The organism is Specibacter sp. AOP5-B1-6 (assembly GCF_052376555.1).
In the GTDB taxonomy this organism is placed as follows: domain Bacteria; phylum Actinomycetota; class Actinomycetes; order Actinomycetales; family Micrococcaceae; genus Specibacter.
In genome coordinates, this window is sequence record NZ_JBQSVT010000002.1 from 1 (window position 1) to 56,876 (window position 56,876).

Here is a 56,876-nt window from a genome sequence, read left to right on the forward strand (position 1 = left end):
CAGCCGCAACACCTACCACCACGGCCTCCCCAAACCCGCCAACACAAACACCCGCCACCAATACTGGAACTAACACCAGCACTCGGAGAGAACCAGACGCTACGGCACGAATTGGCGATGGCGATGGCGGTTCAGGCTTCCTCCGACGCAACAGGGATTCCCAGCCACACCTCCAAACGCGGCAAGGCTGCAGCAATGCGGACAATGAAAGCGGAGCAACCCAAAAACAAGAACCAACGCCCGTGAGCCCTTTTCCACCCGCTGTCCTTGCCGGTGGGCACCTCTCCCCATGTAACTGTGCAGAGCTGGCGCGTAGGCTCTGAAAAACGGTATTTCAACCCACTGGGGGCAATAGTGTCAGGATTCATCGGGTCGGACCCGGAAGAGCTTCGCAGCCTTGCCAAGCATATGGACGGCGGGGCCGATCAGCTGGATGGGCTGCGCGAGCAGTTGGGCGGACGCTTTCAAAGTGTCCGTTGGACAGGGGCGGACGCGCAGCGTGCGAAGGGGGAGTTTCGCACGATCCACGCACGGAGAATCGCGGAAGCTGCCGTCATGATGCGGGATACGGCCGAGCTTGTGCGCAAGGAAGCTCGGGAGCAATCGACCATAAGTTCCGGGGGCGGTGCGGGGGCCGGCCCCTCTGGCTTCGAGATTGCGAAGGCGCTCCCGCTGATTATTGACACCAGCGAGATGCCCGGATTCCAGGGTGCGGGTGACGGGCCGGAGAGCAGCCCGATTGAATTCGACGTTGCGAAGGCGCTCCCGCTGATTATTGACACCAGCGAGCTGTACGAATTGCCGGACGAGACAGGCGGGCTCTACAAGCCTCCGATTGCGCGAATTATTCCGGTGGAGATACCGGTCCCGACGGCCGAGGACGCTCCCGGCCGTGAGCACCCTGTCTTTGGACCCGTGGCGGAGGCCCTACCAGGGCACTTCAACACTGAGGACGCCCCGGATTTCCGGGAGCCCCTCCACACCCTGCCGGACCGGGCCATCATTGACGACGTTCCGGAACTTCGGGACCAACCCGCGAATCTGGTGCAGCCCGGCGTCTACGAAGCCTTTTCCGGCCCGGACTCCGAATAGCCGGGATCGGCAACCGGCCCGCCTGAGATGTCCAGGGCCGTCTGCGCCAGGATTTCCCGGCAGGCCAGAATGGCAGGACGACGGCGGCTGGCCCGCCGGGCGGCCGTGAACACCGTCCGCCGGGGGAGCCCGGGCAGCTCGGTCAGCGTCAGTGCCGGTTCTCGCCCGGTCCACATCAAGTCCGGCAGCAGTGCCACGGCGTTGCCGGACTCGATGAGGCGGACCTGGGCCTGCAGGTCGGCAGTCTCAAAGCGGACATCAGGTTCAAAGCCGGCCTGCCTGCACGCCTGCTCCGCCCAGTGCCGGGACGCTGCCCCGCGCGGCTCCATGACCCACGGCAGCCCGGCGGTGTCCTCAATGTGGGTGATGGGTTCGGTGCGCAGCCTGGACACAGTTCCGGAGGTGCCGGGAAAAGGTGCGGCCAACCGGATCGCATCGGTTGTGAGCACCACCTTGTCCAGCTCCGGATGCCGGGGCGCGGCATGACCGGGATATTGTTCGGCCACCACCATGTCGAAATCACGCGCCCACGTCTCATAGAGTGCCGTCTCCGGTTCGCGCTGCGTCATTTCAATGCGCACCTCGGGGTAGCGCCGCGACATCGCCGTGAGCAGTTCCGGCAGCAGGGCCAGGGCGGCCGACTGGAACACGGCCAGCTTCACCGAGCCAGCAACTGTTGTCAGCGAAGCGGCCATGTCGGCTTCGGCGCGCTCAAGCGACTCCACGATGTCCGCCGTGTGGGCCACCAGAATCTCCGCCTGGGCTGTCAGCTGGACCCGCCGCCCCACCTTGCGAAGCAATTTCACACCAGCTTCCTTCTCCAACAGGGCCAGCTGCTGGGACACCGCGGACGGGCTGTATTGCAGGGCCAAGGCCACGTCCGCCAAGGTTCCGCGGATGTGCAATTCACGCAGCAGCCGCAGCCGTTTTACATCCAACACGGGGCACTCCAGATAGTAAAGAAGAACTGACTGATACTCGTCAAAAAACACCACTTTTACTAATTGAATATTAGTCGCATACTGGACTTAAAGGGAACCCCGGAGGAGTCAAGGAAGACACCACGGAAGGCTCCGCCACAGGCTCCGCCACCGCCGCGGCACCAGTAGAAAAGAGCGCACGGACGCCATGACAAGCACAGCCACTGCGGCCACCGCCGCGAACATCCCGGTCCCCGGCAATGACCTCGCCAACGAGACCATCGAACTGGTCAGGCATTGGCTGGAGGAAGCCGCTAAATTCCCTGTTGACGTGTCGGCTCAGCGCCTTGCCGGCGTGCTGAAGGACCCGCAGGGGCTGGAGTTTACCGTCGGCTTTGTGGATGGCGTGATCCGTCCCGAAGATCTCGCTGCTGCGGGGCGGAATTTGGCCGTGTTGGCCCCGAAAGTGCCCGGGTTCCTGCCCTGGTACATGCGCGGCGCTGTCCGCCTGGGAGGTGTGATGGCTCCCGTTCTGCCGCAACTTGTCATCCCGATTGCCCGCAAGGTGCTCCGCGACATGGTGGGCCACTTGATAGTTGACGCCACCGACGCGAAGCTGGGCCCGGCCATCGCCAAGATCCGGGCGGGCGGCACCGAGCTGAACATCAACCTCCTCGGCGAGGCCGTCCTCGGCGAAAACGAAGCCAACCGCCGGCTTCAGGGGACCCTGAAGCTGCTGGCGCGGGACGACGTCGACTATGTCTCCATCAAGGAATCCTCCACGGTGGCTCCGCACTCCGCCTGGGCCTTCGACGACGCCGTCAACCATGTGGTGGACAAGCTCACCCCGCTGTACTCCCTGGCCAATTCCTTCGCGACGCCCAAGTTCATCAACTTGGACATGGAGGAATACAAGGACCTGGGCATGACGATCGCCGTGTTCAAGCGGATCATGGACAAGCCGGAATTCAAGAACCTCGAGGCCGGGATCGTGCTTCAGGCCTACCTGCCCGACACGCTTGCCGCCATGATCGACCTGCAGGAATGGGCCGCAGCAAGAAGGGCCGACGGCGGAGCGCCGGTCAAGGTCCGGATCGTCAAGGGTGCGAACCTCCCCATGGAACAGGTGCAGGCATCCGTTTTCGGCTGGCCGTTGGCGACGTGGGGCACCAAACAGGATTCCGACACCAACTACAAGCGCATCGTGAACTACGCGTTGACCCCCGAACACATCAACAATGTGCACATCGGCGTGGCCGGCCACAACCTCTTCGACGTGGCCCACGCCTGGCTGCTCGCCAAGGAACGCGGCATCAACACCGGCGCCGGGCAGCTGGAATTCGAGATGCTGCTGGGCATGGCCACCGGCCAGGCCGAGGCTGTCCGGCGCGACGTCGGCTCCCTGCTGCTCTACACGCCGGTGGTCCACCCGGGCGAGTTCGACGTGGCCATCGCGTACCTCATCCGCCGGTTGGAGGAAGGCGCCAGCCAGGACAACTTCATGTCCGCCGTGTTTGAACTCACCGACAACGAGGCCTTGTTTGAACGCGAAAAGAACCGCTTCCTGATCTCTCTCGCCGCACTGGACACCTCTGTGCCGCCCTCCAATCGCCTACAGGACCGCAGCGAGCCCGCCATGGCCACTGATGCTGGCGCCGGCGGCTTTGCCAACACCCCGGACACCGACCCGGCGCTGGCAGCCAACCGGGTCTGGGGCAACGAAATCCTGGCCCGCATCCCATCCTCCGTGCTCGGCAACGACCTCGTCGCGGCGACCACCGTCACCGACGTTGGCGAGCTGAACCGCATTGTTGACACCGCCGTCGACGGCGCAAAGGCGTGGGGTGCCATGGGCGGGGCCGCGCGCGCCGCCATCCTGCACCGCGCCGGCGACGTCCTTGCCGCCCGCCGTGCGGAGCTGCTGGAGGTCATGGCCGCCGAGACCGGCAAGACGCTGGACCAGGGCGACCCGGAGGTCAGCGAAGCGATCGACTTCGCCCACTTTTATGCCGAGCGCGCCAAGGACCTGGAAACGGTCGACGGCGCAACGTTTGTCCCAGCGAAGCTCACCGTGGTGACCCCGCCGTGGAATTTCCCGGTGGCCATCCCCGCCGGGTCCACGCTGTCGGCGCTGGCCGCGGGTTCCGCCGTCGTGATCAAGCCGGCCCGCCAGGCCCAGCGCAGCGGCTCCGTCATGGTCCAGGCGCTGTGGGACGCCGGCGTCCCCCGCGAAGTGCTGGCCCTGGTCCAGTTGGGCGAGCACGAACTTGGCCGGGCCCTTGTGGCGCACCCGGCCGTCGACCGGCTCATCCTGACCGGCGGCTATGAGACAGCGGAGCTGTTCCGCAGCTTCCGCACCGACCTGCCGCTGCTCGCCGAGACCTCCGGCAAGAATGCCGTCATCGTCACGCCCAGCGCCGACTTTGACCTGGCCGCCAGGGATGTGGTCCAGTCCGCGTTCGGGCACGCCGGGCAAAAATGCTCCGCCGCCTCGCTGGTGATCATGGTGGGCTCCGTGGCACAGTCGCCCCGATTCCGGAACCAGCTTCTGGACGCGGCAGCCAGCCTCAGCGTTGGCTACCCGGACACCGCCACCAGCCAAATGGGGCCCATCATCGAGCCGGCGGCAGGCAAGCTTTTGGGTGCCCTGACGTCTCTTGACGCCGGCGAAGCCTGGGCCATCGAGCCGCGCCAGCTGGATTCCACCGGGCGGCTCTGGTCCCCGGGCGTGCGCACGGGCGTCGCTGCAGGCTCGCACTTCCACCTGACAGAATTCTTCGGCCCCGTCCTTGGCATCATGACGGCGGAGACGCTGGAAGAAGCCCTCGAAATGGTTAACCGGATCGAGTATGGCCTGACCAGCGGCCTGCATTCACTGGATTCGGCGGAGATTGGACTCTGGCTGGACACCGTCGAGGCCGGAAACCTGTACGTCAACCGTGGCATCACCGGCGCCATTGTGCAGCGCCAGCCGTTTGGCGGCTGGAAGAAATCAGCGGTCGGGGCCGGCACGAAGGCGGGCGGACCCAACTACCTCGCCGGCCTGGGCAGCTGGCTGCCCGCCGAGTCCACTGCCACCGCGCCGTTGGGCGACAACGCCCGCAAGCTGCTCACGGCCGCCGCTTCACTGTCCGACGCCGAGCAAGGTTTCCTTGCGCGCTCGCTGCACAGCGACGCGGCAGCCTGGGTGTCGGAGTTCGGCACGGCCAGGGATGTTTCGGCGCTGTCGGCCGAACGAAATGTGTTCCGCTATCTGCCGCTGAACCCGCTGGTCCGTCTCGCGGACGGCGGTTCCATGGCGAAGCTGCTGCGCGTGCTTGCGGCAGGAATCCTGGCCGGCGCAACACCGGAAGTCTCCTCCGGCGTCGAACTTCCCAGCGCCGTCAAGGCACTGCTGGTGAGTCTGCGCATCCGCGTCACCGTCGAGGATGACAACGCCTGGCTCACCACCGTGCGCCGCTTCGGGGCCGGCCGGATCCGCTTGATTGAGGGGGATGCCGCGGCCGTGTACGAGGCAAGCGGCGGGCGCCCGGACCTGGCCATTTACCACGGCGAGGTCACCGAGGCCGGGCGCATCGAGATGCTGCCGTTCCTGCATGAGCAGGCGGTCAGCATCACGGCGCACCGCTTTGGCACCCCCGACCACCTCTCGGACGGCTTGATCTAACCGCCCTCGCCATAATCTGTGTGGCAGTTGATGGCCAGGACAGCGCCTTCCGAGGCTGTTTTCATCCAGCAACTGCTACACAGTTGTGCATGGGGAGGGGTCAGGACTGGGAGATGCGGACCATGTTCCCCGACGGGTCGCGGAAGGCGCAGTCGCGCGGACCCCACGGCTGGTCGACGGGTTCCTGGAGGACCTCCGCGCCGGCCGTTACGGCCTTCTCGAACGTGGCGTCGAGGTCGGTGGCGCTGAAATTGATCATGGGCAGCACGCCCTTGGCGAGCAGCTGGGCCATGGCGTCGCCGTCCTCCCGGGAGCGGCCGGCGTGCGGTTCGGAGAGCACAATGCCCAGGCCGGGCTGGGTGCTGGTGCCCATGGTGACCCAGCGGAAGTCGCCATTGCTGACGTCGTTGGAGACTTCCAAGCCCAGGGCGTCACGGTAAAAGGCGATGGCTTCGTCGGGATTGTTGACTGTCAAGTGGGTGTATTGCAGTGAAATGGTCATGACAGCCACGCTAGTGCGGGGACGCTGCCGGCGCTTCTTCGATCCTGCTCGACTTGCCGTTGCGGGCCGGCCTGGTCGTGGATCTGACGAAGCACGGCGGCATGGACTCGACGGCGCTGTGGTCCCGGGCCCGGTAGCTGCTGGGCGTCTCGCCCATGATTTCCGTAAAGCGGCTGCTGAAGGAGCCCAGCGAGGTGGCGCCCACGGCCATGCACGCGTCGGTGACGTTCATGCCCGCCCGCAGCATGGCCGAGGCGCGTTCAATGCGGCGCGTCATGAGGTGGTTGTAGGGGGTTTCGCCATAGGCTGCCCGGAATTTGCGGGAGAAGTGGGCCGGGGACATGAATGCCTTCGCCGCGATGGTGGGCACGTCCAGCGGTTGCGCGTAGTCCCTGTCGATCATGTCCCTGGCCTGCCGCAGAAGCGTGAGCGTGGCCAGCTCCTCCGATGCCGCATCGGGCGTGCCGCTCATGACCCGGCCTCGCGGGCCGGCTCGGCAACCACCGCCGCCAACCGCTCCCGCCACGCGTCAACCTCTGCAGGTGACGTCAGCCGGACCACGTGCAACCCCGGAAACTTCCCTTCCAGCGAGGGCACCAGGGCCTTGAGCGAGTGTCGCGTGCGCCAGCCCCAACGGATGATGTGGTCGCGGTCGGTAAAAATGGTCCAGAGCGGGCCCTCGAAGTTGTCGTTCCAAAGCTCCTCTGCCAGCAGCCGGCGCCGCACCGTGCGCCGGATCAGTCGTGCCATGGAAACGCACACCGGAAAATCGAGCCACACCAGCGTGTCCGCCCGCCCGGCCAGCAGCCGGCGCACCTGCCGGTACTGCCACTCGGTGACCCAGCCCGGCGCCCTGGTCAGCTGGTCGACGTCGTCCTCAAAGTCTGTGCGCGGCATCCAGTTGGGCCCGTGGTACAGGCTGTCGAGCTCCGTGCAGGGGAGAGCCAAAATCCGGGCAAGCTGGCCGGCCAGCGTGGTTTTGCCCGAGCCGGAAACCCCTGCGACCAAGACGCGGTGCGGCCGTGCGGGCAGGGGATCGGCAGCCGTAAGCATGCCCCAAGTTTATTGCCGTCGGAGCAGTAAACGGTAACGCGTCTTGGCGAGCCTCCGGGCGGAAGATACGTTTAGGTGTATGAAGTATGCGAATTCCGTCCTGGACCTCATTGGCAACACGCCGCTGGTGAAACTGCACAAGGTCGCCGAGGGCATCCAAGCGACCATCCTGGTTAAGCTGGAATACATGAATCCCGGTGGTTCGGCCAAGGACCGCATTGCCGTGAAAATGCTTGATGAGGCCGCCAGGGAAGGAAAAATCAAGCCCGGCGGCACGGTCATTGAGCCCACGAGCGGCAACACCGGCGTGGCCATGGCCATGGTGGCCCAGGCCCGCGGCTACAACTGTGTGTTTGTGGTCCCCGACAAGGTCGGTGAGGACAAGCGCGCCGTCCTGCAGGCCTACGGTGCCGAGGTGGTGGTGACGCCGTCGGCGGTCGCGGCCGACAGCCCGCAGTCCTACTACGGCGTCTCCGACCGGCTGGTGCAGGAGATTCCCGGCGCGTACAAGCCCGATCAGTTCTCCAACCAAAACGGGCCGCTGAGCCACTACGAGACCACCGGCCCGGAAATCTGGCGCGACACCGAGGGCAAGGTCACCCACTTTGTGGCCGGCGTGGGCACCGGCGGCACCATCTCCGGCACCGGCCGCTTCCTGCGCGAGGTCTCATCGGACCGTCCCGAGGCCGACGGCGGCGAGGTCCAGATCATCGGCGCCGACCCGGAAGGCTCGGTCTACTCCGGCGGCACCGGGCGGCCCTACTTGGTGGAAGGGGTGGGCGAGGACATCTGGCCGCCCTCCTACGACCCCAAGGTCCCGCACAAGGTCATCGCCGTCACCGACAACGACAGCTTCGCCATGACCCGGCGACTGGCGCGCGAGGAGGGCCTGCTTGTGGGCGGTTCCTCCGGCATGGCAGTGGTGGCCGCGCTGGAAGCTGCCAGGGATCTGGGACCGGAAGCCGTCGTCGTCGTGCTTCTGCCTGACAGCGGACGCGGCTACCTGGCCAAAATCTTTGACGACAAGTGGATGCAGTCGTACGGCTTCCTGAAGGTCACGGATGAGCCGGCCATTGGCGATCTCCTCAAGGCCAAGACCGGGCAGCTGCCGGAGCTGGTGCACATCCACCCCAACGAGACGGTGCGCGATGTCATCAACTTGATGGCTGAATACGGGGTCTCCCAGATTCCCGTGCTCTCCGCTGAGCCGCCCGTGGTGATGGGCGAAGTCATTGGCGCCGTCGATGAGCGCACGCTCACAGGCAAGCTGTTCCGGCACGAGGCCAGGCTCACCGACAAGATCACCGAACACATGCAGCCGCAGCTGCCCATCATCGGTTCGCTGGAACCGATCTCCGCCGCGCGCACCAAGCTGCAGGACGTCGACGCGCTCATGGTGACGTTTGTGGGCGCCCCGGTGGGTGTGCTGACCCGCCACGACCTCCTCAACTACCTCAACGACTGATACCTCAACGACCGATTTTTTAGGAGCATCATGAGCGACCACTCCACCCAAGGCTTCAACACCCGCGCCGTCCATGCCGGCCAGACCCCCGACCCCACCACCGGCTCGGTCATCCCGCCGCTGTACCAAACCACGACCTTTGCCCAGGACGGGATCGGCAAACTCCGCAACGGCTACGAATACGGCCGCGGCACCAACCCCACCCGCGACGCGCTCCAGGAACAGCTGGCGGCGCTCGAGGGCGGCGACTTCGCGTTCAGCTTCGCCTCCGGCCTGGCCGCCGAGGACGCGCTGATCCGCGCACTGCTGGTCCCGGGCGACCACATCATCATGGGCAACGACGTCTACGGCGGCACCTACCGGCTCATCAACCGGGTCCTGTCCGTGTGGGGCATCAGCAATGCTGCCGTTGACATGTCCGACGTCGATGCGCTGGCTGCCGCTGTTGCCGCGGGCGGGCCCGAGGGTGACACGAAGATGGTGTGGGTGGAGACCCCGTCGAACCCGATGATGAAGATCACCGACATTGCCGCGCTCGCCGACGTGGCGCACGCCGCCGGCGCGCTCCTGGTGGTGGACAACACCTTCGCCTCCCCGTACCTGCAAAACCCGCTGGCACTGGGCGCCGACATTGTGGTGCACTCCACGACGAAGTACATTGGCGGGCACTCCGACGCCTCCGGCGGAGCGATCATCCTCTCCGATGCAGAGGCTGCCGAGAAGATCGGCTTCGTGCAGTTTGCCGTGGGCGCCGTGTCGGCACCGATGGAAGCCTGGCTGACGACGCGCGGGCTGAAAACCCTGGGCGTGCGCATGGACCGGCACTGCTCCAACGCGCAGACCATTGCCGAATGGCTGCTGACCCGCCCCGAGGTTGAGCGTGTGCTGTACCCGGGGCTGGCCGACCACCCGGGCCACGAATTGGCCGCCCGCCAGATGCGCGGCTTTGGCGGCATGATCTCGGTCCAGTTCAAGGGCGGCGAGGCTGCCGCCCGCCAAGTGGCGGAGTCCACGGAGGTGTTCACGCTGGCGGAGTCGCTGGGCGGGATTGAATCGCTCATGAACTACCCCTCGGAAATGACCCACGCCTCGGTGAAGGGCACGGAGCTGGAGGTGCCGGTGAACTTGATCCGCCTGTCGGTGGGCATCGAGGACATCGCAGACTTGATCGCCGATCTGGAGAAGGCGTTCAGCACGCTCAACTAGCCTTCCCCGCCCCACCCAAACGCTCTCGCAGCAATGGTGCCTTTTTCCCGAACGCTTTCTCACACAGTGGCGAAGCGTTCGGGAGAATCCAGCCATTGCTGCGAGAGCGTTCTTGTTGTGGGTGTCAGGTTGTGTGGGTCAGGGCGGCCCGCCGAGGTGCCCGGCCCACAGCATCGGCAGGGATTCATGGGGGCGCAGCTTCGTGGGCTGGGTCTGGATCCCGCCGGCGGTGCGGGCCTGACGCCGCAGCGTCGTGAGGCGCACCAGTCGCTGCCGGCGGGTGCTCCCGGTCGCCGGGGCAGCGTCGGCTTCAGGATTGGATGGCGGGCGGCGCGTGTGCGCAGGCTTGCCGGCGGGGATTGACGATGCAGTCACGAGGTTCTCCAATGGACGCGGTGGGGTGGCAAGACACCAGCCAACTAGCTCAAGCTAACTTGAGGTCAAGTTCGAGTCGTGGCAGCATTCAATCCATGGCCCACATCGCACCCAATGAACTGCTCCCCATCGGTGAACTGGCCCGGCGCGCCGGCATCACCGTGCCCACAGTGCGCTATTACGAGGAGCGGGGGCTGATCCAGTCTGAGCGAACACCTGGCAACAAGCGGCAGTTCCCCCGGCACACCCTGCGCCGGCTGGCAGTCGTGGCAGCCGGACAGCGCGTGGGGTTGACCCTGCAGGAAATCACCGACGCGCTTGGCGAACTTCCCGCCGACAGGGCTCCGACGCAGCGGGAATGGACCCGCATGAGCACGAACTGGGCAGCCATGGTGGCACAGCGGATCCGTCAGCTGGAAGTGTTGCAGCAGTCGCTTGACGGCTGCATTGGCTGCGGGTGCCTGTCCCTGGGGAAGTGCACCTTGTTCAATCCGGATGACGCTGCGGCAGCGGAGGGGCCCGGCTCACGGTGGGTGAGAAGGGCCGAAATTGCGGGCAGACGGACGGGTCAGGGACCTCGTGCAGGGCAGGAAGCAGCGCGCCCGGATGAGGCAAAGCAATGAGGAAAACACAAAGTACACCATGAAGCTGTTAAAAGATATGGCAGTAAGGTCACAGTTTGCTGATTTGCATATCGATTTGATATCGTTTTAGACTAAATCATGCCCTGCGGGGCGGTCGGCGTCTCTTCGCCGCCCAAGAATGCCCAGGCCTTCCAACACCGAACACCGTCACGCGGAAGGCCATGGAAGCAACCTCCATATCTACAGGTTGGACGGTGGCGCGCAGATGTCCGGGGACGGATGGAGCGAAGGTGGCCTTTGGGAGAACGCATTGATGAAAAAAACTAAACTTACTCGCAATGTCGGCCGATTCCTGGCTGTGGGCGCCCTCGTCGGCGGGGGACTGGCTGTAGCCGGAACCGGAGCCAACGCGGCGGACGGCGGCACCTGGGACGCACTTGCGGAATGTGAAAGCAGCGGAAACTGGGCTACGAACACGGGCAACGGATTCTCCGGCGGCCTCCAGTTCACCCCGAGCACCTGGGCTGCCTATGGCGGCACTGGAGCTCCGGAAAGTGCCACGCGTGAGCAGCAGATCGCAGTTGCCGAGAACGTCCAGGCCGGCCAGGGCTGGGGTGCATGGCCTTCCTGTGCCGCACAGCTTGGCTTGAGCGGCGGAGGCGGCGAGGCCTACTCGCCCGCCGCAGTTCCGGCAGCACCTGCCCCCGTGGCTGCACAGTCCAGCGAGGTTGTGCCCGAGCAGCAGGTTCCCGTGGAAGCCTACGCACAGCAGGCACCCGTGGCACAGGCACCTGTCGAGCAGGCACCTGTGGCGCAGGCTCCCGTCGAGCAGGCCCCGGCGCCGGTGCAGATTGCGCTGAGTGGCGAGACGTACACCATCGAGTCCGGCGACACGCTGGCCACGATTGCTGACAAGCTGGGCATCGAAGGCGGATGGGAGACGCTCTACCAGGCCAACGCCGACACCGTCATCCACCCCGACCTGATCTTCACCGGTGCGGTGCTGCAGCTCCCGGCCTAGTCGCCGCGCTCTCCCTCACCAGCAAATCTGACCCGCAGTAGTGGTCGCTGAAACAATCGATTTAGATTGTTTCAGCAACCATTACTGCGGGTCAGATCTGTTTGCGGGGTGGGCTACACGCGGGAGGCTGCGGCACCAACCCGGGTGTCGCCGTCGTAGGTGTAAACAGGTTTTCCGCCAATGAAAACCTGCATGGCGCGCTCCATGACATCCAGCGGGTCACCGCTCCAGAGCACCAGATCGGCGTCCTTGCCAACCTTCAGCGAGCCGATCCGGTCCGCCAGGCCCAGCACCTTGGCCGGATTGATCGTGATGGCCTGCAGCGCAACATCGCGGTCCAGCCCTTCCCGCACGGCAAAGCTGGCCTGGTGGACGAGGAAGTTGATCGGCACCACCGGGTGGTCGGTGATGATGGAAATTTCGACGCCGGCCGCCGCCAGCTTCCCCGGGTTGGCGAGGGACCTGGCGCGCAGTTCAGGCTTGGATTTGGTGGTGAACAGCGGGCCGATCAACACGGGGGTGCCGCGCGCTGCCAGCACGTCGCCCAAAACATGGGCTTCGGTGCCGTGGTCGATGACGAGCTCGTAGCCAAACTCGTCGGCCAGCCGGATCGCGGTGGCGACGTCGTCGGCGCGGTGGCAGTGCTGGCGCCACGGGATCTCGCGGCGCAGGACCATGGCCAGCGCCTCCATGTGGGCGTCCCGGGGCCGCGGCTCGGGCAGTGCCAGCCAGTTCTGCGCGGCCATGAAGGCCTGCCGGATGACCAACGCCGTGCCCAGTCGGGTGGAGGGTGTTTGCTTCTTTTCGCCGTAAACAGTCTTGGGATTCTCCCCGAGGGCCGATTTGAGCCCGCTGGGGGAGCGCAGCACCATTTCCTCGATGTACCGGCCATGGGTGTGCAGCGCCACTGCCAGGCCGCCGATCGGGTTGCCCGAACCGGGGTTGACGTTGACGGCGGTGATGCCGCCGGCCAGGGCGTCGTCGAATCCAGGGTCAAAGGGGTCGACGGCGTCAATGGCGCGCACCGCTGCCATGACGGGGTCGGTCATTTCATTGACGTCGTTGGTGGAGCCCAATTCGCCTTCGGGGTCCATGCCCAGATGGACGTGCGCGTCGATGAGGCCGGGCAGCAGCCACTGGCCCTTCGCGTCGAGGACGTCGGCACCGTCAGGGACCTGGAGCGAGGCGCCCAGCCCAAGGATCTTGCCGCCTTCGATGAGCACGGTGCCGTCAAACGGTTCGCCCTCAACCGGCACCACATGGGCGTTGGTGATGGCCAAAACACGCCTCTTCGCGGCCGCTGCGGCCTCTCGGATGGCCGCGCTGATGCTCGCCGTGTCGGGTCGTTTGGCAGGAGCCGCGGCCGGTTTCCTCCCGGCACTGCCCGTTGGCTTCACAGGCACCGAGCCCGGCTTTCCCGCGGGAGCAGCCGCCCTGCGTGTTACCCGGCCTGGCACAAATCCGGGGTTGGGTGTGGGCTGTGAGCTGCTCATGACTGCCTTTCGCTTGCCGTCTGTGGACCCCTCCAAGCTACAGCTTTGTTGACGCAAAGTGTGCCATCACGGGCATAGGCTGGGGCGATGCACAAGAAAACAGCGTTGATTACAGGTGTGGGCCGGACAGTCGGGATCGGGGCCGGCATTGCCCGGGCGCTGGCGGCCGACGGGTGGGACCTGGTCCTGAACTATTGGCAGGCCTACGACGAGCGCATGCCCTGGGGCGTCCAGCCCGACGACGTCGCCACGCTGACCGCGGAGCTTGAGGCAGCGGGTGCCCGGGTATGGGCGCTGCCGGCCGACCTGGGCGACCCGGCCGCCGTCGACCGCCTCATGGCGGGGATTGCGCAGCAGGCCGGGCCGCTGACGGGCATGGTGCTCTCGCACAGCGAGTCCGTCGATTCGGGGATCCTCGACACCCCGGTGGACAGCTTTGAGCGGCACTTTGCCGTCAACACCCGCGCCAGTTGGCAGCTGATTGCCGCGTTTGCCCGGCAGGCGACGGACGACGGCGGCGCCATCGTCGCGCTGACAAGTGACCACACGGTGTTCAACCTTCCGTACGGGGCCTCCAAGGGCGCCCTGGACCGGATAGTCATGGCCGCCGCGCGGGAGCTGGGCGGGCAGGGCATCAGCGCCAATGTGCTCAACCCGGGCCCCGTGGACACCGGGTGGATGGATGCCGACACCCGGGAGACGCTGACGGCGCTGCAACCGGGCGGCCGGCTCGGCACCCCGGCCGACGTGGCGCCGACGGTGGCGTTTCTGCTGTCGCCGGGCGGCCGCTGGGTGAGCGGGCAGTTGATCAAGGCCGACGGCGGCTTCTCCTCCTAACGCTTCATCCGGTTCACGGTTCCCGGAGTCAGGAAGCCGTCAAGAACGCCTGCCGGGGCGTAAGGAATACGTAAAAACAAGCATCAGGCCCGCTCCACGGGTGTGCGATTGAGTCAAGACATCAACGCACATTGTGAAAGCAGGTTTGTCGTGGCATTAATGACGTGGCTCGTTTTGGGGCTGGTGGGACTGGCCTTGCTGGTCTATCTGGTGACGGCCCTCATCCGCCCCGAGAAGTGGTGAGGGGCCACCATGGAGCTTGACGTATTTTCGCTCGTCACCCAGCTGGTGGTGCTCGTGGTGGTGTTGGCCGCCGTGCATCAGCCGCTCGGCAGATACCTGGCCGCAAGCTTCACGAGCCACAAGCACCTGGCCGTTGAGCGTGGACTCTACAAACTCGCCGGCGTGGACCCGCAGGCAGACCAGCACTGGAAGGTGTACCTGCGCTCGCTGCTGGCGTTCAGCCTGGTCTCCCTCGCGGCGGTGTTTGGCGGGCAGCTGCTCCAGCAATACCTGCCGTTCAGCCAGGGCATGGGCGCGGTTGACCCGTGGGTGGCCATGAACACGGCGGTCTCCTTCGTGGCCAACACGAACTGGCAAACGTATGTGCCGGAAACAACGCTCGGCTTTGGCGCCCAGATGCTCCTGCTGGCGGTGCAGAATTTCCTCAGCGCCGCCGTCGGCCTGGCCGTGGTGGTCGCGTTCATCCGCGGGCTGACCCGGGCACAAACACACAATGTGGGCAACTTCTGGGTGGATCTGGCCCGCGGGACGCTTCGCGTGCTGCTGCCCCTGGCTGTCATCGCTGCGGTGGTCCTGATCATCACCGGTGTCATCCAAAACTGGGGCGGCACCGGCATCCACACCCTGGTCACGGGTGCGGAACAAACCATTCCCGGCGGTCCCGTGGCCTCGCAGGAGGCCATCAAACTGCTGGGCACCAACGGCGGCGGCTACTTCAACGCCAACTCCGCCCACCCCTTTGAGAACCCGACGGCGTTCAGCAGCTTGTTTGAGGTGTTCTTGATCCTGGTCATTCCGTTTTCCCTGCCGGCCATGTACGGCCGCCTGGTGGGCGACAAACGCCAGGGCTTCACGGTGCTCACGGTGATGGTGGCGTTCTGGCTGGCCTCCACGGCCCTCATGGCGTGGGCCATCGCCGCCTTCAACGGCAGCGGCACCGGCGTGGGCGAGGGTTTTGAACAGCGGCTCGGTGTTGCACCCAGCGCCTTGTTTGCCGCGGCCACCATACTGACCTCAACCGGCGCCGTCAACGTGGCCCACGATTCCCTGCCACCCCTGGCCGGTGGATTGGCGATGCTGAACATGATGCTGGGCGAGATTGCCCCCGGCGGTGTGGGCTCGGGCCTGTACGGCTTGCTGGTGCTGGCGATCGTCGCCGTGTTCATCGGCGGGCTCATGGTGGGGCGCACCCCGGAGTTCCTGGGCAAGAAGATCGGTGCACCCCAAATGAAGCTGGTGGCCCTGTACATCCTTGTCACGCCAACCCTGGTCCTGCTGGGCACGGCCATCACCGTCTCCGTGCCGGCGCTCGCCGCCAACGCACCGGCCGAAGGCCCGCATGGCTTCAGCGAAATCCTGTACGCCTTCACCTCCGCCGCCAACAACAACGGCTCAGCCTTTGGCGGCATCACCAGTTCCGGCCCGCCCCTGGCCACGATGCTGGCGCTGGCCATGTTGATTGGCCGCTTCCTGCCCATGGCACTGGTTCTGGCGCTCGCCGGGTCCCTCGCCACACAACGCAGGGTTCCCGCGACACCGGGAACCCTCGCCACCCACGGGCCGCTCTTCGCCGTCCTGCTTGGCGGCATCTCCTTGATCCTGACCGCACTCACCTACTTCCCCGCGCTCGCCCTGGGCCCGGCCGCTGAAGGGCTGTTGAAATGAACTTGAGCAAGACCGCCGCGGCACTGCCCCTGGCCTTCCGCAAACTCGATCCCCGCCAGATGATCCACTCGCCCGTCATGTTCACCGTGCTGGTCGGGTCCGTCGTCTGTACGGCCGTCAGTGTCCAGCAGCTGGCCCTTGGCTCCTCCGCCGCCGTATTTTCGGTCATCGTCACGGTGTGGCTCTGGCTCACCGTGCTGGTCGGCAATCTCTCCGAGGCCATCGCCGAGGGCCGCGGCAAGGCACAGGCGGACAGCCTCCGTGCCGCCCGGACCGAGGTCATGGCACGACGCCGGACAGCAGCCCTGGTGCCGGCCGGCCAGTCCGGCGGGGGCCGGGAAGGCAACGACAGCAACGGCAGTGATGGCTGCGGCCATGCAGAGGAGCTGGTGCCCGGCACCGACCTCGAAGTGGGCGACGTGGTCATCTGTGAGGCAGGCGACCTGATCCCCGGCGACGGCGACGTCATCGAGGGCCTGGCCAGCGTCGACGAATCGGCCATCACCGGCGAATCGGCCCCCGTCATCCGTGAATCCGGCGGCGACAGAAGCTCCGTCACGGGCGGCACCGTGGTGCTCTCGGACAGGATCGCCGTCCGCATCACGGCAGCCAGCGGCAAGACGTTCCTGGACAGGATGATCGCACTGGTGGAAGGCGCCAGCCGGCAAAAGACGCCCAATGAGATCGCGTTGAACGTGTTGCTGGCCTCCCTGACCATTGTCTTTGTGGTTGCCGTCATGGCACTGGCCCCGATGGCCAATTTCGCCAACGCGCTGCCCACCCCCGTGGTCCTGGTGGCGCTGCTGGTCTGCCTCATCCCCACCACCATCGGCGCCCTGGTGCCGGCCATCGGCATCGCCGGCATGGACAGGCTCATCCAGCGCAATGTGCTGGCCACCTCCGGCCGCGCCGTGGAAACCGCCGGCGACATCACCACCCTGCTGCTGGACAAGACCGGCACCATCACCTTCGGCAACCGCCGCGCCGTTGCCTTCCTGGCGGCCGACGGCGTGGGGCAGCATGACCTGGCAGGCACCGCACGCCTGTCCTCCCTGGCAGACGGGACGCCCGAGGGCCGCTCCATCGTGGAACTGGCCGACAGCATTTTCGCGGCGGACACCGCGCCGGATTCCACCACCTCCACGTTGGCTGCCAGCACGTCCACGCCGGATGCCACCACGGCAGCCAGCGGCAACGTGGAGGTCATCGAGTTCAGCGCAGCCACCCGCATGAGCGGACTCAACCTGCCTCCGGGGCACCCTGCCAACCCGCACCAAGCGGTGCTGGAGGTGCGCAAGGGGGCCGCGTCCGCCGTCGAACGCTATGTGCAGGAACGTGGCGGATCCCTGCCCCGGGAACTTGCCGCAGCGGTGCTGAAAATCTCCGGAACAGGGGGAACCCCGCTGCTGGTGGCCACGCATGACGGCGAGCGCGCGCAGGTGTGCGGTGTCATTCATCTGGCGGATGTGGTCAAGCCCGGCATGAAGGAACGGTTCGCGGAGCTGCGTGCCATGGGCATCAAGACCATCATGATCACGGGCGACAACAAGGTCACCGCCGCCGCCATTGCCGCCGAGGCCGGGGTGGATGACGTTGTTGCCGAGGCCACCCCCGAGGACAAGTTGGCGGTGATCAAGGCCGAGCAGGCGGCAGGGCGATTGGTGGCCATGACGGGCGACGGCACCAATGACGCCCCGGCCCTGGCGGCGGCGGATGTGGGTGTGGCCATGAATTCAGGTACCAGCGCGGCCAAGGAAGCGGCCAACATGGTTGACCTGGACTCGGACCCCACCAAGCTCATCGACATTGTGGGGATCGGCAAGCAGCTGTTGATCACCCGCGGTTCGCTGACCACGTTCTCGGTGGCGAACGACGTGGCCAAGTACTTTGCCATTGTGCCGGCGTTGTTTGCCGCCACGTTCCCGGGATTGGGGTTGTTGAACATCATGGTGCTTGCCTCACCCGAGAGCGCCATCCTCTCAGCGGTCATCTTCAACGCGCTCGTCATCGTTGCCCTGGTGCCGCTGGCGCTGCGCGGGGTGAAGTACCGCGCCGTCTCGGCAGCCCGTGCCCTGTCGCGGAACCTGCTCATCTTTGGGCTGGGCGGCGTCATTGCCCCGTTCATCGGCATCAAGCTGATCGACCTGTTGGTCTCACTCATCCCCACGATTGCCCAGCGCTAAATTAAGGACAGCACAATGAACGCTTATGGACGTCAACTTTTCACGGCTTTGCGGTTCCTGCTGTGCGCCACGCTCTTGCTGGGACTGGCCTATCCGGCACTGGTCTTTGGCCTTGGGCAATTGGCAGCCCCGGCCCAGGCCAACGGCTCGATCATCACTGTGGAGGGGCGGGCTGCCGGCTCGTCGCTGTTGGCCCAGCCCGTCACCGGCACGGCGTACTTCTTCCCGCGGCCCTCGGCGGTGGGATGGGATCCGGCGACGTCGTCGGCCAGCAATCTGGGGCCCAACCAGGCTGCGCTGGTGGCGGCGATTGCCACCAACCGGGCAGAGGTGGCAGGCCGGGAGGACGTTGCCCCGGACGCTGTCCCGGTCGATGCCGTGACAGCCAGCGGTTCGGGGCTCGATCCCGACATCTCGCCCGCGTATGCCGCCCTCCAGGTGCCACGGGTTGCGGCCGCCAACGGGATCAGCGAAGCAGCGGTGCGGGAGCTGGTGGCCAAACACACCAGCTCCGGGCTGAACGCCTTCCTGGGCCAGCCCTCCGTCAACACCACCACCTTGAACGCCGCCCTGCACGCTGTGCCGGAAACTGCCACCGGCCTGCGAGAATAAACCATGACGCGCGGCATATTACGGATCTTCCTGGGGGCTGCACCCGGGGTGGGAAAAACCTACTCTATGCTGGAGGAAGGCCATGTCCAAGCCGCTGCGGGTGTTGACGTGGTGGCAGGAATCGTCCTTGACCACGGACGGGAGCCAACCAGGGCCCAGCTTGCCGGACTGGAAACCCTGCCCACACGGCACCTCAGCTACCGGGGCGCCGATTTCACGGAACTTGACGTTGCAGCCCTGCTGGCCCGCAAGCCGGCATTGGCCCTGGTTGATGAATATGCCCACTCCAACATTCCCGGGGCCGGCAATGCCAAGCGCTGGCAGGATGTGGAAGAGCTGCTGGCCGCCGGGATCAATGTGTACTCCACCGTCAACGTCCAGCACCTGGCCTCCCTCGGCGATGTGGTGGAAACCATTACCGGAGTCCGCCAGCAGGAGACAGTGCCGGATGATGTTGTTCGCCGGGCAGACCAAATAGAGCTGGTGGACATCCCGCCTGAACTGCTGCGCCAGCGGCTCAGCACCGGCCACATCTACGCCGCAGACAAAGTGGATGCCGCGCTGGCCAACTACTTCAGGCTGGGAAACCTCACGGCACTGCGAGAACTGGCGCTGCTCTGGCTCGCCGACAGGGTGGAAGAGGGAGTGGCCGCCTACCGGGAAAGCCACGGCATTGCCGCCAGCTGGCCCACCCGCGAACGGGTTGTGGTGGGGCTGCCGGGCGGGCCCGAAGGAGAGGTGCTGCTGCGCCGCGCAGCCAGAATCCTCAGCCGGGTCAGCGGCGGGGAATTGCTCGCCGTGCACGTGCCCAGGTCCGACGGCGTCGCCGGGGACGCGCCGTCGGCCCTTGAAGGCCAACGGCAGCTTGTCACCGACCTGGGCGGCACCTACCACTCGGTGGGCGGTGAGGACACGGCACGGGCACTGCTCGACTTTGCCGGCAACGCGGGCGCCACCCAGATCGTCATCGGGTCCTCCCGGCGGAAACCGCGCCTGGGGTTCCTCTTCAGTCCCGGTGTGGGGGCGCGGGTTGTGCGCGGAGCCGGCGACATGGACGTGCACATGGTGCCGCACCCATTGAGTGCCTCCGGCGGTCCACCGCGCAGCCGCGGGCAGCTCAACCGGAAACGTGTTGTGGCCGGTTTTGTGCTGGCCGTTGCGCTGCCCGTGCTGGTGCAGCTGGGAACCGGGTCGTTGAGCCTGCAAACCACGATGGTCATCCAGCTGGCGGGAGCCATCGCCGTCGCCCTGGTGGGCGGTCTGTGGCCGGCCGTGCTCGCCGCCGTCTGGGGCAGCCTGCTGCTGAACTTTTACTCAGCGCCACCGGTGGGCAACCTGACCATCAACGATCCCGAAAACCTCCTCGTCCTGTCGGTGTTCCTGCTGGTGACGGTGGCCGTCGCGCTCGCCGTTGACCAGTCCGCCCGGCGCTCGCGGGACGCCCTGCAGGCAGGGGCCGAAGCGGCCACGCTGAGTGAACTTGCCCGCGGCATCCTTGCCTCCCGGGACACCGTGCAGGTGTTTCTTGAACAGCTCAGGGACCACTTTGGCATGCGCTCGGTGGTCTTGTTTGGCAGCACCGGCACCGGCAGTCCGCCCGGCTGGCGCGTTGCGGCGTCGGTGGGGGAGGACCCGCCCCAAAACCCCGGCCAGGCGGACACCGTGGAAGAAGTGTCGGGGCACTGGATGCTGGGATTGTCGGGCCGGATCCTGCCGGCACGCGACAGGCGGCTGCTCAGCGCCTTCGGCGCGCACCTGCTGGCCCTGGAACAACGCGAGACCTTGAGCGAGACGCAGCGTGAAAATCAACAATTGAGTCAGGACAACAACATCAGGACCTCTGTTCTGCGCGCTGTGTCCCATGACCTGCGCACACCCCTGGCCGGCATCAAGCTGGCCGTCAGCAGCCTGCGCCAAACAGACGTCAGCTTCAGCCCCGAAGATGAGGCGGAGCTGCTGGCAACCATTGAGCATTATTCGGACAGGATGGACGCTTTGGTGGGCAATTTGCTTGACATGTCGCGGCTGAGCGCCCAAATGGTCAGCCCCGTCGTGGGGCCTGTCACGTGGCAGGAAGTCCTGCCGGCAGCGCTGCACGGCGTGCCGACGGAGCGGATACGCCGGGAACTGCCGCACAACATGCCCGCCATCGAAGCCGACCCCGGCCTTCTGGAACGGGTCATCGCCAACATTGTGGAGAATGCCGTCAAATACGCCCCCGACTCGGAAATCGTTGTGGTGGGCTCCATCGGCGGCAGCGGCAGCGCCACCATCAACGGCCGGCCGGCGAGCGAACTGCGGGTGGTGGACCACGGGAAGGGAGTCCCGGCCGCCGAGGTGATGGCCATGTTCAAGCCCTTTCAACGGCTCGACGATGTCTCCTATGGACCGCAGGGCGGCACCGGCGTCGGTCTGGGCCTGGCCGTTGCCAAGGGATTCACCGAGATCATGGGCGGCGTGCTTGAAGCGGTGGAAACCCCCGGCGGCGGGCTGACCATGATCATCCGCCTGCCGCTTTCCACCGGAATTGCCAGAACACTGTGAGGACCCCGCCATGACAACGGTTTTGATAGTTGACGACGAACCCCAGATCCTGCGGGCGCTGCAAATCAACCTGCACGCCCACGGGTACACGGTCGTCCCGGCAGCCAACGGGACCACGGCGCTGGCTGCCGCCCAAACCCAGGCGATCGACGTCGTCGTGCTTGACCTGGGGCTGCCCGACATGGACGGGCTGGACGTTATTGCCGGGCTGCGCGGCTGGAGCGAGGTGCCCATCATCGTGCTCTCGGCGCGGCACGGCTCGCACGACAAGGTCGAGGCCCTCGATGCCGGTGCCGACGACTACGTGACGAAGCCGTTCGGGCTGGACGAGCTGCTGGCCAGGCTCCGGGCGGCGACGCGGCGGGCCGGCCCGCAGAGTGCGGAGCCGTTGGTGGAGACGGCCGAATTCTCGGTTGACCTGGCCAACAAGGTGGTGCTGCGCGGCGGGGAGGCCGTGCGGATGACGCCCACCGAGTGGAGCCTCTTGGAGTTGCTGGTGCGCAATCCCGGCCGTTTGGTCAGCCAGCAGCAGCTGCTGTCCGAGGTGTGGGGACCTGCCTATGCGAAGGAGACCCATTATTTGCGGGTTTACATGGCCCAGCTGCGCAGGAAACTTGAGCGTGATCCCGCCGCGCCCGTGCACCTGCTCACGGAGGCCGGCATGGGCTACCGCTTTGCCCCGTAGCCGCAGGTTTTTTGCGCGCCGGAGCGGTCCGTGTCAGCCGGCGCCCGCAGTTTGTCCCAATCTGCGCTGAACTCGCTGCGGGTGTGCCGCATGACACTGTTATGCGGCACACCCGTCACGAGTCCGGCGCAGCTTGGGACAGCCACAGGGGCAGGCGCGGTGGTGGCACACCCTGCCTTAGTGTTGGAGCATGACTGACGCGACTCCACCTGCCGGAACGGTCCTGGCCATTTGCCGGGTCCACCAGCTGATCACGACCAAGACGGGCTTTGGTGTCACGGCCATCGACAAACGCCCAGCCGAGGGGCTTGTGAAGCTGAAGCGCTTTGGCGTGTTTGGTGATGTGCAGGGCGACACCGAGCACCATGGCGGCCCGGACCAGGCGGTCTACGCCTACTCGCAGGAGGACGCCGATTACTGGAGTGCCGCACTCGGGCGCCCGATCCCGGCCGGCTTGTTTGGTGAAAATCTGCGCACCCGCGGCGTGGCAACCACCCACGCCGTGATTGGCACGCGGTGGCGGATCGGCACGGCATTGCTGGAAGTGACCTCGCCCCGGGTGCCCTGCGCCACCTTTGCCGAACGCATGGGCGAACCGCAGTGGGTCAAGCGGTTCACCGAGGCCGGCCGGGTGGGAACCTACCTGAGGGTGGTGGAATCCGGCAGGGCGCAGGCGGGGGACGACGTCGTGGTTGAGCATGTGCCCGGCCACGGCATCACGGTTGGCAAGTTCTTCAGCGCCCCCACCGTGCAGGATGTGGACACGCTGGCGGAACTGCACGACGCCGGTGAGCTCACTCTGGGTGCCCACTACCGAAAATACTTCGCTCGGATTCGGGCACGGGGAAACTGACACCTCAAAAGATGGTGGGCGCGCGGAAATGCCTGCTTCACGCCGGGCGTCGGTTGCGTGTGCGGAACCTCACTGGCAGGCATCGACTTTCCTTGTATCGCAGCGCCAAGCTATGGCCTACAATTTAAGCATCCCCCACTCCGGTATCTCCTTTTATTTTCTGCCCAATTTTTGAGGCAGGAGCCTGAAGTGTATGGGGCCCGCAATATTTAGAGCGGGCAAGTAGCGTTCATAGGGGATTGCCGGCAAAGAAACGCCATGCGGTGTTGGTTTTATGTCAACACCGGCGGCCGTGAACCACGGCGCACATGGCGCGAGATCCTGCCCGGGATGCCGAGTAGCGGCTGGATTTCGTCCACCGCGGCGTTCCTCGCCGCCTGGCCCTATGAATGAGGACATCCAAGACCATGCCCGAAAACTTGACTGAAAATTCCCCCGCCACGGAGGAAGAAAACGAACTTACTTTCGCTGACATGGGCATTGACGGCCGCGTGCTGTCTGCCCTGAGCGACGTCGGCTACGAGAAGCCCTCACCCATCCAGGCCGCAACCATCCCGTTGCTGCTGGAAGGCCGCGACGTTGTCGGCCTGGCCCAGACCGGTACCGGCAAGACGGCGGCATTCGCCGTTCCGGCGCTGTCCCGCATGGCTGAGCTGATGGACCTCAACGGCCCAACCAAGGACACCCAGATCCTCGTTTTGGCACCGACCCGTGAACTGGCCCTGCAGGTTGCCGAAGCCTTCACCTCCTACGCCAAGCACATGGACAACTTCTCCGTGCTCCCCGTCTACGGCGGCTCGGCCTACGGCCCGCAGCTTGCCGGTCTGCGCCGCGGTGCACAGGTTGTTGTGGGCACCCCCGGCCGTGTCATCGACCACCTCTCCAAGGGTTCCCTGGACCTGTCCAACCTGCAGTACCTGGTCCTGGACGAGGCCGATGAGATGCTGCGCATGGGCTTTGCCGAAGACGTTGAGCAGATCCTGTCCAAGACCCCGGCCGAGAAGCAGGTTGCCCTGTTCTCCGCCACGATGCCCGGCCAGATCCGCCGCATCTCCAAGCAGTACCTGAACAACCCGGCCGAGGTCACGGTCAAGTCCAAGACCACCACCGGCGCCAACACCCGCCAGCGCTACCTGCAGGTCATGGGCCCGCACAAGCTCGACGCGCTGACCCGGGTGCTGGAAGTTGAAGAGTTCGAAGGCGTTATCGCGTTCGTGCGCACCAAGATGGCCACCGAGGACCTCGCCGACAAGCTCAAGTCCCGCGGTTTCCAGGCTGCCGCCATCAACGGTGACATCCCGCAGCAGCAGCGCGAGCGCACCATCGAGGCGCTGCGCAGCGGCAAGATCGACATCCTGGTCGCCACCGACGTTGCGGCCCGTGGCCTTGACGTTGAGCGCATCACGCACGTCATCAACTACGACATCCCGCACGACACCGAGTCGTATGTGCACCGCATTGGCCGTACGGGCCGTGCCGGCCGCTCCGGCGACGCGATCCTGTTCATGACCCCGCGCGAGAAGTACCTGCTGCGTGCCATCGAGAAGGCCACGCGCCAGCCGGTGGACCAGATGCACCTGCCGTCCGCGGAGACCATCAACACCCTGCGCCTGGGCAAGTTCGCTGAGAAAATCACCGAAACCCTGGCCAGCCAGGATGTTGCAAAGTTCCGCGACTTGATCGCCTCCTACGAGCAGGAGCACGACGTTCCGGCCTCGGAGATTGCCGCCGCCTTGGCCGTCATGGCCCAGGGCAAGCAGCCGTTGCTTGTCAACGACCTGCCGGCCGCTCCCGAATACCAGAAGAAGGAACGCTCCAAGGACGGCTTCGGCTCACGCGGCCCGACCCGCACCCTGACCGAGGGCAACGCCACCTACCGCATCGCGGTGGGCCGCCGCCAGCGCGTCATGCCCGGCTCCATCGTTGGTGCCATTGCCAACGAAGGTGGCCTGTCCTCCTCGCAGATCGGCGGCATTGACATCCGCGCCGACCACACCCTGGTTGAACTGCCGGCAGAGCTGAGCAAGGACCAGTGGCGTGCACTGAGCAAGACCCGCATCAGCGGCGAGCTCATCAACCTCGAGCTGGACAAGGGCCGTCGCCCCTCCGGCGGCGGTGCCCCGTACAGGGCCCGTGAAGAGCGCAATGACCGCGGCCAGGGCGGCTTCAAGAAGAAGTTCGACGGCGACCGCAGCGGTGGCTACCGCGGCGGCGACAAGGACCGTGACGACCGCAGCTTCGGTGCAGACCGGGGCGGCCAGAGCCACACGGGCCACGGTGGCGGAGACCGCCGCCCCCGCCACGAAGGCGGACAAAGCTACAACAGCAAGGGCAAGTGGTAATAACCACGCCCTGAGGCGCTGAAAGGGGCCGGCCGCCAGCAATGGCAGCCGGCCCTTTTCCTGTCGGAAAGCAGTTGTGATGCAATTCATGCCGAATGCCCCGCGGTGCGGAAGTTCCTTGTTCCCCCGCGGATTTTTCGGTCTTCGCCCTGCTGTTTTTGAGCGAAATGGCGCCCGTCGACACCCTGTCGGAGTCTTGGTGAATCCCCGATTTCGCATCCGGCAAATCCGCTGGTAAAGTATTCTCTCGTTGCCCCCCTAGCTCAGTGGTAGAGCGCGTTCTTGGTAAGAACGAGGTCACCGGATCGATTCCGGTGGGGGGCTCGTAAATGAGAAGGCTCGTGTCAAGACGGTTTTGGCCGGCAAACACGGGCCAGACTCATTTATGGCGGCGTAGCTCAGTTGGTTAGAGCGCACGACTCATAATCGTGAGGTCGGGAGATCGAGTCTCCCCGCCGCTACAGCAGTAAAACCCGCAATTCCCGGTCGACTGGCCGGGGGTTGCGGGTTTTTTGTTTCCCCGTGTGACCGTGAGGACGCGCGTGGCGGTCAACGGTGAGGCAGGCGTGCAGGTGACCAACACCTTCAAGGAAGCCCCCGTCGTGCCCGGCCCGAACCCCGGGGAAAACCCGACCCCCGGACAGGATCCGACCCGGGCAGGATCCCGGCACCGGACCCGGTGAAGGCGCCGATCCCGGCGCTGGCGCAGGTTCGGATCCGGAACTGGGCAACACCGGTGCCAATGGGATCGGCGGCATGAGCGTTGCCGCCGTGGGAGCCTTGTTGTTTGGCCTGACCCTGCTGGGCGTCAGGCGCAGGAAGGTCAAGGCCTAGCGCCCGGCCCCACCCTGCGAGCCCCGCGGCCGTCCGGAAGCTTCCGGACGGCCGCGGCGTTTAACCGGGTCAGGTGGCCCATTCGGCCAAAACGGTATGTACTGGGAAGCAGGCGTGCCGCAGGCACTGCCGCCGGACCCACCCAGGAGGAGCAGCAATGAACAAAGTTTTGATAATTGGCGGCCACGGAAAAATTGCCTTGTTGTTGGCGCCCCTGCTGAAAGCGGCGGGCATGGATGTCACTGCAGTGATCCGCAATGCCGCCCACATCGACGATGTCGCAGAGACCGGCGCCACGCCCGTGGTGCACGACGTCGCCTCATCGTCGCCTGCCGAACTCGCCGAACTGTTTGCCGGCCAGGACGCGATCGTATGGTCGGCCGGGGCGGGCGGCGGGAGCCAGGAGCGCACCTACGCCGTCGACCGGGACGCAGCCATTGCCTCGATGGACGCGGCAGTGGCCGCCGGTGTGCAGCGGTACGTCATGGTCTCCTACCTGGGCGCCGGCTCCGACCACGGCGTCCCGCCGGAAAACAGCTTCTTCGCCTACGCTGAAGCGAAGGCGGCCGCGGATGCCCACCTGCGCTCCGCCGGTGCCCTGGCCTGGACCATCCTGGCTCCCGGTGCCCTGACCATGGACGCGCCCACCGGCTTGATTGATCCCACGCCGGCACCCCAGCGCGACGGATCGGATGCAGGCAGCACCTCACGGGCAAACGTGGCACTTGTGGCTGCCGCGGTCCTGCAACGCCCCGATACCATCATGCGCACCATCGACTTTTCAGATGGCGACGTGGCAATTGAGCAGGCCTTAAACCCGTAAAATAAGTTGTGTGGAACAGCTAATACTGATTGTCGGACTTCTTTTCGCCACCGTGGTTGCAGTGGGCCTGGGCGACAAGCTCAGGCTGCCCTATCCCGTGCTCATGCTCATCATGGCCGGAGCGCTGACCTTCATCCCGGGGTTCCCCGACCTGCGGATTGACCCCGAGCTGATCCTGCCGATCTTCCTCCCGCCGCTGTTGTTTGCCACGGCACAAAAAAGTTCCTGGGCGGTGTTCCGTGTCAGGTGGCGGACAATCCTGCTCTTGGCTGTGGCCCTGGTGGTCGTCTCCACGGCCATGGTGGCCGGGGCAGCGTGGCTGTTGATCCCCAGCATTGGCATCCCCGCCGCGCTGGCCCTCGGCGCCATGTGCGCCCCGCCGGACCCGGTGGCGGTTGAGTCGATTGCCGGGCGCGTCCACATGCCGCGCCGGCTCATCACTGTGCTTCAAAGCGAGGGCCTGTTCAACGACGCCGCAGCCATCGTGATCTTCCAGGCTGCGGTCGCCAGCGCTATGGACGGGGAACCGTTCGGGCTGGGCGTGGTCGGCAAGTTCCTGCTGGGAGCCGCCGTCGCCGTCGTGGTTGGCATGATCATGGGCTGGGTGACGGGCCTGATCACCAAGCTCATCGCCTCCTCCGTGGCCCGCAGCGCCGTGACCCTGGTGGTGCCCTTCGCCGCCTACATTCTGGCCGAGGAGGTGCACGCCTCGGGCGTCATCGCCGTCGTTGTCACAGCCCTTGAGATCAAGCGCCATGCCCGGGCCGAGGACGCCGCCGAACGCATTACCCGCGCAGCGTTTTGGGATGTGGTGGAACTGCTTGTCACCGGTCTTGCCTTTGGCCTGGTGGGCCTTGAGGTCCGCGAGGTCATCAAGGCCGAGGGCGCCGCCATTTGGGGCATGCTTCCGATGGCCGTGGCCGTCAGCCTCCTTGTCATTGTGGTCAGGTTCCTGTGGTTTGGCCTGCTGGCACTGCTGTCCAGGAAGAACGACGGCGAACTGCCGCCAACCAGCCTCAAAGACGTCGTGATCCTCACCTGGTGCGGCATGCGGGGGCTGGCCACCCTGGCCCTGGCACTCGCCCTGCCGGCGGTGCTGCCCTCCGGGGAAGCGTTCCCGGCCCGGCATGAAATCATTGTCGTTGCCTGCGCCGTGCTGCTGACCACCCTGGTGCTGCCGGGGCTGACCCTGCCGTGGCTCATGCGGGTGCTCAAGGCCACCGACGACGGCGCCGAGGAACAGGAAGCGGCCAAGCTTCTGGCCCTGCGCGCCCAGGAAGCTGCCGTCGCGGCGCTGCACAACAACGATCTGATCAAGAACCTGCCACCGGAAAAACTGGCCCTGGTCAAGGCCAGGATGCAGCGCCTGCAGGTGGAGCTGCTCGATGGCAGTCTGAAGAACGAGAGCGCGGATGAGCGCCGCCGCCGAGGCCGGGAGCTGGCCATCGCGGTCCAAACCATCGCACTGGACGCGGCCCGGGCAGAGGTGCTGGATGCCCGCAACGAGCCCGACGCCGACCCCGAAGTCGTTGACAGGGTGCTGCGCCAGCTGGACCTGCGCACCATGATCATGCCTGAGAGCTAGGATATTTTTCATGCCAACAACCACCGAGCACCTCGTTCTGTCCCGCCCGGGGACCGGGGATGTGGACGGTCTCCACGTGATCTGCGCCGACCCGCGGGTCTGGACCCATTTCCCCAGCCTCAGGCACACTGACACAGCACAAACCAGCGCCATGGTGGAGCAATTCATGGCCACCTGGGACCAGCACGGGCTGGGGCCGTGGGTGGCCAGACTGCCGGGCGACCCGGCCGTGATCGGGCACGGCGGCTGCTCCGTCAAGGCTGGGGCGTTCTGGAATCTCGGCTACCGGTTGTCCCCGGAGGTCCAGGGCCGCGGCTTGGCAAGCGAGCTCTCCCTGGCAGCCATGCGCCAGGCGAAGCAGCTTCGTCCCGAACTGCCCGTCGTGGCATACCTGCTTGAACACAATGCGGCGTCCGCGCGGGTGGCGCAGAAGGTGGGCCTGACCCTGGTCCACCGCGGCCCCGACGCGGGCAACCCCGACACGAACGCCATCCGGCTGGTTTACGCGGACAGGCCGCTGACGCCGGAGGAGCTCGCCGCCACCCTGGCGTAGCACTGGTTGAATCCATTCCGCCCGCAACGCCGCTCGGCCGCGGCACTTGATCATGCAGTCCAATTGGCGGATCGGGAGAAAATCCAGCGGGGTAGGCTGGGCACTTACCGTCGAAGGGACGCGTCTTGCCCGGTTCGTCTGCCCCGCTCATCCGCCGCCGTGCGGTGCTGGCCAGTGCCGCCGTCGTTCTTGGCTCAGTGCTTGGCGGCTGCGGGTTCAGCGTCCGCAAAACCAGCGGCCCGCCCAGGTTTTCCCCAGAGGAGCTGGTGGACAGTGCGGAGTTTTCCACCCTGGACGAGCTGGGGATCGCCAGGGTGAAGGCCTCGAAATCGTTGCGGCTGGATTTTCGCGGGGGCAGCATTGCCAAGTCCGACGTCGGCCTGCAGGACTCCGCCTACGGCCCCGACGTGGTTGCTCTGGACGGCGAAATGCTGCGACTGACCATCCGTGGCACCGGCGGAACCCTCGAAGCGGCAACGGATCACGTCCGCTTTTTCACCACCGAGACCAGCCCGGAACTGACAATGGTGACCTACTTCCTCACGGCTGAAACGCTGGACGAATATGTGCAACTGCTGCGGGACGCCGTGCAGGAACATGGTCTGGACGCGGAAGCCGTTGAACGCTGGGTCGAGGAAACCGAGACAGATCCGGGCGACAAGGACAGCCATGCCATTGGCAGTGAATCCGACAAGGGCTTTTATCTTGGGTACGATCTGCGCTACGACGGCGGCAAGGAAATCCAGGTCATCATCGTGACTGTGTCAAAGCTGTCCTAGTTCTTGGAAACGGATTGATTCCGGCCAGTGGTCTAGACCAGTGGCGTGAAAACTGGTGCAGTTCACCAGTGATTGGGTCGGGGCTTTGTAGAAAGGCACATCGAATCCAGCGGATTTGCCGTATACGGTAGAGGTATGTCTAGCACCGTTGGCAACGAAGCCCCCTCAGCGCCCATCCGCACCCGCAACATCCCGGCGGAAATCGCCCGCTCGTGGCTCCTTGTGCCTGCCACCCGCCCCGAGATTTTCGACGAATCCGCGAACTCACGCGCCGACGCCGTCGTGCTTGACATTGAAGACGCCGTGGATCCGAAAAAGAAGGACGGGGCCCGCGCCGACGTCATCGACTGGCTGCGCAACGGCGGCCGGGCGTGGGTCCGCATCAATGACGTCCACTCCGATTTCTGGGCCGACGACGTCGCCAGCCTGCGCAACGTCCCCGGACTTCTCGGTGTCATGCTGGCCAAGACCGAAAACGCCGAACAGGTCAAGGAAACCTACCACCGCCTGGACGGCAAAACCCGTGTCCTGGCCCTGGTTGAATCCGCCCTCGGCATCGAGGAGGCCAACAACATCGCCCGCGCCGAGGGTGCCTTCCGCCTCGCCTTTGGCTCCGGCGACTTCCGGCGCGACACCGGCATGGCCGCGGACCGCGAAGCCATGGCGTACCCGCGCGCCAAGCTCGTCGTCGCCAGCCGCGTCGGCAACCTGCCGGGCCCGATCGACGGCCCCACCGTGGGCACGAACCACCCGATCCTGCGCGAACAGTCCGCGATCACCGTGTCCATGGGCATGACCGGCAAGCTCTGCCTGGCCGCCGACCAGACCACCATCATCAATGAGGTCATCAGCCCCACGCCCACCGATGTCGCCTGGGCCACGGACTTCATGGACGATTTCAAGGCCCGCGGCGGCGTTATCCGTGACGGATCGGACCTGCCGCGCCTCGGCCGGGCCGAGAAGATCATGAAGTTGGCCGTCGCCTACGGCGTCCAACCCGCGCTCTAGCCGCAGTGGCGCACCCGGGCGGGCTGGTCCGCAGCGTTTCCTGGAATATGGACGGGCCCGCACTCTCCCTGACCACGGACGACGGCGATGCGCGGCTGCCCTTGGTGCCGGGGCAGTGGCTGAGGTTTGAGGTGCTTTCCGGCGACGGCGTCCCGGCCCGCCACTGTCTGGGGTTCACCCGGGTGGCGGAGTCGGGGCAGGCGGAGCACCTCCCGTGCCCCACGGGGCAGCCGGCCGAACGCGGTTTCCAGTGCGGTGCCTGCTTCGCCAAGGACCAGATGCGCCCCATGCACGACTTTCACCGCAGCGGCCAGGGGTCACCGGGCCTGAAGGCGTACCTGTCGCAGCAGCACTGGCTGTACATCGCCACGTTTGCCGACGGCACCACCAAGGTGGGCACGGCGTCCGAGCCCAGCAAGTGGAGCCGGCTAGCCGAACAGGGCGCCCTCGTGGCCCGGTATGTGGCCCGGGCCCGGGACGGCGCCGTGGTGCGCCACCTTGAGGACGCCGTGTCCACGAACCTGCCGCCCACCCAATTTGTGCGCGGTGCCGCGAAGTTCGCCGCGCTTTTGCATCCCCGGCCGCCCCTGCATCTGGAGCAGACGAACAAGGCGATGGCCGACGTCGTCCGTGACTATGTGGCGGGACTGCCACTGGATGGGTTTGAGACGGCGGAGGAGCAGTGGCAGCGAAGCGGCTTTTCGGAGGCGGTTGCGCTTCCAAGCCGGCGCACCGCCTATCCGCAGCCGCTGGATTCCGGCCGCCACGGCCTCCGGATCGACTCGTTGCTGGGCCCCACCGCCCTGGCCGGGCTGGACGGTGTGGAGGGGGCGTTTCTCGCGGATCTCGGCGCGCTCAAGGGGAGAAAGATTCGCCTGGGCGATTTCCAGACAGAAGTTCCGGCGCTACAGGAGTCGCTCTTTTAGCCTTCAGGTATCGACGCTCTCGCAGCAATGGTCGGTTTTTCCGCGACGCTCTCGCAGCAATGGCTGGAAAATTCGAATCCCTATCGCAGCAGTGGCAGGCCCCTCGCGGCAGAGGCCCTCGGCCGGTAGCGTCTCCTGGCCTCCCAAATCTCGCTTCGCTCGCTTCGGGTCCCTCGGCCGGTAGACTTGGCACCGTGATCAACGACTTCTGGGAAACCGCTCCGCCCGCCTATAAATACGCTGTTTTTGGCGGCATGGGCCTGACCTTCATCGGCATCGTCATCATCATCATCGGCGCCATCAGCTCTACGCCGTCCATGACGTTCATCGCACTGCCGTTCATCGGCGTCGGGCTGCTGGCGCACATGGCGTCCCTGGGCCTGCGCGGCCACAACATCCGCAAGGAAATGAAGGCCGCCGAGAAGCGCACTGCCGAACGCGAAGCTGGCAAGAAGTAGCACGTCCGGCAACAATGGCGGGGGATCCAATGTCTGAACCGATGCGCATGGCGCCACCGAGGCTGTTCCTGTGGCATGCCACAGTCTGGTTGGCCGCAATTTTGGCGCTGCTTGCCTTGCTGTTTCCACTGGCGACCTTGGCAGCGGCAGCGAGCATGGTCCTGGCGCTGGTGTTGGGAATGCCCACTTGCAGGCGGCTGCTGAAACGGGCGGATTCCCGACGTGTCACGCGCTGGTGGCTCGGACTGTCTGCGGTGTCGCTAGTGGCTTTGCTGGCCAATTGGCTGCTGATTGCAATGCCCGTCCCCCGATACGCCGACTATTTCCCCGCTGAACAGGTCTCACCCTTGCGACAGGCAATTTTGGAAAACAGCTGGACCCTGCACTGGGCTGCCAGCGGGACAGCGGCCCTTGCAGCCATCGCCGGGATGCTGGTCCTTGCCGCGGTGATGCAAAAACTGCGCGCGGTCCCGGCCGAGCCGGCACTAAACGCCGCACGCTGACTCCGATCCGGGAATCGCCCGCGTAGTCATTTCACACGTCGGCCAGCAACCGCATCGCAGGCCACCGTCGGTTGGCGGCCGTCATCCACTGGCTCCAACAACAAAAGCGGGTGTTTGCGGTTTCGGCGGGTGTTCGAGGACCCGCCGAAACCGCAAACACCCGCTTTTCTGCAAGCATAGGACGGTCCAACACATAAATGGGATCAGTGGTCCGCGGGCTCCGGGTTGGCCACTGCGCTGCGCAGGGCCCGCAGGCACATCAGGGCCGCCCCGAGCATGAGCGCCATGCTGACCAGGGCCACGGTGGATGAGCCGGAGTCGAAGGCGTGCTTGGCCGATTCCAGCAGTGCCGCACCCTGCGGGGCAGGCAGTGTGGCGGCAACGTCAATCGCGCCGCCAAGTGTCTGGCTCGCAGTATTTGCAGCGACCTCCGACACACCGGCCGGCACCACAATGTTCAACCTGTAGGACGCGGCCAGGATGCTGCCCAGCACGGCGGTTCCCAGCACCGAGCCCACCTCGTAGGCGGTTTCCGAGATTGCGGACGCGGCACCTGCCTTGGCCGGGGGAGCCGCTGAGAGGATGAGGTCGTTGGAAATGGTCTCGGCCGTTCCCACCCCGGCGCCCAGAACCAGGAATGCCACCATAATGCCGATGACGGAACCGTCGGTGTTCAACGCAACGATCAGGAAGGCAGTCGCGTTTAGGAACAGTCCGCCTGCCACCAGCCAGGACTGGCGGAACCTGTTGGCCAGGGACGCGGCCACGAGCCCGGAGACGATGGTGAGGGCAAGGCCGGGCACCAGAACATAGGCGGCGTTGGTGGGGGACAGGCCCACCACCAGCTGCAGGTGCTGGGTGATGAAGTACAGGAACCCAACGAGTGAAAAGATGCTCAGGAGGTTCGCGCTGACACTTCCGCTGAAGACGGGGTTCCTGAACAAGGTCACGTCCATCATGGGATTCACGCGGCGCAGCTGGCGGCGCACAAACAAGGCGCCGAGGCCAATGCCCACCACGATCAGAACCACGTTCAGCACTGAGAGCCCGGACTGGGCAATTTCCTTGATGCCAAAAATTGTCGGAACCATGGCTCCGAAGGACAACAAGATGCTGGCAGCATCAATCTTGCCCGGGGCGGGGTCCTTGGATTCGGGCACAAAGATCGGTGCCAGGATCAGCAGCGGAATCAGCACGGGGACGCTCATGAGGAACACAGCTCCCCACCAAAAATGTTCCAGGATGAAGCCGCCCACAATGGGGCCCAGGGCGGCACCGCCGGAGAAACCGGCGGCCCAGATGGCGATGGCCTTGCGGCGCTGGCCGGGGTGGAGGAACAAGTTCCGGATCAAGGACAGCGTTGAGGGCATCAACATGGCGCCGAACAGGCCCAGCAGTGCCCGATAGCCAATGAGCGCCCCGGCGTTCGGGGCAAACGCCGCAAACACCGAGACCACGGCAAAGCCCGTGCTGCCGATCAGCAGCAGCTTGCGTCGGCCGAACCTGTCCGCCATGCTGCCCATGGGCACCAGCAGTGCGGCCAACACCAGGGGATAAATGTCGATGGTCCACAGCAGTTCCGAGGCGGAGGGAGTCAACGCCAGGGAGATGGCGGGGATGGCGAAGCTGAGCACCGTGTTGTCCACGGACACCAGCAAAACGGGCAGCATGAGGACCGCCAGGGCCAGCCAGGTGCGGGCGCCGGCGCGTGGTGTGGTTTCGGACAAACCAGTTTTGGGGGTGACTGCAGAAATCGCCATACAAAAATTGTATACCGTCCAGACGGTTTAGTGTACCGTCTGGTTGGTGCAGTCCATCACTTCTTGTAGGGTGGACTAATGACTACACAACCCCCAGCACGAGAACGGGTGCTCGCCGCCTACGAGGACCTGCTCATCAGCGACGGGCCCAGGGCAGCAACGCTGGACGCCGTAGCCGCCTCGGCCGGAGTCTCCAAGGGCGGGTTGCTCTACCACTTCAAGGGCAAGGAAGCGCTGACCGAGGGCTTGTTGGCCAAATTGCATGACTATGCTGCACTGGATTTCGCGGCGATGGCCGCGGACCCGCAGGGCTGTGCCAGCTATTACATCCGCACCAGCGTCTTCGGCAGCACGCCGTTTGACCGTGTGATCGTCGCCGCCATGCGCCTGAGCCAAAGCGAGGACGACACCGTGCGGCAGGCGTTTTCCGAGATCCATGCCCGCTGGTATGAACTGATTCTCAGCGATATTGGCGATCCCGCGGTGTCACACGCCGTGATGCTCCTGGGCGACGGCATGTATTACAACGCAGCCTTGTTCGGCTTTCCCACCGGCGTGAAGAAGCAGGACGACACCCAGGAAAACATGGATGTGTCATCGCTGCTGGCAATCGTTGACAACATGCGGTCCGACGCGCGGTCCTAGTGTGCGCCAGCCCGCGTCCGGGCTATAGGCTTAAGCCATGAGTATCAATCCCGAGCTGCAGGGACGCAGCTATCGTTTAGCCGAAACATACAGCGTTGGCAGGGAATCCGTGCGGGATTTTGCCAGGGCTGTCAAAGCCGGCCACGCAGCCCATTTTGAGATTGCCGCAGCCCGGGCGCTGGGCCATGCGGACGTGGTGGCGCCCCCCACCTACGCCATTATCGTTGCCCAGCGGGCGGATGCGTTGTTGATCAACGACCCCGACTCCGGCATCGACTTCTCCCGCGTGGTGCACGCGGAACAAAAATTCACCCACCACCGGGCCATCGTCGCAGGCGATGAGCTGCGCGCGGAGCTGCACGTGGACACCGTCCGCGGCATGGGTGGCGGCGCCATGATCACCACGCGCGCCGAAATTTCAACTGTCGACGGCGAGGCTGTTGCCACCACCGTGTCAGCCATCCTGGTCCGCGGGGAGGGACAGTAATGAGCATCAACATTGCAGATTTGGCTGTGGGCACCGAGATCGGCTCACGCACCCTTGAGATCTCCCGCGCAGACCTCGTGAAGTATGCCGGCGCCTCCGGGGACTTCAACCCAATCCACTGGAACGACCGCTTTGCCCGCGAGGTGGAGCTGCCCGGCGTCATCGCCCACGGCATGTTCACCATGGGTGCGGCCGTGCAGCTGGTGACCGACTGGATCGGGGACCCCGCCGCCGTCGTGTCCTATGGCACCCGCTTCACCAAGCCTGTTCCCGTGGCCGACGTCGATGCCGGCCCGGGTGCCGTCGTCGAGGTCCTCGGGGTGGTTGGCGCGGTTAACAACGACGCCGGGACCGCACGGATTGACCTGACCGTCACTTTGGGCGGCCAGAAAGTTTTGGTCAAGGCGCAGGCCACGGTCCGCGTGGCGTGAACCAGGCCCTTCCCGCAGAGCGAATCAGCGCCTGGCGCAACGGTGTAGTCACCGCCTATGCAGGGTCCGGGCTGGTTTTTGCCACTTGGGTTTCCCGCATCCCGGCCATCCGCGACGATCTGGGCCTGACCCCCGGCCAAGTCGGCTTGATGCTGCTGTGCATGTCGCTGGGCTCGTTTGTCTCCGTGGCTGCCTCGGGGCTGATTGTGCTGCGCCTTGGCTCCAAGCTGACCTCCCGGTTCGGCGCCCTCATTCAAACCGTTGGCGTCATCGTCGTCGGGCTGGGAGCCACCGTGTTCTCCCAAACCCTGGTGGTGGGTGCCGGACTTGTCATTGTGGGCCTGGGCACTGCCAGCTGGAACACGGCCTCCAACATTGAGGGCGCCGCCGTTGAACGGGCCCTGGGCCGGCACATCATGCCCCGGCTGCACGGCTCGTTCAGCATCGGCACCGTCGTGGGTGCCGGCGTGGGCGCGCTGGCTGCTTCCGCGCACGTTCCCGTTGCGCTGCACTTGTCCGTCGTTGCCCTTGCTGCGTGCACGGCCGTGGTCATCGGAACAAGCCATTACCAGGCGGACAAGCTCACCACCACGGCCGCCATGGTGGACGTGGCGGAAGCCAGTGCCGTGCCCGGCACCGGCCCCATCCCGATCATCACCGCCGGAAGCGCCGGCACTACCGGAAGCGCCGGCACTACCGGAAGCGCCGGCACTACCGGAAGCGCCGGAAGCGCCGGAACACTCAGCGCCGAGAAGGCGGCGAAGCTGGCGGGCAAGGCTAAAATCGCGGCCGCCTGGCGTGATCCACGCACCTTGATGCTGGGCGCACTGGTGCTTGGCCTGGGCCTGGCTGAAGGGGCCGCCGGGGACTGGGTCGCCCTGTCCATGGTTGACGGCCACCACTCCACGGCCGCCATTGGCGCCGCCGGGTACGGAATTTTTGTGTCGGCCATGACGATTGGCCGCTTCGCCGGAACTGTCGTGCTGGACAAGTACGGCCGGGTGGTGGTGCTGCGTGTCGGCGCAGCCCTGGCCATCCTTGGCTTGGGTTTGTTTGTCTTTGCCCCCGCCGCCGAAGTGGCTCTTGCAGCACTGGTGCTCTGGGGGTTGGGATCGGCGCTGGGCTTCCCCGTGGCCATGTCCGCGGCCTCCGACGATCCCGAGCATGCGGCCGCCCGCGTTTCAGTGGTTTCCACGGTGGGCTACGGCGCCTTCCTTGGCGGTCCGCCGCTGCTGGGCCTCCTGGCCGAGCATGTTGGTGTGCTGCATTCCCTGCTTGCGGTGCTCGTCATGCTGGTTGTGGCGTTCTTCCTCACCCCCGTGGTGCGCAAGCCCAAATACCTGGAACTCCAGCAGGATGCCGGCACGGGATAGTCTGGAAACGTGAAAGAGCAAAAGTTTCTAAGTTCCCTGACCACCCTCGAAGTGGGCGGCCCCGCCCGGAACTATGTGGTGGCCGGCACCGAGGCTGAAATCATTGCCGCGGTTCAGGAAGCCGACGACGCCGGTGAGCCGCTGCTGGTGCTCGGCGGCGGCTCGAACCTGGTGGTCTCGGATGAGGGATTTGCCGGCACGGTGCTGAAGATCGCCAGCCAGGGCTACGTAGCCAACTCCCAGGACTCCTGCGGCGGCGCCTCCGTGGTGGTCCAGGCCGGCCACGACTGGGACGACTTTGTGCACCAAAGCGTCCTGCACGCATGGAGCGGGGTTGAGGCGCTGTCCGGAATTCCCGGCAGCACGGGCGCCACACCCGTGCAAAACGTCGGAGCCTATGGCTGCGAGGTCGCCCAAACCATCGCCGCCGTGCGCACCTGGGACCGGGAAAAGAACGCCGTCCACACATTCACCAATTCCGAGCTCAAGTTCGGCTACCGCGACTCGCTGCTGAAAGCCACCACCGTCAACGGCTCGCCGCGCTACGTGGTCCTCACCGTTGAATTCCAGCTCCTGCTGGGCCGGATGAGCGCCCCCATCAAATACTCGGAGCTGGCCCGCCGCCTCGACGTTGAGATCGGCAAGCGCGCCAACTCACTTGAGGTACGCCGCACGGTCCTGGCCCTGCGCGCAGCCAAGGGCATGGTCCTGGACCCGGCCGACCGCGACACCTTCTCCACCGGCTCCTTCTTCACCAACCCCCTCGTCACGGCCGAGGTCGCCAACACGCTGCCGGCCGACGCACCCCGCTGGCCGGCCGGTGACGTCGTCAAGCTCAGCGCCGCCTGGCTCATCGAGCACGCAGGCTTTTCCAAGGGCTTCGGCCTGGCCGGGGAACTTGGCGGTGTTTCCCCCGGTGGGAAGTACGACGCCGGGACCCTGCCGCGCGCTTCCCTGTCCACCAAGCACACCCTCGCCATCACGAACCGTGGCGGTGCCGGCGCCGAGGACATCCTGGCGGTTGCGCGGGAGGTGCGTGACGGCGTCGTCCGGGAATTCGGCATTGCCCTGGTGCCGGAACCGGTGCTGGCGGGCTGCTCCCTCTAATCACCCCGGCGTCCAAGCGGCCCCGTACACCCACGTGCCCCATACCCGGGTACGGGGTCAAGACGGCTCCCGGGTGTGATGTGCGCGGCACCCCCGCTTACGTAACCTAGAAGGTAGATTCAGACTTTTTCGTTTACGTGATGATTTGGGCATCCGTGAGGCACCATTGAGGAGCACAATGTCATCGACAACGCTTGATTCCACCGAACTATTGGACGGCGAGCCGGCCGCCAAGCCCGCCCGCAAACGCCCGGCCCGGGACCGCCACGTCACCGACTTCATCGCGCTGTGCGAGCAGGTTCGCGCCGCCGGATACATGGAACGCGACGTCAAATGGTACGTGTTGCGCATCGTCCGCCAAAGCATTGGCTACCTGGCCGTACTGGCACTGTTCCTGACGCTCGGGCAGAGCTGGTGGCAGATGGTTACCGCCGTGCTGTTCGCCTTCATGTGCACGCAGACCGCCTTCATCTCCCACGACGCCGCACACCGCCAGGTGTTTGCCTCCGCGAAGAAAAACGCGTGGCTGGCCCGCATCTCCGGCAACCTGTTCGTTGGCCTGAGCTACGGCTGGTGGATGAACAAGCACGGCAAGCACCACCTGAACCCGAACAAGATTGGCGTGGACGGTGACATTGATCCCGGCGCCCTCGTCTTTGACCCGGAGAATGCTGCCAAGCGCACCGGATTTGCCAAGTGGTTTGCCCGCCGTCAGGGCGCGTTCTTCTTCCCGCTGCTGACCCTTGCAGCGCTTGACCTGCACATTGCAGCAGTGAAGCGCGTGTTGGACCGCAAGCAGATTGTGCCGGAACGCAAGGCAGAGATCGCATTGCTGGTGGTTCGTCTCGTGGTGCTGCCTGCCTTCACCGTCTGGTTCCTTGGCTGGGGCATCGGCCTGGCGTTCGTCGCCGTGCAGATCATGGGCCTTGGCCTTTACATGGGCTGCGCCTTCGCCCCGAACCACAAGGGCATGCCGCTGGTCCCCAAGGACGTCAAGATCGACTTCATGCGCCGCCAGACCCTCATGAGCCGCAACATTTCCGGTGGCTGGTGGGTCGACGTCGGCATGGGTGGCTTGAACTACCAGATCGAACACCACCTGTTCCCCACCATGTCCTCCAAGAACCTCAAGGCTGTCCAGCCCATGGTCCGCGAGTACTGCGCCGAGCGCAACATCACGTACACCGAAACCACGCTGGGCCAGTCGTACATGATCGTCATGCGTTACCTGAACAAGGTTGGCCTGGGCCAGCGCGATCCGTTCGAGTGCCCCATCACCGCTCAGCTCCGCTCCGCCCGGTAACCGCTAGATTGGGTGCATGAGACTTAGAGTCACCCCCGTTGCGCTCGCCCGGCTCCGCCTCGCCGCCCAACTGATCCTGCCAACGTCCACCAGTCCCCGCCCGGGACCGGTGGACGTTGTGCGTTCCCTGACTGCGTTGCAGGGCCAGGACTTCCCCGGCGCATTGTGGTCGATCGGCCTGCGTTCACCGGGGAGCACCCGCGCAGACGTGGAAGCTGCATTCAACCGCGGTGAACTTGTCCGCTCGTCGCCCATGCGCGGAACTTTGCACGTCACCGCTTCCGAGGACCTTGGCTGGATACTCTCCATCACCGCCGAACGCATGATCTCCTCCCTGGCCACCCGCCATCGCCAATTGGAAATTACGACGTCGGACCTCGAGCAGGTGCGCGGACTGGCCCTTGCGCTGTTGGAACAATCGGGCGGCCGTGTAACCCGTGAGGCACTGATGGCTGTCTTTGAGCAGGCCGGACAGCAGACCAGGGACCAGCGCGGCTACCATTTCCTGTTTCTGCTCTGCCTTGAGGGAACCCTCGTCCAGGGACCCATCAATACGGGAAAAGGCAACGGGCAGTACTACGTCAGCTCCAAGGAATGGATCAAGAACCCGCGCGTGCTGGAACGGGACCAAGCCTTGGCAGAGCTGGCCCTGCGCTACTTCCGCAGCCACGGACCGGCAACCATCAAGGACTTCCAATGGTGGTCCAAGCTGACGCTCAACGACATCAAGACAGGGCTCACCCAAATATCGAACCAGCTGGAAACGTTCGAGTGCAATGGCACGGAATACTATTTGGCCCCGGAAACGGCGGAGCTGCTGGGCGCCTCAGACAAGGGTGCGATACCCGGCGCCCGCTCGGTCCTGCTGCTGCCCGGCTTTGACGAGTACCTGCTGGGCTACACGGACCGCACGGCGGCACTGGCCCCGGAGCATGCCCCACTGACGGTGCCGGGAAACAATGGGATGTTCAAGGCGACCGTCGTGGCCGGCGGCAGGGTGGCCGGGACCTGGCGGAAAGCGCAAGATGCGGTCGAGAAGCAAAGGCAACTGTCCGGCGTCGTGCTGCCGGAATTGTTCACTGAACTGAGCCCGAACCAGGACAAGGCGTTGGGCAGGGCGGCGAAGAAGTACGCGAAGTTCCTCGGGAAATGACAAGGGACGGGCCCGGCCGTTGCTGGCCGGGCCCGTCCCTTGTGCCGGAGTTACAGCGTGCCGGTGGCGATCTTCAGCATGCGGCGCAGCGGCTCGGCGGCGCCCCAGAGGAGCTGGTCGCCCACCGTGAACGCGCTGATGTATTCGGGGCCCATTTCCATCTTGCGGATGCGGCCCACGGGGACTTCCAGGGTGCCGGAGGCGGCCACGGGGGTGAGGTCGGCCATGGAGGCTTCCTTCGTGTTGGGCACCACCTTGGCCCACTCGTTATCGTTGGCCAGCAGCGATTCGATCTCGGCCACGGACAGGTCCTCGCGCAGCTTCAGGGTCAGCGCCTGTGAGTGCGAACGCATCGCGCCGATGCGCACGCACAAGCCGTCCATGATGACCTGGTTGGACGCGGAGGTGCCCAGGATCTTGTTCGTCTCCACCCCGGCCTTCCACTCTTCCTTCGACTGGCCGTTGCCCAAATCGGCGTCGATCCAGGGGATCAGCGAACCGGCCAGCGGCACGCCGAACTGCGCGGAGTCGATGCCCTCGCGCTGGTGCGCCAGGACCTTGCGGTCAATTTCCAGGATGGCCGACGCCGGGTTGCCCAGTTCGGACGAAACCTCGGAGTTCAGTGTGCCGAACTGGTTCAGGAGCTCGCGCATGTGGCGCGCGCCGCCGCCGGAGGCCGCTTGGTAGGTCATGGCGGTGCCCCACTCGACAAGATTGTTCTTGAACAAGCCGCCCAGGCCCATGAGCATGCAGGAGACGGTGCAGTTGCCGCCGATGAAGTCCTTGGTGCCGTTCGCCAGGCCGGCGTCGATGACGTCGCGGTTGATGGGGTCCAGCACGATGATCGAGTCGTCGTTCATGCGCAGTGTGGAGGCGGCATCCATCCAGAGGCCGTCCCAGTCGCGGTTGCGCAGCTCGGTGTGCACGCGGCTGGTGTAGTCCCCGCCCTGGGCGGTCACAATAATCGGAAGTTTCGCCAGTGTATCGATGTCAAAGGCGTCTTCGAGCTTGCCGGCATCGCCGCCGGTAATCGCCGGGGCATTGCCGCCGGCGTTCGAGGTGGAGAAGAAGACGGGGTTGATATCGCCGAAGTCGCCTTCGTCCTGCATACGCTGCACCAGGACGGAACCGACCATGCCGCGCCAGCCAACCAGGCCGACGGAAGGAACACTGTTATTGGTCATGTTTCCAGTTTAGAGGGGAGGGGCAAATCGGCTGAAGTTCGTTTCACCCAATGAACAAGTACGACGGCGTTTCGCGCTTTTTGCGCTCGGGTCCCGTTGGGTGCGGGGCTGGCCGGGCAGCGCCCCGTGCGGGCTGGCCGATCCGGTCGAGTCAGTCGATCGGCCGGGGGAGGCCTTTGCGCTTGCGCACACTGGATGCCTTGATCTCCTTGATGAGGTCCCTTAATCCCATGACGAAGAAGAGTCCGAACGCCAAAACCAGTACGAACAGCATCAGGATGCCGATCCAGCCGTTGTCTTCCAGCAGCTTCAGATCGCGCAGATCGGCGTCGTTGAAGATGAGGCCGACAGTGGTGGCCCCGATGATGCTGGCCAAGGCAAACGCCCACACACCTATCCACGCAACATGGCCGAGAACGGAGGCCAGCGGGAGGTTCCCGCCCCGCTCGGTGCCATACTCTCCCGGCCGGTGGCTGTGCAGGTTTCCGTCTTCCCCCGCGGCCTGACATTATTTCGGCCTGATCAGCGTCATGCCAAGGGCCTTGTCCCGCTGGCGGCGGTACAGCACCGCAAGTGGAGCATTATTCTGCCGGTGTGGGAAGGCCCCGCTGGCGCCGCAGCCGTGTGGCTTTGGCTTCCTTGACGAGATTCCAGGTGGAGTAGACGATGGTCAGGCCAAGGAACCCAAAAACAATCCACAGTCCGGCGGGGATGTCGGTGTGTCCGCCGCTTGCACCGACGCTCAAAGCCCACAGGAATAGGCACAGTATTGCTATTTCACCGGCGACCAGGATTGAGTGTCCCCAAACAGTGCGGATCTTGGGCCCGAGCCCGTTGCGCGCCACTCCATATTCCTCCGGAAGGTAGCTGACGAGTTCGCCGTTGAAAGCCCGCCGCAGGTATCGTTTCTGGCCGCTGGCGACAGCCTGCTCATGCCAGGCAGTTGCCTCCTGGTCCCTGAGCAGTCGTGCCCCGTAATGTCGCATGGGTCCATCAACCTTTCAGGGGTTCAAGATTCGTTTTGAACGTGCAAAGTTCCTACGCGTCAGTATTTGATGTTCTTCGCCTGCTCTGGGTTTTCGCGTTCCCACTTCTCTCGGAGACGGGCCGTGCGGAACCCGATCCAGCTGAGGAACAAGAACATGACGGCTCCGCAGAATAAACCGATGGTTCCTGCCAGATCAAGGCCCTTGACAGCCATATAGACACCAAAACCAGCGAAAACCACGGCAAAGACGATGGGGATGGAGCTCTGAATTCGGATATTGCGAGGCTTGAGCGGGGTCTCGGAGCCGTTGACGTACACGCCGCGGGTGTAGGAATAAGGCCCGTATTGGCTCCGCATCCTTTTGCGGTCCCGGATGAGGTTGTTATGGTGCGGCTCGTAGGGGCCGGAGGGTTTGCCGGGAGACGAATGTGACATGGAATTTATTCCTGGGCCAGCAACTTCGCGGTGAGCAATGTGCGGACTTCATCATCGCTGAAGACGCCGGGAATTTGGACAGTCTGGTCGGCACCAGTGCCTGCGGCAGCCTCCCATCCGCCTGGGCGGGCCCGCAGGGCAACATTGCTCAAGTTGCTCTTCTCATCCGTGGCGGTGAAGATGATGGCTGCGTTTTCATTGTCTTGGTCAAAGATTTTGGCCATTTCCACCCAGCTCGCAGTCACATCTGCATCGGCCTGCTGCGCCGAAGCGAACCAGCCGCCCAGGCCGCGGCCCTGCATCATGAGGTTTACTTCCTTGTTCAGGAAATACACGACGCCGGCTCCTTGCCCCTCAGAAGTGAAGGCAATTGACACCCAACGGTTGGAGTTGCCCAGTGCGAAGAGAGCTGCAGCGGCCAAACCCTTGGGGGACATTGTCTCGCCGTCTTCTGCAACCAAGAGTCCCCGGGCAAGGAGGGACGAGGCGCCAGCCAGCAGCATGTCCTTGTTCTCAGCCGGATACTCCGCCTGGAGTGTTGCGGCACCAACAGCCGCCGCCTGGTTCGAAAAGCGGGACAACATGTACTGGATTTCGGCGATGCCAAATCCGCCCATGGATTCATCTACGGTCATGCCAGGTCTCCCTCAATTGTTTTAGCGGATCGTTTCACTTGTGACGTCACCAATTCCATGGCAGAAGCTTTTCTGGATTCTTTACAACATCGCTGACCGCAGACACCGTATTCTCGGCCACGTCGTTCGCAAAGTCGTTCACAGCCTCGACGGCCTTGGGTCCGTTCTCACCCAGCCACTGGGCTGCGCCCTCAATTTTGTCCCAATTGTCGTAAATAGCGATGGCTCCGGCGGCCACGATTGCAAAGGGTTGCTGCGGCCCCGGTATTAATGCAGCCACGCCGATCCCTGCCCTGACGGCGTCGGCGGCACCGGAATTAGTGGCTGCCTTGATGTTGCCACCAACGTCCCCATCTGTGTACCCAGTACCGAGGAACTCTCCATGGATCGATTTGTTGATGGCAGATACCGCATCGATTCCAACGCCTGCCCAGCCAAGGCCTTTTCCGAGGCCGTGGATGGCGTTTGCAAGTTTCGGTCCATTGGCGATCGACTCCGCGAACTTCCCACTCTCAAAGAGCTCGACACCATTTTTGAGGAAGTTGCCGGTCGGGCCCATGTTGAACCAGCGGGAGTCCATAAAACCAGCAATGGCTTGCGGGGTCCCCCAAAAATTCTTCAAATCCTTGGAATGAAGCAGCAGATCTCCGGTGAAAGCAATGTTTCGCGCGATCTTCAGGGTATCCGGAGCAAATTTGTAAATGTTCCAGGGGCGCCTGACATTGTTGTCAAACCAAGTCTTGTCCGGGTCGTATTCCCAGAACGGCTTGTCTCCACCACTGCCATCGCCGCGCCCTCCGGAGTGACCGCCCCCGCCGGCCAAACTCGAAGTGGAGCTGGCCTGCTCCTGCTCGACGGCGTGCTTGTTCAGTTCGGTGGCGGTTTCATCGAGCATGGCGCCCGTCCGCGAAATGATGCCACGGTGCTGGCCGCGCCATTGCGAGGCAAACCGCTGTGCATCCGGCCCCTGCCAATAGCGCGGAAGCTGGTTCACGGCACCGTCGATGAGCTTCTGCGCCTGGGCAAGTTTTTGTGAGTTGCCGGAGAAGTCCCGGGCCAGTGCCCGAAGTTCTTCAACGTCGGCACCCAGCATTTCAGACATGGTCGCTCCGGAAGGTGAGGGGACAGGGAAATTGTTGCAAGTCTAGAACGAGCATAGTCACGGCAGTCATTGGCTGCGATGGGGTGGACTCCCCATCAAGTGCTACTCGGCCGAAAATTCGGTCTCGCCCCTGGCCCACAGGGTGATCCTGTACTCGGTGCCGTTCTTGGCGGTGTGCCATCCCTCAACGGGCGAACCCCCGCGGAACGACCAGTCCGGTCCAAGCGCAGGCGCCTGCGTGTCACCTGGTACGTCTGTGTTAATAACAGTTACGACGGCCACATTGCAGTGCTCGGCAGCCTGCGCATAGACCTGCCCGCCGCCAATGACCCAAACCTCATTGCCCCCGGGGGAAAGCTGTGCCTCAACAAGTGCTTCCTCCACCGAGTCAAGGGCGACGGCGCCGGCCGCCTCAGGCGTTGAACCCCACCCGGCTTGCCGGGTCACCACGATGTTGGTGCGCCCCGGCAGCGGACGGAACTTCTCCGGAAACGACTCCCAGGTACGACGGCCCATCACCACGGGGTGGCCCGTAGTGACGCGCTTGAAGTGGGCCATGTCCTCGGGCAGGCGCCACGGCATGCCGCCGTTGGCGCCGATCACGCCGGTCTTGGTCTGCGCCCAGATCATGCCCACGATGGGCTGGCTGAAGCGGTAGTTCGTGGGGGACTCGCTCATACTGCGATCGGCGCCTTAATCGAGGGGTGGTGCTGGTAGTTGACCAGCTCGAAGTCTGCAAAGTCGTAGTCAAAGATGGAGTCAGGCTTGCGGGTGAAGCGCAGCTGCGGGTAAGGGTAGGGCTCGCGGGTAAGCTGCTCGGCCACCTGCTCCACATGGTCGTCGTAAATGTGCACGTCGCCGCCGGTCCAGATGAACTCGCCCGGTTCCATGTCCAGCTGCTGCGCCACCATCATGGTCAGCAGTGCGTACGAGGCGATGTTGAACGGGACACCAAGAAACGTGTCGGCGGAGCGCTGGTACAGCTGGCAGCTGAGCTTGCCGCGGCCGTCTTCTGTGGGGGCAACGTAGAACTGGAAGAAGGCGTGGCATGGCGGCAGTGCCATGTTCTTCAACTCGCCAACATTCCAGGCCGAGACAATGTGGCGGCGGGAATCGGGGTTCTCCCGCAGGGACTCCATGACCTGGGCAATTTGGTCGATGTGTTCGCCGTCCGGCGTGGGCCACGAGCGCCACTGGACGCCATAAACGGGACCCAGCTCGCCGTCGTCGTCCGCCCATTCATTCCAAATCTTGACCCCGTTCTCCTGCAGCCAGCGCACGTTCGAATCGCCGCGCAGGAACCAGAGCAGCTCCATCGCGACCGACTTGAAGTGCACCCGCTTGGTGGTGATCAGCGGGAAACTCTCGCTCAGGTCAAAGCGCAGCTGGCGGCCAAAAACGCTGCGCGTGCCAGTGCCGGTGCGGTCCGATTTCGCGGTGCCGTTGGCCTGCACATCGCGCAGCATGTCCTCATACGGGGTCTCGATAGTAGCAGTCACGCGAACCAGTCTACTTGGAGCCTCGTCGGTGCAGGGTGCCCTGCAGCAGTGAGATGAGCGTCTTTCCGTCCAGCCCGGCTCGTTCCCCTTCTTCGATCAGATGCTCGACGGCGGCCATCACCTCCCCGGCCGCTCCCTCTGCTCGCAAGTCCCCGGCCGCTCCCACTGCTCGCAATCTCGCAGTGGGGCCCTCGCGGCCGTGGGCCCCCGCAGCGTGGGGCCAATCGGCGGATTCGCGGGCCGCGACCACTGTTCCCTGCCTGCGGTTGGTGGTCACGAGTCCTGCGGCTTCGAGCTCCTTGTACGCTCTGGCCACCGTGCCCGCGGCCACGCCAAGGTCCGCGGCAAGGCTGCGGACCGTGGGCAGGCGCGTGCCGGGTAGCAGCTCGCCGACGGCAATCAGCGATGAGACTTGTGTCTGGACCTGTTCGTACGGCGGAGTGGCAGTTTCCAAGTCAATGACAATTTGCGCTTCCATGGTGCGCTACTTGCTCAGGCTGGTGGTGTTTCCAGCAGGCGTGAAGTCGGCAGGGGTGAAGGCCCGCATGGGGTAGAAGACAAGAAGTACGGCAATGACATTGCACAGGAGGCCGAAAAAGCCCGATTCAAATCGAAGCATGAGCGGGTTGGAGGCCGGTGCCACGGGAACCATGATCAAGAGAATCCCAAGAATGGCGAACCAGCTGCCAGTGACGGTGCGGGCAATCCGAAACAATGAGCGGCGGCGCAGGGTCCTGTCCAGGGCTGAAGGGGCATTGCCCAGGCCCGGCCGGGTCAGGATAAACCGCAGGACGGCTAGGCCAACGGCCAGAACGCCCAGTGCAGCAATGCCGGGAATCCAATACATGGCTGCCGGAGCGTCCAAGCCATCCCATGAATTCTGACTGCCGGATGCGGCAACCCTGTGGGCATTCATGAGCGCCAGAACCATTCCAATTGTTGCGACCGCAAAGGCAAAGTACATCGGCCGGGGCAGGAAAACGCGCAACTTGCTGCGGGGTGCGCCTGGGGTTCCATAGTTGCGTCGCAGGAGGAATTCCATGGCCAGGTGGGCCAACAGGACGAAGAGCGTTGCCACAGCCACAATTCCTGTCAGTCCAAACAAGCCATGCATCGCATAGCCCACGGCGGCACCGACTATGGCGGCAGGAAGGACCGCCGCGCCGGCAGAATTAGTGAGTTTGGCGGCCGCGGGCCCGTCATCCGAAGCAAGCGCTGAGGAAGCGCCCGGGACATGCAAGGTGTTGTATCCGGGGTCGTCGGTTGCGGAATCGAGGAAGGGCGGCTTCCAAAACAGCATGGCGATGAGCACCGCCATGTTGACGATGCCCAGCCAGTTCACCCATGAGGTGGCGGGAGAGTCCGGAGCCGGTTGGGCGAGGTAGTTGCCGGCTATGGCGGCCAGCCCCGAGGCGACTGTGGCCGAGACACGCAGCAACCGGTTCATGCCGATGATCCGCAGGGTCGTATTTTGCTCCGGACTCAGCGCCTCGAGGGACCTGCGCGAGGCAATCAGCCGCATGACCAACATGGTTCCGGCCGCCAGAATAGTTAGTGATGCGCCAAGGGCGGTGGCCAACATCCATCCCGGAATTCGTCCGTCCAGGGGGAGCGGGAAGAGTCCTTGGGACGTTTGTCCGGAGGTGCGGCTTGGAAAGGCAGGGGCAAACGAGAGCCATGTAAGGGCGCCACCGGCGAGCAGGAAAATGCCGAGAACTGTCCAGCCCAAGGCTGGTTGCACGTAATCGCGGACCTGGCGAAACTCCAGGACAGCCACGCGCTTGGCAGATTTTGGTGCCGGCCAGGAAAGCTGGCCGACCAAATGCACCAAAATGACGGCCACAACCGGAACGATGAGCCAAGGGAAGGGAATCGTGGACCAAGGGTCAACCGGGTGAACAACGGCCGGATCGAAGGGGGCAGCCGATGGCTGGGGTGAATAGAGCCCGGCCCGGCTGGCACCGGTCAGGCTGCTGAACGCCCACGCGATGATGCCGGTCCACAGGGCGTGCTTGCGGATATGCTCAAGGGACTTGGATTCAGCCTTGCTCCATACGAACATTCGCAGGGCCAGATAGACCACCACGGCTGCGCCGACCCCGATCGTCCCCACAAGGACGAGCAGTTCCATCCAGTTGATTCCAAGCATCGCTCTCCCCATAACCTCGAATTCTTTGTATCAAGCCTACGGTACAAAGGCTCCTAGGGGAAAGAGTTCGCCGCTTTTGACGTGCCGGCGGCCGCTCGAGCGCACAGTCCTGACCACTTGCAGGGTGCCAAGCCGCCATGGCCGTGAGATGGCTGAGACGACGGAACTGGAATGAGTTTATCTGCGCATTGAAACAGCAGCAGATGCGCTGAAACAGCCGGCAAAGCCGCATCACCTGCTGTTTCGATCGGGGCAATCGCGTCTGCTGCTGCTTCGAATCGCTACGTCACCATATTGGCGAACTTGGCACAAATATTACTTCGTCAGCAGGTCCGGGTGCTGGACTGCCGCCACATTGGGGTGGGCCCGGAGCCGGTAACGGAGTGCGTTGTCCCCGTAGGTTTCCAAAATGGGGCTGTTGCCCGGGTCGGCTGACACGCCGCGCGCCTTGGCTTGGAACTCCGCGCTGACGGCGAGCTGCGGCATGGTGGCGTCAAGGGCCGGGTTGAAGAAGAACGGCAGGGAGATCCGGTCGGTGCCGCGCAGCGGGGAGATGACACGGTGCAGGGTCGCCTTGAGATACCCGTTGGTGGCCAGCTCGAGCATCTCGCCAATGTTCACCACAAAGGTTCCCGGCACCTGGGGTGCGTCGATCCATGTGCCCTGGTACTCCACCTGAAGGCCGCCCTTCTCAGGCTCGACGAGCAGGAGTGTCAGCACGCCGCCGTCGCGGTGGGAACCCACGCCCTGTACGGGATCGGGGTTGGATTCGCCGGGGTAACGCACAATTTTCAAGACAGGGAAGGCTCGTTCGGCAAACGCCGCGTCAAAGGTGTCCTCGGGTGCGCCAAGCGACACGGCAAGGGCGCGCAGAAGATCCAGGGAAATGGCGCTTAGCCGCTCGGTCCACTCTGAAACCACCTCGCGCATCTCGGGCAATCCGCCAGGCCACAGGTTGGGGCCCTCAAGGCGCCAGTAGTCGGGGACACCGTCGCCGGGCTCCACCGTGTCACGCTCCACGCCGATGTCGATCTGCTCGCGCCAGTCGGTAGCGCCATCGGTAATTTCCCCACCCATGCGGGTGTAGCCCCGGAACTGGGGGCTGTGAACATTTTCAACCGCGAGCTTGAGATCCTCGGGGAGGTCAAAAAAGCGCCGGGAAATATCGAGCATGGCATCGGTAAGTTCCTGCGGCACACCGTGGCCCGCGAGGTACAGGAAGCCAACCTCATGCATGGCATTGCGCAGGTCTGCCCGGAAGGCGGCGGCCTCCTCCGGACCTGCGCTCAGTCGGGAGAAGTCCAGGACGGGGAGTGATTCGAGTGAAGACATCGTATATATCCTTTGATGCGACATTGGCAAGCGAAAACCTGTAATCGCTTCAATGTTACGTACCGGACTCCGGTAAAGGGGAACAACGTGTCGAAATGCTACGTTCGGCTTGAATCTTAGGGCTGGATTCGCCGCCACACAGGGCAGCATGGCGGCTCAGTCCTCGTACGGCCTGTGCTGCTCCAGGGCCACGATCCGCCCGGGGTCGGCGATGGATACATGGGCAACCAGCACTTCGCCGGGAGACAGATGCGGGTCAAGCAGCGGCAGGGAATCTCTCAGCTCGGGGGACATGTGCGTGGCTAGTGTTGCCAAAATAGTTGGCAGCACCGGGCGGTGGGTGCACACTGCCGTGGAATTTGTCTTCGCCAACAATTTTTCAATTGCGGCACCGGCCTTGTCCGGATGGCGTTTGTGGTCGGCCTCTGTAAGACAGGGAACCACCTTGACCTTGGCCTTGGTGGCCTGGGCGTAGGGTGACATTGTTGCAATGCACCGCATCCAGCCGCTGGTGTGGATCCGGCCGGGATGCCAGGACATCAACAGGCGCTGCAGGTACAGGGCCTGTCGTTTGCCTGTCGCGGCCAGCGGGCGTTCGCCTTCGGCCCGGGTCCATGACGAACGGGGCTTGGCCTTCGCATGTCGGACGATCAGCAGCGGCCAAGTGTCAAGGGTCCCGTTTTCATGGGCGGCAACCAAGGCTTCGAGAGGCTCCAGGTCTGAAGGGTTGGACAGCAGGCCGCGGGCCTTGTTGGGACTGCACCAAATAACGGCGTCGACCTCCTTCCCATCGGGAACCGGCGGCATGTCATCCGTGGACGAAGCCCAGTAATGGACTTCCTTCAGACCGGGCTTTACCGGGTATTGAATGGCGGGAAGTGGAATTCCCAAAGTGATGGGCAGGCCCACCTCTTCGTACACTTCACGCACGGCGCACTCGGCCAAAGTCTCACCCTTGTCGAGTTTGCCCTTGGGCCAAGACCAGTCGTCGTAGCGCTGGCGGTGGATCAAAAGGAGCTCAAGCTTCTTTTTCTTCACCCGCCAGCACAGCGCGCCGGCAGCATAAATGGAGACGTCAGCGCCTTCGTCGACGGTTTCGTCGAGATTTTCAGTGTTGCGCATTACCGGTGCAGTGTTGATCGCGGACGTGAACGGCTGGCGAGCAGCCATGACTGACCATCGAGCAGGGGGGATCCATCGTCGTCGAGATGATGGCGTTTCCATTCGCCGTCGTTGTCCAGATGCCAGCTGGCAGTGCCTGGATCCAGATAGCGGTCAAGCAGGGAGTTGACCTCGGCGATGTCTTCCTTGTTGGAAAGCTGCACGAGAGCCTCGACCCGACGGTCAAGGTTCCTGTGCATCATGTCCGCGGAGCCAATGTATACAACCGGGTCGCCGCCGTTGGCAAAGGTGAACACCCGTGAGTGCTCAAGGAAGCGGCCAAGGAACGAACGGACGGTGATGTTTTCGCTGAGTCCGGGGACGCCCGGGCGCAGCGAACAAATGCCGCGCACAATCACGCCAACCTCCACGCCGGCCTGCGAGGCACGGTAGAGGGAGTCGATGATGGCTTCGTCGACCATCGAGTTGACCTTGATGCGCACCCGCGCCGGCAGCCCGGCCTTCTTGTTGGCAATTTCGGCGTCAATGCGTTCAATCAAGCCCGAACGGACGGAGCGCGGGGCCACCAGCAAACGGTCAAAGGATGACTTGGGCGCGTATCCGGACAGCTGGTTGAACAGCTTGGACAGGTCCTCGCCCACCTGGTTGTCGGCAGTCAGCAACCCCAGGTCCTCGTAGTATCTTGCCGTGCGGGGGTGGTAGTTGCCGGTGCCGATATGGCAGTAGCGGCGCAGCCCGTCCTGCTCCTGGCGGACCACAAGGGACAACTTGCAGTGGGTTTTCAACCCCACGATGCCGTACACCACGTGCACGCCGGCCTGCTCCAGTTTCCGGGCCCAGGAAATGTTGGCCTGCTCGTCAAAGCGGGCCTTGATCTCAACCAGGGCCAATACCTGTTTGCCGGCCTCGGCAGCATCCACCAAGGCATCCACGATGGGGGAGTCGCCCGAGGTCCTGTACAAGGTCTGCTTGATGGCCCGGACCTTGGGGTCGGCCGCTGCCTGTTCCAGGAATGCCTGCACGGAAGTGGAAAAGGCGTCGTAGGGATGGTGCAGCAGGATGTCACGACGGCGCATGGCGGCAAAGACATTGGCCGCCTTGGAGGTCTCCGAGGCGTTCAGGTCGCGGGAGGTGTGGGCCACATGCTTGGGGTAGCGCAGGTCCGGGCGGTCGATGCTGCCGATGATTGACAAACCGCGCAGGTCCAGGGGAGCCGGCAGCGAGTAGACCTCGGCCTCGTCAACGTCGAGTTCGCGCACAAGGAGGGCCAGGACGCTCGGGTTGATGTCGGTGGCGACCTCGAGCCGGACCGGCGGGCCAAATTTCCGGCGCAGCAGTTCCTTCTCCAGAGCCTGCAGAAGGTTCTCGGCGTCGTCCTCTTCAACTTCAAGGTCCTCGTTGCGGGTGACCCGGAACGTGTGGTGTTCGACAATGTCCATGCCGGGGAACAGCTGGTCAAGGTGTTGGGCAATGACCTCTTCAAGCGAGATGAATCGGGCCACGCGTCCGGGGACCGTGCCGGCCCGCGGACCGTCAACGGAGACCAGCCGGGGCAGCAGGTCCGGGACTTTCAGCCGGGCAAAGAGTTCCTTGTCGCTGACCGGATTGCGCACCACAACGGCCAGGTTCAGGGACAACCCGGAGATGTAGGGGAACGGGTGGGCAGGGTCCACTGCCAACGGCGTGAGGATGGGGAAAATCTTCTCGGCGAACATCGAGGACAACTGCACCTTGGCCTTGTCGTCCAGCTCGTCCCAATGCACCAGATGGATGTGTTCGTAGGCCAATGCCGGACGGATCTGGCTGGCAAAAACATGGGCGTGCCGGGCCTGCAGCTCGTGGGCGGCGTCGCTGATCTGCTCCAAAACTTCCACGGGGCTCAGACCGGCGGGGGAGGGCACGGCGAGGCCGGCCGCAATGCGGCGCTTCAACCCGGCCACACGCACCATGAAGAATTCGTCCAGGTTGGAGGCGAAGATCGACAGGAAGGTCACACGCTCCAACAGGTGCAGATCCGGGTCTTCGGCGAGTTCCAGAACCCGGGCGTTGAATGCCAGCCAGCTCAGTTCCCGGTCAAGGAACCTGTCGGGGGTGATATCGCCCTCGGGAATGAGCGTCGGCTCAAAGTCGGGAATTTCGATCCGATCCTGGGTGGCCCGTGAAGCCGGCACTTCACCTGCAACAAAGCGTTCCCGGCCATTGGCGGCCGCAGTATTCACTGTTCGCTTGTATTCGCGCTTCATCAAAAAATCCTCATGGTCGGTATTGCCTTGAAACAACCTTACAAGCCGCAACTGCAGCCGCCTGCAAAATCAGTGTGCGGGCTATGCCGACATCGGTCCGTACATGACATCTGAATCCCATTTGGTGAAACCGAGCTTGCGGTACAACGAAACCGCCGCCTCATTGTCCGCATCAACGTAAAGCATAACGGCACGCAGGCCGGCATTTTGAAGGTGATCCATGCCCTGCCGTGTGAGGATTTTGCCCAGGCCAAGCCCCTGCGCAGCCGGAGTCACGCCAACAACATAAACCTCACCCATGGCGGCCTGCCCCGCGCGGGCAGGGTGGGTCTTGGTCCAGTGGAAGCCCAGGATTTCGCCGGCATCGTTGACGGCGAGGAAGAATCCTGCCGGATCAAACCACGGCTCGGCCATGCGGGCCTGCAGGTCGGCCAGCGTCATTGAACCCTGTTCGGGGTGGTGGACGAAGGCTGCGGCGTTGGCCGCCAGCCACGCCTCCTCGTCCTGGTGGGGGACAAATGTTCGCAGCGTCACGCCGTCGGGCGTTGGATAGTCATTCGTTGTCTGCTCCGGCACGTCACCGGACGACGGCGACTGCCGGACAAGGCGCATGCGCCACAGTTCGCGGATGGCCCGGTAGCCATAGCTGGCGGCAAGGTCCGCCGCAGCCTCATGATCGCCATGGGACCAGGCCTTGATGCCCTGCAGCCCGCGGGCTTCAACGAGCTTGTCGGCCAGGATCGCGCCCACGCCGTCGTTGCGGTAGGCCGGGTGCACCACGATTTCCAAAACACCTTCACTGCCGTCGAGCACGACAACTGCCACGCCGGCCAGATCTTCGCCGACGGTGGGGGAGGCGTCCTCCGGGGCGTACGTCAGCAGGGTCAGAACGCTGTGCGGGCCTGCCCCGGTGGATTTTAGCTCCACCAGCGTTTGCTCGGAGAAGGGCGGATTGCCGTCTGCGTCCTCGGCCGCATCAATGACGGTCTGGATCTCTTGGAGAAGCTCAGGTCCGGGGGCGCCGGGGATAACCGTCACGGGCCAGCTGTCAGTCTTTGCGGGGCTCATAACCACAGCCTAGTGGGCCTGCCCAAGGTAAGGCGAGACTCTGCGGCCGCGAACGTGTCGCAGCCGCCCGAAGTTGCACGGTGCCGTGCCGACTTGCCGCTTGTTGCCATGCTTGCCGCCCCTGATCCAGTCGGGAATTGGGAAATCCGGGCCGGGTTGCGTGCTGCCGGACTTGTGGCATAGAGTATGTGAGCAGCAGCCTGGGAGACCGGAGTGCTGGAAATTGGCGGAGTCGTTTGATTCCTGTAATTTCACTGGGGGGATGCACCAGTGGGGTGTCCTCGATACGTTCGACCCGTATGTCCTCCACCAACAAGGAAGGCCCGTTTCCATCATGGAAACGGGCCTTCCTTCTCGTTGCGACCCGGGTTACGGGTTAGGGGTTAGCGGGTCAGGCGTCGGAGAATGCGTCTTCGGGCAGCTTGGAAATCGTGAGCCGGTAGCCGACGTTGCGCACTGTGCTGATCAAGTTTTCATTCTCAGCGCCCAATTTGGCCCGCAGACGGCGAATATGAACATCCACTGTCCGGGTGCCGCCGTAGTAGTCGTAGCCCCACACCTCGTTGAGCAGTTGCGCCCGCGTAAAGACGCGGCCCGGATGCTGGGCCAGATACTTTAGAAGCTCAAATTCCTTGTAGGTCAGGTTCAGCACTGCGCCGTGGACCCTTGCCGTGTAGCTGTCCTCGTCGATGACAATGCCGGCAGCCTGAATCTCCTGGTGCGTGTCTTCCTCGGCGCTGGCCGCCCGGGTCAATGCCAGGCGGATCCGGGCTTCCACCTCCGCGGGGCCGGCGGAATCCACGACGACGTCATCCGCCGCCCAGGAAGCCGTCACCGCGGCCATGCCGCCCTCGGTCAAAACGAGCAGCAACGGAACACTGATTCCGGTGGCACGGAGCAGCTGGGTCAGGGAGCGGGATCCGGCCAGGTCCTTGCGGGCATCCACCATGATGAGGTCGACGGGCTTGGCATCGAGCAGTGCCGTGGGAACTGCGGGGAGGATGTGGACACTGTGGCTCAAAAGTTCCAGCGCAGGAAGTATTTCCACGGAACTGCCGTGGTTGTTGGTCAGCATTAAAATCTGCGACATGACTTCCTAACAAAGTGCTGTAAGCGCGCATCTTTGGGCGGCGAACCAACTGCTGGGCCGGAGTTGGCAGGATGCCCGGAAACAAAACGCTCGGCCCACAGGGTTGTTCCACAGTGTATCGGCAGAATAGGGCAGGATTGATGTGTGAAGTCATTAATCGCCGGACTTATTGGAATCATCGCGCTAGCACTCCTGGTCTCCGGGCATTTTCTGGGCCTGGGTTACACCGTTGGCGTGGGCATTGCCCTGTCCGCAATCTTTGGCTATGGGTGGCCGCACTACCTGGGCATTCCGGCCAAGAAGACCCTGGGCACCGTCATTGCCTTGACCGGCGCCGGGGCAGCCCTCACTGCCGGACAAACCTCGGGAGCGGATTTCCTGGCGTGGGCACCCCTCTTCATCGCCGTGGGATTTGGCGCCGTCATGGCCGTGCAGATATTTCGTGGGACCGGGCAAAAGCACCGGCTTGAGTCCATCCTCGGCGCCGGTGCCGGCGTGGCCGTCGCGGGGTTTACCTGTGGCTGGGTGGCCTCGTATCGGTTTCTGGGCGAGCCGGGCATGACGCTCATTGTGGCCATCAGCGCTGCTGTGGCGCTGCTGGTTGGCATGCTTTCCTGGCCTGACCGGGTTCTGGCGCCGCTGTCGATAGTCCTGGCCGCCTTGGCCGGGCCCCTTGCCGCCCTGCTTTTTTCAGATGTCCGCATTGTGCCGGCCGCGATTTTGGGAGTCTTGGTGGGAGCGGTCATTGCGGGGTTCCGCCGGCTTCGGACTCTCGCCGGCGCGTCGACATCAGTCGTTGGCATGGCCGCTGCAGCCCTGGCACCCATCCTGTCGCTGGGTTCCTTGGTCTACTTCGTGGAAAAAATGGTCCTGCACTGAAGTCCTGCCCGGCCGGCCTCAGTCAAGAACCGTGCGAAGAACATTGTAGGATGGCATTATGAGCGTACTTGCCTTGGAAA

Annotated in this window: 55 protein-coding genes and 2 tRNA genes; 35 read left to right on the forward strand and 22 right to left on the reverse strand. The window is 64.5% G+C overall.

The window, feature by feature from the left end; genetic code table 11:
- Positions 1-246: hypothetical protein (locus ACT3TS_RS01055; RefSeq protein WP_444529644.1), on the forward strand; the 246-nt coding region annotated here is incomplete at its 5' end.
- Positions 247-354: 108 nt separating this feature from the next.
- Complete coding sequence (locus ACT3TS_RS01060; protein ID WP_444529645.1) at positions 355-1,092, forward strand: WXG100 family type VII secretion target; 738 nt, start codon at positions 355-357, stop codon at positions 1,090-1,092.
- Here ACT3TS_RS01060 and ACT3TS_RS01065 read toward each other — a convergent pair.
- Positions 1,059-2,033, reverse strand: a complete 975-nt coding sequence (locus ACT3TS_RS01065; protein WP_444529646.1) for a LysR family transcriptional regulator — start codon at positions 2,031-2,033, stop codon at positions 1,059-1,061. The two genes, ACT3TS_RS01060 and ACT3TS_RS01065, sit on opposite strands and share 34 nt — an antisense overlap.
- Positions 2,034-2,220: 187 nt before the next feature.
- Here ACT3TS_RS01065 and ACT3TS_RS01070 point away from each other — a divergent pair, with 187 nt between their 5' ends.
- Positions 2,221-5,679, forward strand: a complete 3,459-nt coding sequence (locus ACT3TS_RS01070; RefSeq protein ID WP_444529647.1) for a bifunctional proline dehydrogenase/L-glutamate gamma-semialdehyde dehydrogenase — start codon at positions 2,221-2,223, stop codon at positions 5,677-5,679.
- Positions 5,680-5,779: 100 nt separating this feature from the next.
- Here ACT3TS_RS01070 and ACT3TS_RS01075 read toward each other — a convergent pair whose 3' ends face one another.
- Genes ACT3TS_RS01075 through ACT3TS_RS01085 form a run of 3 tightly spaced genes read right to left on the reverse strand, consistent with a single transcriptional unit; the run spans position 5,780 to position 7,234 of the window.
- Entirely contained in the window at positions 5,780-6,181 is a 402-nt protein-coding gene (locus ACT3TS_RS01075; RefSeq protein WP_444529648.1) for a VOC family protein, read from the reverse strand.
- Between the two features lie 10 nt (positions 6,182-6,191).
- Positions 6,192-6,653: a helix-turn-helix transcriptional regulator gene (locus ACT3TS_RS01080; RefSeq protein ID WP_444529649.1), complete on the reverse strand. Its 462-nt coding sequence runs from the start codon at positions 6,651-6,653 to the stop codon at positions 6,192-6,194.
- The gene (locus ACT3TS_RS01085) at positions 6,650-7,234 is read right to left on the reverse strand and encodes an AAA family ATPase (RefSeq protein ID WP_444529650.1); all 585 of its coding nucleotides are present in this window, start codon (positions 7,232-7,234) and stop codon (positions 6,650-6,652) included. Before ACT3TS_RS01085 ends, ACT3TS_RS01080 begins: the two co-directional genes overlap by 4 nt.
- A gap of 79 nt (positions 7,235-7,313) precedes the next feature.
- Between ACT3TS_RS01085 and ACT3TS_RS01090 the strand changes: the two genes are divergently transcribed.
- The gene (locus tag ACT3TS_RS01090) at positions 7,314-8,699 is read left to right on the forward strand and encodes a cystathionine beta-synthase (protein ID WP_444529651.1); all 1,386 of its coding nucleotides are present in this window, start codon (positions 7,314-7,316) and stop codon (positions 8,697-8,699) included.
- A 30-nt stretch (positions 8,700-8,729) separates the two neighbouring features.
- The gene (locus ACT3TS_RS01095) at positions 8,730-9,905 is read left to right on the forward strand and encodes a cystathionine gamma-synthase (protein ID WP_444529652.1); all 1,176 of its coding nucleotides are present in this window, start codon (positions 8,730-8,732) and stop codon (positions 9,903-9,905) included.
- 138 nt (positions 9,906-10,043) lie between these two features.
- Here ACT3TS_RS01095 and ACT3TS_RS01100 read toward each other — a convergent pair whose 3' ends face one another.
- A complete protein-coding gene (locus ACT3TS_RS01100) occupies positions 10,044-10,280 on the reverse strand; it encodes a hypothetical protein (protein ID WP_444529653.1) in 237 nt (78 codons plus the stop codon).
- Between the two features lie 95 nt (positions 10,281-10,375).
- On the opposite strand from ACT3TS_RS01100, the gene soxR reads away from it, so the two are divergent.
- Together soxR and ACT3TS_RS01110 are read left to right on the forward strand one after the other, a co-directional pair.
- Entirely contained in the window at positions 10,376-10,903 is a 528-nt protein-coding gene (soxR, locus tag ACT3TS_RS01105) for a redox-sensitive transcriptional activator SoxR (protein WP_444529654.1), read from the forward strand.
- A gap of 274 nt (positions 10,904-11,177) precedes the next feature.
- Entirely contained in the window at positions 11,178-11,885 is a 708-nt protein-coding gene (locus tag ACT3TS_RS01110; RefSeq protein ID WP_444529655.1) for a transglycosylase family protein, read from the forward strand.
- 113 nt (positions 11,886-11,998) lie between these two features.
- Here ACT3TS_RS01110 and ACT3TS_RS01115 read toward each other — a convergent pair whose 3' ends face one another.
- Positions 11,999-13,378 carry an amidohydrolase gene (locus ACT3TS_RS01115; RefSeq protein ID WP_444529656.1) on the reverse strand — a complete coding sequence of 460 codons (1,380 nt, stop codon included), beginning with the start codon at positions 13,376-13,378 and terminating at the stop codon, positions 11,999-12,001.
- A gap of 87 nt (positions 13,379-13,465) precedes the next feature.
- On the opposite strand from ACT3TS_RS01115, the gene ACT3TS_RS01120 reads away from it, so the two are divergent.
- From ACT3TS_RS01120 to ACT3TS_RS01215, 20 genes are all read left to right on the forward strand, one after another.
- The gene (locus tag ACT3TS_RS01120) at positions 13,466-14,215 is read left to right on the forward strand and encodes an SDR family oxidoreductase (RefSeq protein WP_444529657.1); all 750 of its coding nucleotides are present in this window, start codon (positions 13,466-13,468) and stop codon (positions 14,213-14,215) included.
- Between the two features lie 159 nt (positions 14,216-14,374).
- A complete protein-coding gene (gene kdpF / locus ACT3TS_RS01125; protein ID WP_444529816.1) occupies positions 14,375-14,458 on the forward strand; it encodes a K(+)-transporting ATPase subunit F in 84 nt (27 codons plus the stop codon).
- A gap of 9 nt (positions 14,459-14,467) precedes the next feature.
- On the forward strand, positions 14,468-16,123 hold the full coding sequence (gene kdpA, locus ACT3TS_RS01130) for a potassium-transporting ATPase subunit KdpA (protein WP_444529658.1): 1,656 nt from the start codon (positions 14,468-14,470) through the stop codon (positions 16,121-16,123).
- Positions 16,120-18,306 carry a potassium-transporting ATPase subunit KdpB gene (gene kdpB, locus ACT3TS_RS01135; RefSeq protein WP_444529659.1) on the forward strand — a complete coding sequence of 729 codons (2,187 nt, stop codon included), beginning with the start codon at positions 16,120-16,122 and terminating at the stop codon, positions 18,304-18,306. The genes kdpA and kdpB overlap by 4 nt, the downstream gene beginning before the upstream one ends.
- A gap of 15 nt (positions 18,307-18,321) precedes the next feature.
- Positions 18,322-18,918: a potassium-transporting ATPase subunit KdpC gene (gene kdpC / locus ACT3TS_RS01140; RefSeq protein ID WP_444529660.1), complete on the forward strand. Its 597-nt coding sequence runs from the start codon at positions 18,322-18,324 to the stop codon at positions 18,916-18,918.
- Between the two features lie 3 nt (positions 18,919-18,921).
- Positions 18,922-21,462, forward strand: coding sequence for an ATP-binding protein (locus tag ACT3TS_RS01145; RefSeq protein WP_444529661.1), 2,541 nt, complete (start codon positions 18,922-18,924; stop codon positions 21,460-21,462).
- Between the two features lie 10 nt (positions 21,463-21,472).
- The gene (locus tag ACT3TS_RS01150; protein WP_444529662.1) at positions 21,473-22,147 is read left to right on the forward strand and encodes a response regulator; all 675 of its coding nucleotides are present in this window, start codon (positions 21,473-21,475) and stop codon (positions 22,145-22,147) included.
- 190 nt (positions 22,148-22,337) lie between these two features.
- Positions 22,338-23,000 carry an MOSC domain-containing protein gene (locus tag ACT3TS_RS01155; protein WP_444529663.1) on the forward strand — a complete coding sequence of 221 codons (663 nt, stop codon included), beginning with the start codon at positions 22,338-22,340 and terminating at the stop codon, positions 22,998-23,000.
- A 407-nt stretch (positions 23,001-23,407) separates the two neighbouring features.
- Positions 23,408-25,342, forward strand: coding sequence for a DEAD/DEAH box helicase (locus ACT3TS_RS01160; protein WP_444529664.1), 1,935 nt, complete (start codon positions 23,408-23,410; stop codon positions 25,340-25,342).
- A gap of 252 nt (positions 25,343-25,594) precedes the next feature.
- A tRNA-Thr gene (locus tag ACT3TS_RS01165) sits at positions 25,595-25,666 on the forward strand.
- A 63-nt stretch (positions 25,667-25,729) separates the two neighbouring features.
- A tRNA-Met gene (locus ACT3TS_RS01170) sits at positions 25,730-25,803 on the forward strand.
- Between the two features lie 81 nt (positions 25,804-25,884).
- Positions 25,885-26,025, forward strand: coding sequence for a hypothetical protein (locus ACT3TS_RS01175; RefSeq protein WP_444529665.1), 141 nt, complete (start codon positions 25,885-25,887; stop codon positions 26,023-26,025).
- A gap of 308 nt (positions 26,026-26,333) precedes the next feature.
- On the forward strand, positions 26,334-26,999 hold the full coding sequence (locus ACT3TS_RS01180; protein ID WP_444529666.1) for an NAD(P)H-binding protein: 666 nt from the start codon (positions 26,334-26,336) through the stop codon (positions 26,997-26,999).
- 10 nt (positions 27,000-27,009) lie between these two features.
- Complete coding sequence (locus ACT3TS_RS01185; protein WP_444529667.1) at positions 27,010-28,584, forward strand: Na+/H+ antiporter; 1,575 nt, start codon at positions 27,010-27,012, stop codon at positions 28,582-28,584.
- A 10-nt stretch (positions 28,585-28,594) separates the two neighbouring features.
- Positions 28,595-29,137: a GNAT family N-acetyltransferase gene (locus ACT3TS_RS01190; RefSeq protein ID WP_444529668.1), complete on the forward strand. Its 543-nt coding sequence runs from the start codon at positions 28,595-28,597 to the stop codon at positions 29,135-29,137.
- Positions 29,138-29,262: 125 nt separating this feature from the next.
- Positions 29,263-29,916 (forward strand): hypothetical protein, encoded by a 654-nt coding sequence (locus ACT3TS_RS01195; protein ID WP_444529669.1) that lies wholly within the window; start codon positions 29,263-29,265, stop codon positions 29,914-29,916.
- A 135-nt stretch (positions 29,917-30,051) separates the two neighbouring features.
- Positions 30,052-30,924 (forward strand): HpcH/HpaI aldolase/citrate lyase family protein, encoded by an 873-nt coding sequence (locus tag ACT3TS_RS01200; protein ID WP_444529670.1) that lies wholly within the window; start codon positions 30,052-30,054, stop codon positions 30,922-30,924.
- A gap of 47 nt (positions 30,925-30,971) precedes the next feature.
- Positions 30,972-31,850, forward strand: coding sequence for a DUF2797 domain-containing protein (locus ACT3TS_RS01205; RefSeq protein ID WP_444529671.1), 879 nt, complete (start codon positions 30,972-30,974; stop codon positions 31,848-31,850).
- 194 nt (positions 31,851-32,044) lie between these two features.
- Positions 32,045-32,308, forward strand: coding sequence for a DUF3188 domain-containing protein (locus ACT3TS_RS01210; RefSeq protein WP_444529672.1), 264 nt, complete (start codon positions 32,045-32,047; stop codon positions 32,306-32,308).
- A 29-nt stretch (positions 32,309-32,337) separates the two neighbouring features.
- Positions 32,338-32,811, forward strand: coding sequence for a hypothetical protein (locus tag ACT3TS_RS01215; protein WP_444529673.1), 474 nt, complete (start codon positions 32,338-32,340; stop codon positions 32,809-32,811).
- A 203-nt stretch (positions 32,812-33,014) separates the two neighbouring features.
- Here the strand turns inward: ACT3TS_RS01215 and ACT3TS_RS01220 are convergent, their stop codons facing one another.
- Positions 33,015-34,571 carry an MFS transporter gene (locus ACT3TS_RS01220; protein ID WP_444529674.1) on the reverse strand — a complete coding sequence of 519 codons (1,557 nt, stop codon included), beginning with the start codon at positions 34,569-34,571 and terminating at the stop codon, positions 33,015-33,017.
- 78 nt (positions 34,572-34,649) lie between these two features.
- Between ACT3TS_RS01220 and ACT3TS_RS01225 the strand changes: the two genes are divergently transcribed.
- From ACT3TS_RS01225 to ACT3TS_RS01255, 7 genes are all read left to right on the forward strand, one after another.
- On the forward strand, positions 34,650-35,216 hold the full coding sequence (locus ACT3TS_RS01225) for a TetR/AcrR family transcriptional regulator (RefSeq protein WP_444529675.1): 567 nt from the start codon (positions 34,650-34,652) through the stop codon (positions 35,214-35,216).
- A 37-nt stretch (positions 35,217-35,253) separates the two neighbouring features.
- Entirely contained in the window at positions 35,254-35,703 is a 450-nt protein-coding gene (locus tag ACT3TS_RS01230) for an FAS1-like dehydratase domain-containing protein (protein WP_444529676.1), read from the forward strand.
- Positions 35,703-36,134: a MaoC family dehydratase gene (locus ACT3TS_RS01235; RefSeq protein ID WP_444529677.1), complete on the forward strand. Its 432-nt coding sequence runs from the start codon at positions 35,703-35,705 to the stop codon at positions 36,132-36,134. The genes ACT3TS_RS01230 and ACT3TS_RS01235 overlap by 1 nt, the downstream gene beginning before the upstream one ends.
- Positions 36,131-37,507: an MFS transporter gene (locus tag ACT3TS_RS01240; protein ID WP_444529678.1), complete on the forward strand. Its 1,377-nt coding sequence runs from the start codon at positions 36,131-36,133 to the stop codon at positions 37,505-37,507. Before ACT3TS_RS01235 ends, ACT3TS_RS01240 begins: the two co-directional genes overlap by 4 nt.
- 9 nt (positions 37,508-37,516) lie before the next feature.
- The gene (locus tag ACT3TS_RS01245) at positions 37,517-38,614 is read left to right on the forward strand and encodes a UDP-N-acetylmuramate dehydrogenase (RefSeq protein ID WP_444529679.1); all 1,098 of its coding nucleotides are present in this window, start codon (positions 37,517-37,519) and stop codon (positions 38,612-38,614) included.
- Positions 38,615-38,792: 178 nt separating this feature from the next.
- On the forward strand, positions 38,793-39,917 hold the full coding sequence (locus ACT3TS_RS01250; RefSeq protein ID WP_444529680.1) for a fatty acid desaturase family protein: 1,125 nt from the start codon (positions 38,793-38,795) through the stop codon (positions 39,915-39,917).
- A 16-nt stretch (positions 39,918-39,933) separates the two neighbouring features.
- On the forward strand, positions 39,934-41,070 hold the full coding sequence (locus ACT3TS_RS01255; protein ID WP_444529681.1) for a winged helix DNA-binding domain-containing protein: 1,137 nt from the start codon (positions 39,934-39,936) through the stop codon (positions 41,068-41,070).
- Positions 41,071-41,120: 50 nt separating this feature from the next.
- Here the strand turns inward: ACT3TS_RS01255 and asd are convergent, their stop codons facing one another.
- The 15 genes from asd to ACT3TS_RS01330 form a co-directional block, all read right to left on the reverse strand.
- Positions 41,121-42,254 (reverse strand): aspartate-semialdehyde dehydrogenase, encoded by a 1,134-nt coding sequence (gene asd / locus ACT3TS_RS01260; protein ID WP_444529682.1) that lies wholly within the window; start codon positions 42,252-42,254, stop codon positions 41,121-41,123.
- Positions 42,255-42,405: 151 nt separating this feature from the next.
- The gene (locus ACT3TS_RS01265) at positions 42,406-42,630 is read right to left on the reverse strand and encodes a hypothetical protein (protein ID WP_444529683.1); all 225 of its coding nucleotides are present in this window, start codon (positions 42,628-42,630) and stop codon (positions 42,406-42,408) included.
- A 205-nt stretch (positions 42,631-42,835) separates the two neighbouring features.
- Complete coding sequence (locus tag ACT3TS_RS01270; protein ID WP_444529684.1) at positions 42,836-43,240, reverse strand: hypothetical protein; 405 nt, start codon at positions 43,238-43,240, stop codon at positions 42,836-42,838.
- Positions 43,241-43,299: 59 nt separating this feature from the next.
- Positions 43,300-43,677: a hypothetical protein gene (locus ACT3TS_RS01275; protein WP_444529685.1), complete on the reverse strand. Its 378-nt coding sequence runs from the start codon at positions 43,675-43,677 to the stop codon at positions 43,300-43,302.
- A gap of 5 nt (positions 43,678-43,682) precedes the next feature.
- On the reverse strand, positions 43,683-44,312 hold the full coding sequence (locus ACT3TS_RS01280; protein WP_444529686.1) for a hypothetical protein: 630 nt from the start codon (positions 44,310-44,312) through the stop codon (positions 43,683-43,685).
- 46 nt (positions 44,313-44,358) lie between these two features.
- Positions 44,359-45,414: a WXG100 family type VII secretion target gene (locus ACT3TS_RS01285; protein WP_444529687.1), complete on the reverse strand. Its 1,056-nt coding sequence runs from the start codon at positions 45,412-45,414 to the stop codon at positions 44,359-44,361.
- A 102-nt stretch (positions 45,415-45,516) separates the two neighbouring features.
- Positions 45,517-46,092 (reverse strand): dihydrofolate reductase, encoded by a 576-nt coding sequence (locus tag ACT3TS_RS01290; RefSeq protein WP_444529688.1) that lies wholly within the window; start codon positions 46,090-46,092, stop codon positions 45,517-45,519.
- On the reverse strand, positions 46,089-46,880 hold the full coding sequence (locus ACT3TS_RS01295) for a thymidylate synthase (RefSeq protein WP_444529817.1): 792 nt from the start codon (positions 46,878-46,880) through the stop codon (positions 46,089-46,091). Before ACT3TS_RS01295 ends, ACT3TS_RS01290 begins: the two co-directional genes overlap by 4 nt.
- Before the next feature lie 43 nt (positions 46,881-46,923).
- Positions 46,924-47,391: a GntR family transcriptional regulator gene (locus tag ACT3TS_RS01300; protein WP_444529689.1), complete on the reverse strand. Its 468-nt coding sequence runs from the start codon at positions 47,389-47,391 to the stop codon at positions 46,924-46,926.
- Between the two features lie 6 nt (positions 47,392-47,397).
- A complete protein-coding gene (locus ACT3TS_RS01305; RefSeq protein WP_444529690.1) occupies positions 47,398-49,062 on the reverse strand; it encodes a hypothetical protein in 1,665 nt (554 codons plus the stop codon).
- 315 nt (positions 49,063-49,377) lie between these two features.
- A complete protein-coding gene (locus ACT3TS_RS01310) occupies positions 49,378-50,394 on the reverse strand; it encodes an isopenicillin N synthase family dioxygenase (protein ID WP_444529691.1) in 1,017 nt (338 codons plus the stop codon).
- Positions 50,395-50,550: 156 nt separating this feature from the next.
- A complete protein-coding gene (locus tag ACT3TS_RS01315; RefSeq protein ID WP_444529692.1) occupies positions 50,551-51,516 on the reverse strand; it encodes an NUDIX hydrolase in 966 nt (321 codons plus the stop codon).
- A complete protein-coding gene (locus tag ACT3TS_RS01320; RefSeq protein ID WP_444529693.1) occupies positions 51,516-53,759 on the reverse strand; it encodes an RNA degradosome polyphosphate kinase in 2,244 nt (747 codons plus the stop codon). The genes ACT3TS_RS01315 and ACT3TS_RS01320 overlap by 1 nt, the downstream gene beginning before the upstream one ends.
- A gap of 81 nt (positions 53,760-53,840) precedes the next feature.
- Positions 53,841-54,827 (reverse strand): mycothiol synthase, encoded by a 987-nt coding sequence (gene mshD / locus ACT3TS_RS01325; RefSeq protein WP_444529694.1) that lies wholly within the window; start codon positions 54,825-54,827, stop codon positions 53,841-53,843.
- Positions 54,828-55,218: 391 nt separating this feature from the next.
- A complete protein-coding gene (locus tag ACT3TS_RS01330) occupies positions 55,219-55,917 on the reverse strand; it encodes a winged helix-turn-helix transcriptional regulator (RefSeq protein ID WP_444529695.1) in 699 nt (232 codons plus the stop codon).
- A gap of 144 nt (positions 55,918-56,061) precedes the next feature.
- On the opposite strand from ACT3TS_RS01330, the gene ACT3TS_RS01335 reads away from it, so the two are divergent.
- Positions 56,062-56,796: a permease gene (locus ACT3TS_RS01335; protein ID WP_444529696.1), complete on the forward strand. Its 735-nt coding sequence runs from the start codon at positions 56,062-56,064 to the stop codon at positions 56,794-56,796.
- Positions 56,797-56,876 lie beyond the last annotated feature (80 nt).

Coding starts and splice junctions, on each gene's coding strand:
- ACT3TS_RS01250 (WP_444529680.1), top strand. CDS start 38,793: ATGTCATCGACAACGCTTGATTCCACCGAACTATTGGACGGCGAGCCG.
- ACT3TS_RS01305 (WP_444529690.1), bottom strand. CDS start 49,062: ATGCTTGGAATCAACTGGATGGAACTGCTCGTCCTTGTGGGGACGATC.
- ACT3TS_RS01110 (WP_444529655.1), top strand. CDS start 11,178: ATGAAAAAAACTAAACTTACTCGCAATGTCGGCCGATTCCTGGCTGTG.
- ACT3TS_RS01235 (WP_444529677.1), top strand. CDS start 35,703: ATGAGCATCAACATTGCAGATTTGGCTGTGGGCACCGAGATCGGCTCA.
- ACT3TS_RS01075 (WP_444529648.1), bottom strand. CDS start 6,181: ATGACCATTTCACTGCAATACACCCACTTGACAGTCAACAATCCCGAC.
- kdpB (WP_444529659.1), top strand. CDS start 16,120: ATGAACTTGAGCAAGACCGCCGCGGCACTGCCCCTGGCCTTCCGCAAA.
- ACT3TS_RS01300 (WP_444529689.1), bottom strand. CDS start 47,391: ATGGAAGCGCAAATTGTCATTGACTTGGAAACTGCCACTCCGCCGTAC.
- ACT3TS_RS01200 (WP_444529670.1), top strand. CDS start 30,052: ATGTCTAGCACCGTTGGCAACGAAGCCCCCTCAGCGCCCATCCGCACC.
- ACT3TS_RS01150 (WP_444529662.1), top strand. CDS start 21,473: ATGACAACGGTTTTGATAGTTGACGACGAACCCCAGATCCTGCGGGCG.
- ACT3TS_RS01275 (WP_444529685.1), bottom strand. CDS start 43,677: ATGTCACATTCGTCTCCCGGCAAACCCTCCGGCCCCTACGAGCCGCAC.
- ACT3TS_RS01320 (WP_444529693.1), bottom strand. CDS start 53,759: ATGAAGCGCGAATACAAGCGAACAGTGAATACTGCGGCCGCCAATGGC.
- mshD (WP_444529694.1), bottom strand. CDS start 54,827: ATGAGCCCCGCAAAGACTGACAGCTGGCCCGTGACGGTTATCCCCGGC.
- asd (WP_444529682.1), bottom strand. CDS start 42,254: ATGACCAATAACAGTGTTCCTTCCGTCGGCCTGGTTGGCTGGCGCGGC.
- soxR (WP_444529654.1), top strand. CDS start 10,376: ATGGCCCACATCGCACCCAATGAACTGCTCCCCATCGGTGAACTGGCC.
- ACT3TS_RS01190 (WP_444529668.1), top strand. CDS start 28,595: ATGCCAACAACCACCGAGCACCTCGTTCTGTCCCGCCCGGGGACCGGG.
- ACT3TS_RS01080 (WP_444529649.1), bottom strand. CDS start 6,653: ATGAGCGGCACGCCCGATGCGGCATCGGAGGAGCTGGCCACGCTCACG.
- kdpF (WP_444529816.1), top strand. CDS start 14,375: ATGACGTGGCTCGTTTTGGGGCTGGTGGGACTGGCCTTGCTGGTCTAT.
- ACT3TS_RS01085 (WP_444529650.1), bottom strand. CDS start 7,234: ATGCTTACGGCTGCCGATCCCCTGCCCGCACGGCCGCACCGCGTCTTG.
- ACT3TS_RS01225 (WP_444529675.1), top strand. CDS start 34,650: ATGACTACACAACCCCCAGCACGAGAACGGGTGCTCGCCGCCTACGAG.
- ACT3TS_RS01205 (WP_444529671.1), top strand. CDS start 30,972: ATGGACGGGCCCGCACTCTCCCTGACCACGGACGACGGCGATGCGCGG.
- kdpC (WP_444529660.1), top strand. CDS start 18,322: ATGAACGCTTATGGACGTCAACTTTTCACGGCTTTGCGGTTCCTGCTG.
- ACT3TS_RS01230 (WP_444529676.1), top strand. CDS start 35,254: ATGAGTATCAATCCCGAGCTGCAGGGACGCAGCTATCGTTTAGCCGAA.
- ACT3TS_RS01215 (WP_444529673.1), top strand. CDS start 32,338: ATGTCTGAACCGATGCGCATGGCGCCACCGAGGCTGTTCCTGTGGCAT.
- ACT3TS_RS01270 (WP_444529684.1), bottom strand. CDS start 43,240: ATGCGACATTACGGGGCACGACTGCTCAGGGACCAGGAGGCAACTGCC.
- ACT3TS_RS01295 (WP_444529817.1), bottom strand. CDS start 46,880: ATGCTGCGCGATGTGCAGGCCAACGGCACCGCGAAATCGGACCGCACC.
- ACT3TS_RS01090 (WP_444529651.1), top strand. CDS start 7,314: ATGAAGTATGCGAATTCCGTCCTGGACCTCATTGGCAACACGCCGCTG.
- kdpA (WP_444529658.1), top strand. CDS start 14,468: ATGGAGCTTGACGTATTTTCGCTCGTCACCCAGCTGGTGGTGCTCGTG.
- ACT3TS_RS01070 (WP_444529647.1), top strand. CDS start 2,221: ATGACAAGCACAGCCACTGCGGCCACCGCCGCGAACATCCCGGTCCCC.
- ACT3TS_RS01285 (WP_444529687.1), bottom strand. CDS start 45,414: ATGTCTGAAATGCTGGGTGCCGACGTTGAAGAACTTCGGGCACTGGCC.
- ACT3TS_RS01315 (WP_444529692.1), bottom strand. CDS start 51,516: ATGCGCAACACTGAAAATCTCGACGAAACCGTCGACGAAGGCGCTGAC.
- ACT3TS_RS01160 (WP_444529664.1), top strand. CDS start 23,408: ATGCCCGAAAACTTGACTGAAAATTCCCCCGCCACGGAGGAAGAAAAC.
- ACT3TS_RS01310 (WP_444529691.1), bottom strand. CDS start 50,394: ATGTCTTCACTCGAATCACTCCCCGTCCTGGACTTCTCCCGACTGAGC.
- ACT3TS_RS01115 (WP_444529656.1), bottom strand. CDS start 13,378: ATGAGCAGCTCACAGCCCACACCCAACCCCGGATTTGTGCCAGGCCGG.
- ACT3TS_RS01155 (WP_444529663.1), top strand. CDS start 22,338: ATGACTGACGCGACTCCACCTGCCGGAACGGTCCTGGCCATTTGCCGG.
- ACT3TS_RS01290 (WP_444529688.1), bottom strand. CDS start 46,092: ATGAGCGAGTCCCCCACGAACTACCGCTTCAGCCAGCCCATCGTGGGC.
- ACT3TS_RS01330 (WP_444529695.1), bottom strand. CDS start 55,917: ATGTCGCAGATTTTAATGCTGACCAACAACCACGGCAGTTCCGTGGAA.
- ACT3TS_RS01145 (WP_444529661.1), top strand. CDS start 18,922: ATGACGCGCGGCATATTACGGATCTTCCTGGGGGCTGCACCCGGGGTG.
- ACT3TS_RS01120 (WP_444529657.1), top strand. CDS start 13,466: ATGCACAAGAAAACAGCGTTGATTACAGGTGTGGGCCGGACAGTCGGG.
- ACT3TS_RS01180 (WP_444529666.1), top strand. CDS start 26,334: ATGAACAAAGTTTTGATAATTGGCGGCCACGGAAAAATTGCCTTGTTG.
- ACT3TS_RS01220 (WP_444529674.1), bottom strand. CDS start 34,571: ATGGCGATTTCTGCAGTCACCCCCAAAACTGGTTTGTCCGAAACCACA.
- ACT3TS_RS01280 (WP_444529686.1), bottom strand. CDS start 44,312: ATGACCGTAGATGAATCCATGGGCGGATTTGGCATCGCCGAAATCCAG.
- ACT3TS_RS01095 (WP_444529652.1), top strand. CDS start 8,730: ATGAGCGACCACTCCACCCAAGGCTTCAACACCCGCGCCGTCCATGCC.
- ACT3TS_RS01255 (WP_444529681.1), top strand. CDS start 39,934: ATGAGACTTAGAGTCACCCCCGTTGCGCTCGCCCGGCTCCGCCTCGCC.